This is a genomic window from Bacillus cereus group sp. MYBK95-2 (assembly GCF_051915225.1).
GTDB classification, from domain to species: Bacteria; Bacillota; Bacilli; order Bacillales; family Bacillaceae_G; genus Bacillus_A; species Bacillus_A cereus.
Genome location: NZ_JBQAEH010000002.1, coordinates 629,303 through 686,973 on the forward strand (window position 1 = coordinate 629,303; position 57,671 = coordinate 686,973).

The following is a 57,671-nucleotide window of genomic DNA, read 5'->3' on the forward strand; positions in this document are numbered from 1 at the left end:
ATTAAGTTGACTTTCATCGGTATTTTAGTAATCGTTGCTTTTATACATCCGATTGGAGATATGCAAGCACCAGTGGAAGCTTATACATCACATGCATTCTTTAAAGGATTCCAAGAAGGATACTTAACGATGGATACGCTTGCATCATTCGTATTCGGGATTATCATTATCAATGCTATTAAAGAAAAAGGTGCGAAAACGAAAACACAAATTATGGTCGTTTGTGCAAAAGCGACAATTATTGCAGCATCTATTTTAGCAATTATCTATACAGCACTTTCTTATATGGGTGCTTCAAGTGTTGCAAAGCTTGGACATTTAGAGAACGGCGGAGAAGTATTAGCGAAAGTTTCTAACTACTATTTCGGATCATATGGCGGAGTATTATTAGGATTAATGATTACAGTAGCTTGTTTAACAACTAGTGTGGGACTTGTATCAGCATGTTCTTCATTCTTCCATAAGTTATTCCCAAATGTTCCTTACAAAGCAATTGCAATCACGCTATGTGTATTTAGTGCAATTGTTGCAAATGTAGGATTAACACAGTTAATCGCAGTTTCTGTTCCAGTATTAACAGCAATTTATCCACTAGCAATCGTATTGATTTTCTTAACATTCTTCCATTCATTATTCAAAGGAAGAGCTGAAGTTTATCAAGTGAGCTTAATCGTAACATTTATCATCAGCTTATTCGATGGATTAAGTGCAGCTGGAGTTAACATTGAAGTAGTAAGCCAAGTGTTCACTAAATTCCTTCCGATGCAGGAAGTAGGATTAGGCTGGATCTTCCCAGCGATTATCGGTGGATTTATCGGATATGGACTTAGCATTTTAAAAGTGAAAAACCAAGTTCAACCAGCAACTAGAGCGGATAAGAAAATAGGTTAAATAAAAAAAGTTATAGAACTTGTTTCTATAGCTTTTTTTGTTACTATTAATAATGAGAAAAAATAAAGTAGTAGGGGAAATAAAATGAAAAAAACAATTGATCATATCGGAATCGCAGTTCGTGATATAGATAGTACGATACGTTTTTATGAACAGGTATGAAGTGACAACAAAGTTGTATTCTTTACAAGAAGGTTGTTCATTCTACAACAAAGTTATACATGGTACATGAAAGATGTACACTTAAAATAATATAAGATTATATGGGAAAAAGCATAACTTTACGTTATGCTTTTTTGCAATTTCAAAAATGGAATTTAAGGGGATTTTGAAGAATTAGTAAAGGTTAGAGTTCTATGGTTACAGAATGATTTTTAATTATTAGGTTAAATATTAAATGGAAATTTGAAGGAGAGTACCAGTTACTAATTTAAGATTTCTTTATTTGATCTTTATATAGAAAATAAAAAAAGAGCCTGTCCCTGAAACAAGCTCTAGCTACAAGAAATAGCGTAATTGAGATGTCTATATATTACCATTTACTGAATGGAAATTCTAGGTGTATTATGTTGAGAAATAAATTATAGGTATCTTAATGAAAACTTCAGTTGAGATTAAATAAATTCCCTAAGTATAGGGTGTTAAAGTTTTAATTAACTACGTGTGAAGAGAAGTTTTAAAATATTTTTTTATGGGGAAAAACAATGAGAAAAACTATAAAACAGCATTTTTTATGAAAATTAAGTATGTAATCAGTTCATGATAGAAGAAAGAAATGGTGCAGTTTATAAAAAATTAATTTAAGTGTATTTTACTTTGCAACAAATATACTTCTTGGAAAAATAGAGACAAATGTTATATGATAAATTTAAGAGATTGGGGGAATGAAACTTTGAACGAGTCATATACAGCAGAAGAAGCTGCAAAGAAGTTGAAAATATCTAAATTAACTGTTTATGAACTTATCAAAAGAGGAGAACTGCCATCTTATCGAATAGGTAGGCAAGTTCGAATTGATGTAGAAGATCTACAGAAATACATAGAGCAAAGTAAAACAGGGAGCCTAAAAAATTCCGCTCAATTATCTAAAAAACATAATTTAACGAATGCAATTGTAATTAGTGGGCAAGATATGGCATTGGACATACTAGGGAAATATATGGAGAGTAGTATGGGAGAAAGAATGCTAAGAGCTTATGATGGAAGTCTTACAAGTTTGATTCGTTTGTATAAAGGTGAAGGGAGTATAGTCAGTCTACATCTATTTGATGGTGATACTAAAGAATATAACATTCCCTACACTAAAAGAATTTTAACAAATTCCCAGTATATAATTTTTAATTTACTTTTAAGAAATGTAGGATTTTATGTACAAAAAGGTAATCCAAAGAATATCAAAACTTGGGAAGATTTATGTAGAGAAGATGTAAAGATAGTGAATAGAGAAGTTGGAGCGGGTATACGCGTTTTATTAGATGAACAGTTACGTATTCATAATATACATAGAACAAAGATTAAAGGTTATGATTACGAAGAAAATAGCCATTTTAGTATTGCAACTAGCGTAGCTATGAATAAAGCGGATGTGGGAATAGGAATTGAAAATGTAGCCAATATAACAAAGGTTGAATTCATTCCATTAATAAAGGAACAGTATGATCTTATTATCTTAAAAAATGAAAATAATGTTAAAATCATTAATGAAATTAAAGAAATACTGCATTCAACAGATTTTAAACAGGAACTAGAGTCTATTGGAGGATACGATTTAACATTGACAGGAAACACGATATATGAATCTTTTTAGGTAGATTTAATAACTTGTTTTTATTTATAATAATAAGATATTAAAAACTTGTTAACTGTTTATAGATGGGCTTAACACAAAAAAAAACTGCTTTATAAAGCAGTTTTTTTTGTGTTAATAATCACCATTTAATAAGATAGTAGGTAGTTTAATAAGAATAATAGGCCGATAACACAAATGGTTTTGTTTAATTCTTTTCTTTTTCCAGTTAGAAGTTTTATTATTGGATAAAATATAAAACCAAAAGCTATACCATCAGCTATATTGTAAGTTAATGGGATCATAATAATTGTTAGAAAAGCAGGGAAATATTCAGAGAAATCTTCAAAATCAATCTCTTTTATGCTTTTTAACATTAAACTTCCAATAATAATTAGTATAGGTGCAACGGCTCCATCTGGAATCATTTTTATAAAAGGCATAAAGAAAAATGAGATGAGAAATAATAAGCCAACAAAAATAGAGGATAAACCAGTTTTTGCACCAGCCGCTATTCCCACAGCACTTTCTAAACCAGCTACAGTAGAACTAGTACCAAAAACCCCAGCGAAAATGTTCGACATCCCGGTTGCCTGATAAGCTCGATTGAAACGTTTATTGTCATTTTCAAAACTTTGTATGGTTCCTAGATTTTGAAATAATAGAATCATTGTTAAAGAAAAGGTAGCTGTCCAAAAGGAGGCGTTTTTTACTTGTGCAAAAGAAAAAGCATTAAACACAGCTGGGTAATGCTCATATAAAGACCCCATATTATAGGAAGGATCTAATTTTGTTATGCCACAAAGGGCTGCAACCAATGTGCTAATTCCTATAACGATTAAAAATCCACCTCTGATATTATAAATAAAAAGGATTACAGCTAATGCCAGTGTGAAAATTGTAAGTAATGTATTTGCTTTAAATAGGTTATCCAATCCAATTATTGTTACAGAAGAATCTGTAATAAGTCCACCTTTCTGAAGTCCGATAAAGGTCAAAAATAGGCCGATTCCTACGGTAATAGCATTTTTTAAGGAGTGTGGAATAGAGTTGATTAAAAGTCTAGAAAAAGGTGTAAATGTAATCAGTGTGAAAATAATGCCTGATACTAATACGACGCCTAAAGCTTCCTGCCAATTTAGTCCTAAAGATTGAACAATTGTATAGGAAAAGAATATATTTTCTCCCATTCCAGGAATAATTACGAGAGGGGAATTTGCCCAAAAACCTATTATAAGGCAACCTAAAAAGCATGTTAGAGTAGTGGCTACTACAGATGCCTCTGTACTAATCCCTGCGTCTCTTAATATGGAGGCATTTACAATCACTATATAAGAAACAGTGAAGAAACTTGTTAGAGCAGCTAGTAATTCTTTTTTTATGGTTGTATTGTAGTGTGTCATATTAAAGTGAGTATAAATCCATTCTGTCATGACATAAGTCTCCTCTGTTCAAATTTTTTATAGATTAACTGGATACTTCGTTTTTATTGTGACTTTCAAAGTTGAAATTGTTCTAAATCCAAAAGTATCGTTCCATTCTAGATCGTCAATAATAAGTGACTTATCTTCTATAAAAGGTTGTATGGTATTTAAAAATACTTTTAGTGATTTTCTTGTTAGATTTGCACCAGCACAGTAATGAGAACCAGCTCCAAAACTTAAGATTGGAGGGGTGTTTGATCGTTTTTGGCATTCATTTGGGTTTTCATATTTACTCTGATCTCTATTTCCAGAAGAGATAAACAAAATAATTCTATCACCTTTATTAATGAGTTTATCTTCTAAAGGTATATCTTCATTAGCAACACGTGCACAATAGGGAAAAGGGCATTCCATTCTTAAAGATTCTTCAACTATATTTTCTAATGTTAGTAAACTGTAAGGGTTATTATGAGGTGATTTATCATTCTGCGTTTGTATGTAAAGATACATTAATGTTTTTACAGCACTAAGAAATGGTTCATGTCCATCTACTGTTACATTCGCGATTAGGGCTAAACTATCTTCTACTTGATCTACATTTTTCAGTATTAAATCGAATAAACCGTTTTTTTCGTATCTTTGTTGGTCACGAATTTCAGAAATAATACTATAGGTTTTATCAATAGAGTGAACAGTTTTTTGTGAGTCTTCGAAACTAGGAACCGGAATCCAAAGGAAATCCACAGCTTTGAAAGCTTCTTGTAGAATTAATTTATAATCGTTTACATCTAGGCCCAATAAATTAGCAAGAGTGTTTTCTGTAAACGGTATAGCTATTTCATTAATAACGTCAATGAATTCATTATCTTTATTCAGAGAATTCAATACTTTGAGTGTAGAAGATTTAGCTAACTCTTCTATAATAGAGTTTGTTAAATTGATAGGTACTTGTACGTGTTTACGTAATTCCTTATGCTCAGGATTATCCATATACATTAACCATCTAGAGTAAAAATTAGAGAGTTTATCTTTATACTCAACAGGTATATCTAGCTTTTCGATGAATTGTTTTTTTCGATTAGCCTTTAATCGAGAATCTTTTAGTAGTTGAGTGATATTGGTGTAATCAAAAACAAGCCACGCATTGAGTTCATTATCCCAAATAATATTTTCTGTAGCTAAGGCCGCTGTATAAAATTTATATCTATCTTCGATGATTTTTTTTATAGTACTGTTAGTCATTTCGCCACTCCTAGATTCACTTTTATTTGTAATATTAATTTTCTTGTAATTGATATTTCATATTATTGTGAGTGATCTGGTTGCTGGAAGAGAAAAGAGAAAAAATGGTTGAAAAATATATATTTATAGATATGGACCTATTTTCCAGTTATAACTAAATTATATTAAACAATAATTTTAGATATAAAACAATACTTATTTTAACGAAACATAACTAAATATAACAAAACATAACTGGATATATATTTGTTTAATTAATTCAGAATATTCTTTATTTTGTTTGTTAAGATAATAATTTTTATGATTAATGAAGTGAAAATCTTTTATTAAATTGTAAGGCTATCAAGGGTTGTAACTAAGAAATAAAGCTACCAAAAGGTTTTTATCCTGAAAACAAAGAAAAAAATAATTTTGCAATTAACAGAATTGATATGATATGTTTTCTTTGTTAATAATTTGAAAAATCTACATAGTCTATTAAGTTTATGTTTGATTTATTTTAAAGACATTATAGATAAGCAGAGGGGAAGGTAGATGATAGATCAGCATTGGGTAGAGTGAATAGCTATGAGTAACTTAAAGTAAAATCACATTGTTTATTTTTGAGTTATTATATAATCTAGGAGAAGTAAGAAGGGGAGTGCAAATTTTGAAATTTGTCTTTGATTTAGATGGTACAATTTGTTTTAAGGGAAAACCAGTTTCAGAAAAAATTCTTGCATGTTTAGATAACATTAGTAAAAATGGTCACGAAGTTATATTTGCTTCTGCAAGACCTATTCGTGACATGCTACCTGTGATACATCCGCGCTTTCACGAATATACATTGATTGGCGGAAATGGATCTTTAATTTCTCAAAACGGAAAATTAATTTATTCAAAAGAGTTCGAGAAATCGCAACTAAAAAAGGTTCTTGCTTTGATAAATGAATTTCAAGCAACTTATTTAATTGACGGTGATTGGGATTATGCATATACTGGTCCGGATAATCATTCTATACTTAATAATCTAGATCCAGCTAAACTTGCTAAATCTGTTGAGGTGACTTCTTTAAATTCGATAGTTAAGATTTTAATCCTTACAGCGAGCAATATGGAAGAATTATCACAGAGTCTAAATTTATTAGATGTTGTTGTGCATAAACATAGAAATGAGAATGTAATAGACATTAGTCCAAAAGGTATTCATAAATGGAATGCACTACAGGTATTAGGGGTCAAAGAAGGGGAATATGTAGCTTTTGGAAATGATGCGAATGATATAAGTATGTTCGAACATGCTGCATATTCAGTAATGGTTGGACATCATCCAGAATTAGCGCCATTTTCTAAAGAAAGTATTCCAATGGATATAGAATATGAAATAGAGATCATAAATAAGTTGGAGAAACTTTCTGAATTATACAGCCTAAGTCATAATTAAATGTTTAAAAATCCATCAATATATTTTTAAATTATTAGATATGGAATGCTTAACTATTGTAAAATGAAAAAGTTGACTCTAAATAAAAAACTATTAAATAATTCTATAAAAGAACAATTCAATTAAATAAAAAAGAGTGTCTTGATAAAAATTTTTTTCAAAACACTCTTTTTCTTTTTATTTCTTCAAAGTTTATAGAGCAGATTTCTTATAATAAATGTTGGTGTAGCTTTTGAATAAAATTGGATTAAATTAACTTAATAACTCTTGGTGAAAGAGGAAGGTAGAGAAAGTATATTTTGAAAGAACGATTGAACAAGCTGTATTTTTCTATATTCACGCGAATCATTCTTTTATAAAAAAGGTTGACAAACTATAATTATTGAATATTCTGAATATCAAAGTACTACACTTATACTAAATCCATCATATCCCTTGCTTCCTACAGTTTGTATTGCCGTTGAAGATAATTGCGGTTCAGATGCAAGAGTATCAAAAAAACGGCGAACTCCCTGAACATTAGAATCGGTACTAATAGAATTTACTATCTCTCCATTTCGAACTACATTGTCCCCTATAATTACAGTACCTTTTCGAGATAATTTAAGTGCCCATTTCAAATATTCCGCGTTATTTTGTTTATCGGCGTCAATGAAAATTATGTCAAATGGCTCGGCTCCTTCATTATACAGGTTCGACATTGTTTCAAGAGCAGGTCCAGTTCTCACCTCTACTAAATTAGATAGGCCAGCCCTTTCGATATTCAATTTTGCAACTTCTGAATGGTGATTTTCTAATTCAAGAGTAACTAAGTGCCCATCTTCTGGTAAGGATCGGGCTAACCAAATAGTACTGTAGCCGCCTAGAGTTCTAACTTCTAATATTCTTTTAGCTCCTTGAATTAATGCTAGTAAGTGAAGAAATTTTGCTTGATTGGGAGCAACGTCTATTGCTGGTAAGTCAGCCTCGGCATTCGTTGCCAATATTTCTTCAAAAATTGGGTCTTGGGGTAACAATTGATTTGTAATATATGTATCTACCTGATTCCACTTTTTTGAATTGCTTATTATAAAATCCCCTTTCATCATTTACCATAATATTAGCAGCCTTGTTGGCACATACATTAATTTACCTCCATATTTAGTATACATTGCTCAAATCAGAATAAAGGGTCAGAAGTTAACAATAATTGTCCCCTTTTAACGCAAGTTTTGAGTATACAAAACACACAGCTTTATACCAAACATGAAGGGTAATGTAATTAAAACTCTATGTAAAGGCACTATAAAAACAGGAGGTAAGGGAGATTTAATTGCTGTATATATGCTAAAAAACCCCCAGAAAATGTACACTTTAAATGAGTTCAAACCGTGAAAAATTTTATAAACATAATTGAGCTTACATTCAAACCAATCAGTTGCAAACTTAAGAATGAAAAATATCCCTTTGGATCATCAACTCCAAAGGGGTATTTTCGCAACTTTATTTAAATTAACTGTTGGATTATTAGTACAGCCTCATAGCCAAAATAAATACCAAAGCAAATTAAAATAACACCTGCTGAAATGGAAATCCATTTCATTACAGTAGCGTTTACAAAGCGTCTACCAAAATGTATGGATGTAGCCATGAATAAATCCCATAGCATAATACCTGCAAAAATAGCTGTACTATACCATAGTGCTTGTTCTTTTCCAATTGTATTTATTGCACTAGTAAGAACAGAACCGTAAATTCCTATCCAAAATACAATGTTTAATGGATTTGAAATTGCAATTGCAAATCCTGCTAAAAAAGATTTGAGAGGATGTTCTTTTTCCCCAGTTAAGGAATGATGCACTTGTTTAGGAGCATCCTTAATACTTTCATATCCTAAGTAAAGCATGGTAATAAAACCAAAAATCCAAATACAGAGTTGAGCAATTGGAGTTGTTAAAAAAGTGGAAACCCCAAAATAAATGAGTAACATCATAATTACATCAGCTGACATGGCACCTAATCCAACAAACCAAGCACTCCAAAATCCATTTTTAATGCCTTTATTTATTTGAGCCACATTGATTGGACCCACAGGAGCAGAAAGGGAAACACCTAACAATATATAACTAAAGATCATGCTAATCATGTTTTTTTACACCTGTAATCGGACATCTCATTACGCTTTCTTCATTTGTTTCAGGCAAAATATACTGTTTCCACTCATGTGAATTTTCAGCACCATAATCACCTATATCTGGATGCATTGAAATATTATCGTAGGCTAATAAGCGTTTCCTAATAACTTTACGGACTTGTTTTCCTTGTTTGGTATCACCTGTAATATCATCTAAGGTTCCGCGGGGTTGAAGGGTAATTTCAAGACCGTTCTCTGTATATCTGCTTTGTCTTTCAGCATATATAGGTGCTCGGCAAACTACAAATATAGGTTCTCCAGCAAAACAAAATTCCCATTTAGCATGGTAAGGATCTGTTGGGATTTCTGGATTCCATGGTTCAGGATCATTTTCGATTAAAAATTGTAGTACATTCCAAAATTGTTTTTTATATTCTTCTGCTAGTAATTGCTTACTTGAGGGTTTGAAGAAGATTACTAGCGTGGTCCGTTTTGCAATTTGCTGATATGTTTTTATATATTCATAAATTCCATCTCTAAGCTTTAGTAGCTCTTTTTGATCATAAGCTGAATCAATAAAAAGATATCTGGACCAACCATGTTTTTCGGAATCTACTGCAAAATAGCAAGGAAACGGTTTAGAATTATCCATAATACTTTTGTGGAAACTGTTGTAAGCGTTTATTTTCCAGTTTTCTAAGAAATCGTTGTTCTTTTCATCAAGAATTCTATTTTGATTATACAAATAAGATTTGGTTAATTGGATTACCACTGTAATCCCTCCTTATTGTGAGTATAAAATCATTGATTGTTTTCATAAATTAAAATGTTGTTTTTCACTATATTTAAAATTTTATTGATATCCTCCGTGTGTATCTCAATTGTTAACTCAGGTACGCCTGGAGATAGTAGAAATTTATTATAATTATAGATTTTTTTATCTATAATAAGGGTAACCTCATCCTGATACCCAAAAGGAGCTACACAACCGGGAACACAGGAAGTCTTTTCAACCAACTCTTCAGATGAACAAATTGAAACTCTCTTGCCAATTAGTTCTTTCATTGATTTTGAATCTAATTTTTCGCCTTCAATCGTAACTAGTACATAATTATGTCCGGTTTTATCTTTTAGAAATAAACTTTTACTTGGAACACCTTCTAAATTAAATCTTTTTCGTATTTCTCTATCTGTATCATAATCCAGATTGGGTTCATGCTTGTATTGCTGGTAAGAAATATTAGCTTGATCTAATAGTTGTATCACATGATTATACATAATTATCCTCCTTTATGATTTATGAAGTACATAAAAACTTTTTTTCAAAGTTAATTCTTGTTAATGTGTGTTTATGAAAAGGCACTTATAAAGTAATAGGGTTTGGTATCGGAAAAATTCAATATAAGGGTTATATTGGAATCTTTTTTAATATGTTAAACTTTTTCACTGTAGAAAGGTATTGATAAAATTTCTTTTAAATACGGAAATTCCGAGATAATTTTATTTTCGTAAATTTAGAAAAATGATTTTGATATTGAATAAGAGAATTTGTTTTTAAAGATTAAAATGTATCATTTAATGTTTTGCATGTAGTTTCCTTAGGCTTGTTACAACAAGGATTGTTCTCCATATAATTACATATTACTCTCGGTAGGAGTATTTAGGGCTTGGTTTGCTTCTTTTTTCATTATTAACAAAACAAGTATTATACTAATAACCAGTGAACTAACTCCAACTGATATGAAAGATGAGAATTGAAAAATTTTAACGTCCCAGAACAAGCCAGACAGGTAAGCTCCTAATGCAGCACCTATACCCATGGTAAGAACTGTGTAGGTAGTTTGTCTTTGGCTAATTAAATCTTGGTCTGCATTTAAACTTAAAATGTTCATAGCACAAATGTGATATAAAGCAAAGGTAAAAGCATGCATTAACTGTGAAATTACTAATAAAGTGATGCTTCCGACAAAAAGTTCTATTAATGTCCATCTTAGAATACCTAAAATAGAGCACAATAAGAGAATAGATGAAACATTCATATATTTTAGAAGCCTATGACCATAAGCGAAAGTAACAATTTCGCATATAACTGCAAAAGCAATTAATGAACCTATTGCAAAACCAGTATAATTATTTTCCAACAACTTAATAGAAAAGAATCCATAATAAGGTGCATGTGTTAATTCAAATAAGAAAAATACAGAATAAAAAAGCAAAAGTTTTCTTTCAATAAAAATACTTTTTGATTTTTTTTTCGTAACCTCAATTGGTTCAAGGCGAATTAGTAGAATAGAGGAGATTAACAACATAAACCCTAAAAATATTAATATAAACCAAAAAGATAGTGGGCCGAATTTAATAAGAGCATGACTTGCCCAAACTGAAAAGAAAATAAATCCGATGCTTCCCCACATTCTAATGGTTGAGTATCGTTTCATGTCACCATTTAATTTTGATAATGAAATGGTTTCTATGTTGGGTAAAATAGATATCCAAAAAATATTTAGTAAGGAGAGTGCTATAACTATAGCCAAGCTATTTTTAACTTGAGTACCAACAAACAGAACGACTAAAAGGAGAACGCATTGTATAAGGTATATGCTTGCTAAATTTCTATTTAGTTTTGATATCAGTAGGAATACATATGGTCCTAGTATTCTGGCTAGAATTGAAATGCCAAGGATTATCCCTATCTCTTTGCTACCAAAGTGTAACTGATTTAAAAAAAGGCCGGTTAGCGGAACTACAATAGCAAATGTTGCAAAGTATGAAAAGAAAGTAAAGGAACAGTACTTATCAAATGTTTTCATTTTTATCCACCTCTTTATTAAGATTGGTATTGTTATAGTAGTGATTGATCTGTATTAAGAACGTTTTTTTATAAGTTTGTAGCAACTTGTACTTAAAATTAATATATTCAGTTCTTAAGTGTATTTTATAATGCGGTTTAAATAATTTTTCTCCCAATGATTAGTGGTTTGTAAATTGGAAAAATAATATATTTAGTGATCTTCCACATGCTTGAAATAATTCTTAGTGTCTGGCGTATTTTCAACAGTAATATTTTGGAGAGAAGCCTTTTGTGTTTGTTCCTTCATAGATTAGAAAGTTATTTAATATACAAGTAAATGGTTTATGTTTATAGACTGTATTTTTAACTGAAAGGAGGTAGTAGTTCTTATAATGAAACCAGTCCAGTATAAAATTCTACAGACTATCCAACCAATAAACTTCTTTTAAAAACATACTAATTTGAAGTTATGTTCCACATTGAGTATTTCGAATTTATTGTTGGTAAATGTAAGTACGTATTAATATGAAATCAATTGTAACACCTCCTTTTTTATTATTCTGAAAATACAAAAAGAAGTATACAATAATTTTGATTTAATTGGAATATATTTCTTCGCAGATTTTAATGTATAACGGATTATAACTAAACATAATTAAAGATAACTAGATATAATTAAGTTTGAGTATTTTCAGTTTTTTTTTTCGCAAAAAATTTCTCTTATGAAATAAAATCGCATATTTCGACATGGGATATTGTTATTTCATAAACATTTATTACATTTTTTCAAAAAAAATGAGGATCCACAATACTTTACTTGTTTAAATTGAGTGGATATTATTGTACAAATGTTTCTCAAAAAATAAATCTGAAAATATAGAAAAATTAGAATTTAAACTATAGTGAGAATGTTGTGGTATGTTCTGTTTGCAAGAATTAAATTTTGTACAAGTAATGCTTTTGGTAAAAGGAGGAGATACTAAAGTACTTTTTGTAGGTAATTTATTTATTGTCTTTTATTAAGAAGGGAGAAAAATTATGAAAACAATTAAATCATTTTTATTATGTGCCGTTTCTGTTTTTATGCTCGCAATTTTTACAGGATTCTCTCCTGCTCTGGCGGAAGAAAATGTTAATAAAACTGAGATAAAAGTATTTGCTGCTGCAAGTTTAAAAGATGTTTTAGAGGAAGTTACAGCTAATTATGAGAAAACTCATGGAAATGTAAAGTTTACTTTCACTTACGGTGGTTCAGGCTCACTTCAACAAATGATTGAGCAAGGTCAATCGGCAGATCTATTTATCTCTGCTGCTGAAAAAAATTTCACGCCCCTAGTTGAAAAGGGGTATATCAATCCGAGCCAAGCTATTAATTTTTTAGGGAATGAATTAGTATTGGCAACACCAATCGAAAATAATATTGTGCATAGTTTTTCAGACTTGAACACAAATAATGTGCAAAAGATAGCTATTGGTAATCCTGCAACAGTACCTGCTGGAATGTATGCAAAACAAGTATTTGAAGGGCTGAACCTGTATGAAGTTTTAAAACCTAAATTTGTATTAGCAACTGACGTAAGACATGTATTGTCGTTGATCGAAACGAAGCAAGTTGATGCTGGGCTTGTGTATAAGACAGATGCACTCATTTCACCTCAAGTAAAAATAGTTGATACAGCAGATTCTAGTTTACATGATCCTATTATTTATCCAATGGGTGTTCTTAAAGCGACACTGTCTCCAGTTGAAACTACAGAATATTATAACTATCTTCAAACGGACCAAGTAAAAGAAACATTTGTAAAATACGGATTTTCAGTGCTAAATCAGAAACAGGGATTAAACAAAGAAGCATAAACATAAATTGTAGATTTTGTACAAACTTAGAGTATCCACCATTAGATAAAAAATATTTAGTGGTGGATACTTTCTTGTTTTATAAATATCAAATTAAGTATTAACTATAATTAGATAAATAAAGAAGTTTTAATTCTTTTTTAGGAGCTACTTAAAATGAATTCTATGTTTGAAGTTGTCATATGTGATTTAGATGGTACTTTGCTAAACAATAATAAAGAGATTAGTAATAGGACATTAAAGACTATACAATCTTTAAATCAAATGAAAATACCTGTTATTCTTGCAACGGCAAGAGCACCAAGAGATATAGAAACTTATTTAAAAGAATTAGCACTTGATACTCCTAGCATTTGTTACAATGGGGCATTAATTTTTGATAATAGAAAAAGTGAAATACTTACGTCTAATATGATTGATATTTCCATAGTGAAAAAATTATTTGAAGTATTAAGAGAAGAAAAAAGCATTGAAAATTTTTTAGCTGAAAAAAATAACGAATTTTGGGTGGATGTAATAGATAAAGATGTACAGTGTTGGATTGATGCGGGGTGTCCACCACATGCAATAGGATATCCATCTACTTTTTTAGATGACCATTTATCTAAGTTGATCGTTAGGGGGAATACCGAATTTATTATCAGAATTTTGGAAAAACAATTCAAAGAACACTTAATTTATACATTTTCTGACTCCCGTAAAGTTTGGTTAGAAATTTTGTGTAAAAATGCAGGGAAAGCAGAGGCTGTAAAGTGGATAGCGAATCACTACAGTGTCCCACTTTCAAACATAGTGGCCTTTGGTGATGCAGAAAACGATATTGGAATGTTAGAACTAGTTGGTATGGGGGTTGCTATGGGGAACTCTGGAAAAGATGTGCAATTAAGAGCGAATTGTATTGCACCAACAAATGAAAATGATGGTGTAGCACACACTTTACGTGGGATTTTTTCTATATAAAGACTATAACTTATAAAGGGAAAGGATAGAATCTAATGACGAAAAACGGTTTGTTATATACATGTGGTAAATCAAAATCGATGTATCATGGTGAGGAAAATGATTCAATTATCATGCATTTTTTGGATAGTGTATCTTCTTATACACAAAATAAAAATGCTCGAATTATAGGAACTGGAATACTAAGATGTGAATTTTCTTCTCACATATTTGAGTTGCTCCATAAAAAAGGGGTACCGAATCATTATATATCCAATATAGGAATGGGGAGAATGAAAGTTAACAAATTAGATATGATTAAATTGGAGATAATTCCTCGAAATATTGCAGCTGGTTCAATTGTAAGGAATTATCCTATCCAATATGGACAAGTTTTTAATCAGCCTATTTTAAAGTTAGACCTCAAATATTCAAACGATCCGATGATGAATTCCGATTACATTGTTGCAATGGGCATTGCTACTAAAAGAGAAATAGAAGTTATAAGAGAGATAGCTTTTGAATTAAATGCTATTTTAAAGGGTTTTCTTTTGGAAAGAGGAGTAAAATTAGTTGATTTTAAGTTCGAAATGGGAAGAAATGCAGCAGGTGAGTTGGTAATAGGAGATGAAATTTCTCCAGATGGTATGCGTCTTTGGGATATAGAAACAAACCAATCTCTAGATAAAGATGTATTTCGTTACAACAAAGGGGACTTGGTACATGCTTATGAAGAAATATTGAAACGTATAATGCCAGTAGAGAGTATGAAATAATAAGATGAATAATGTAGATGTGAATTTTATTGAATACTCAACTGATACAGCTAGTTTTGAGTTATCTCCAGAGAGAGAACCGGTTTTATATGTAAATCCAGGTCAAGAAATCTCAATGGAGATCATGAATGCATTTTCACAAGAGACGGATAATGAAGAGGAACTAAATAATGTAATTAATAAAGGCAAACATCATCCGTTTACAGGGCCGGTTTATATCAATGGAGCATTGCCAGGAATGACGGTAGCTATAAAAATTAAAAATATTCATTTAGCAAAGCATGCATATACATGTATTTCGCGTTCTTCAGGAGTTTTGAAGGGTCAATTCACAGAACGAAATTATAAGAAAATAGAGATTAAAAATAATAGGATAGATTTTGAGGGAATTGATTTACAGGTTAGACCTAGCTTGGGAGGGATAGGACTAGCTGATCCCTTTAGAACAAGAAATGGTGCAACATGTAAATACGGAGGGAATTTAGATATCCGCTGGTTGGTTGAAGGAACAACAATTTATTTACCAGTAGCTGTCGAAGGTGGTTTATTATACGCTGGTGATTTACATGCTTTACAAGGAAATGGAGAACCCTCAGGGATTGCTTTAGAGGCATCAGGCACTTTACACATAAATGTAAATATATTTGAAAATAATATTCCTACTCCCATTTTACAGGTAGAACAAGGACTTGTAATAATTGGCTTTGGGGAGACATTTGAAGAAGCTGTTAAGATGTGCGTAGATACTTCTACAAAGATAATAGCTCAAGCAAATCATATGAATCAGGCAGATGCTTACATGTTATTGGGATGTACCTCGGACATTGTTATTGGGCACTTAACAGGGAGAATTAAAAGTGTAGGAGTGTTAATTCCATTTGAAGTTTTACGTATAGAAGATGTACTGATTAAAAAGTAAACAAAGAAGAAAATGAAAAATTATTAACATTTGATTTTATATTTTCTATGAAGAGAGGAATCACTTTGTCAGTTAATGAAGAGTTTATTACAATTGCTCTTTCAAAGGGACGCTTATTATCAGAAACCTTGCAGATTCTAAGAGCAAGTGGGATTAATACCCCCGTAGATTTAGAGAGTTCGCGTGAACTGTGTTTTGAGTTAAGTGAACAAAATTTGCGCTTTGTATTGGTAAAATCAGTAGATATTTTACTTTTTTTAGAGAAAGGGATTGCTGATTTAGGCGTTGTAGGAAGTGATTTACTATTAGAAAAGGGTGAAGGTTTTGTAGATATACTTGATCTTAAAATTGGGCAGTGTGAACTGTGTGTATGTGCAAAACCTGGAATAAATATAAGAGATGTAAAATCTGTAGCAAGTAAATATCCTGTAATTACAAAGAAATATTTTGATCAGCAATACCATGATATAGAAGTGATACATTTAAATGGTTCGGTGGAAATTGCTCCAGTATTGAATATGGCGGATTGTATTGTAGAAATAGTGCAGTCAGGTAAGACACTTGCCGAAAATGGATTAATAGTCTATGAAAAAATTGAAGAGATTTCAGCAAAAATAGTTAAAAGAAAAAAATCATTATGTGAAAAAGAAAAACAAATTAATGATTTTTTAGCAAACTTTAATAATTATTTTTATAACATTAATGTGCCATCTAAGTTATAAAAATAACATTTTGAGAAAATAGGTGGTGTTTTGAAGTGAAAATAATAGTAATAACTGGTGCAAATCGCGGTTTGGGATACGGAATTGCAAAATCATTTGCGGAAAAAGGGCATAAGGTTATTGGATTGAATCGGACTTTGTGTAAAGAAGAATGGTTAGAAGAAATTAAATGTGATCTTTCACAAAAGATAGATATTGAAAAGTCTGTTGCCGAGATAATTAGACGATATGGGAAAATAGATATATTAATAAATAATGCAGGTATAAGAAGATTTAATAACATTTCAAAGATAACAGAACAAGATTGGCAAGACAGTATAAGTACAAATCTTTCAGCCCCATTATGGTTGATTCAGTTTACTGCCCCTATGCTAAAGCAGAGTAAAGGGCTAATCATATTCATTGGAAGCCATGCGGGTGAATACTATTTTGAGCAAGGTGTTGCATATTCAAGTACAAAATCTGCTTTGCACGCAATGGCAGAGGCAGCAATACAAGATTTAAGATACGAAGGAATACGTGTTAGTCACCTATCCTTAGGAGCAATTGCCAACAGGTCGATGGAAAATGATGAATGGAAAATGCGCCCACAAGATATAGGTCAATTGGCTGTTGCAATCTCAGAATTACCATCCAGCATAATGCCTGCTTTTGTAGAAGTTCGGCCTTCTATGCCAAATAGGTCTCCAATTTCTGGATTGGAAAGATTACAGTATATATAGGTGTATTAGTGATGATTTTCTTTTTCATCCCCATTTTGTTACACAAAAATGGGGGTTTTTGGGGTTATCTTTAGAAAAGATTACTTTACAAAAACGAATTATAATTGAGCTGGGGATTAAAAGAGAAAACTGTCTATTGTGAATTTGAAAAAAGAATAACTATTTATTTAATATTTTTAATTAAACTAGTAATCCTTTAATAGAGGCTTTACTAAGTATACTATCGTACGAAGAGGCTTTTGATCAGCTCAGCTTTTTTTCAGATTATCAAGAAAAAGAAAAAAACTTATCTGCACATCATAGGTATCATGCATTATTACGATTAACTCGTTTCTTTCAACCAATTGGTCAAACTCTAGATTTAGAAAGAAGGTTTTCTCGTTTTTTACGTTATGGTTATGTAAATCGTAATCCTTTACAAAAGCAACATATTCAAGTATTAAATGAGCTACATCAAAAATTGGTTGAAAAAGAAGAAATAGGTTTATCACCAGTCATAAGGTCAACTGCATCTAGTTTTACATTAATGGGGTTCCCAGGTGTTGGGAAATCTACCGCTATAGAGAGAATTTTATCTTTATATCCACAATTAATTATTCATCAGTATCCAATTAACACAATTCAAATTGTATGGTTAAAGCTGAATTGTCCGCATGACGGTTCTTTAAAATCATTATGTCAAAACTTTTTTGAAAAGATAGATTCATTGATAGGGACAGATTATTTCAAAAAATATGGTAGATCCCCTAATTCAGTAAGTTCAATGGTAACAAGAATGGGACAAATTGCAAGATTACATTGTCTAGGTGTTTTAATCATTGATGAAATACAACATCTTTTATCTACAAAAGGTGATGCATCTGAGAAGATGATGAACTTTTTCGTGACACTTATTAATGAAATTGGAATACCTGTTATGATGATCGGGACAATGAGAGCAAGGGCCCTTCTACAGAAGGATTTTAGACAGGCGCGTCGTGGAAGTGGTCAAGGAGATATGGTTTGGTAGCAAATTGATAATTCTGAAGATTGGGAGGTTTTGATTTCAAGTGTATGGGATTATCAGTGGACAAAAGAACATATCGAACTTAATCAAGATTTTATTAATTTAATATATGAAGAAAGTCAGGGGATTATAGATATAGCAATAAAAATATTTATATTAGCACAGGGGCGGGCTATTGAAACGGGTATAGAAAAAATTTCATTCGGCTTAATTAAACAAGTAGTTAAAGAAGATTTAAAGCTTGTTCAACCAATGTTGAATGCACTTAAATCTGGAATAGAATCGGAAATTGCAAAATATGAAGATATTATAGTTTTAGATTTACAAGAGTATATGTCAAATCAACATTCAATACTTGATATGAAAGCCAGAATCCAAGAGAAAAAGGAAAGAATATCAAAAGAACGTCAAAGCAAAGAGTTAAATAAATTAGAAAAATTGATTTTAGCTCTGATGAATTTAGAAGTAAATGAAATAAATGCCGAAAAATTAGCTAAGAGCGTAATAAATAAATTTCCTAACTTTACGATTGCGCAATTAATGAAGGAAGCGCTTCAACAAATTAGTAACAATGAAACAAAAACAGAGAAAAGTAAAAATGAATTGTTTAATGAAAATGTTTTACAATCATTTATTAATAAGGGGAAAAAGAAAAAACAGTCAGCTTATGAGACATTATTTGAAAATGGTTATATAAAAAAAACTCTAAAATAAATTTCTTAAATGGAAGAGTGATAATATTAGTATTCTTATTTATTATACAGGTTTATAAATAATGTTATGGGTAGTTTTTTTATAGTCATAGGGAGGCGTTTATTTGTTACCGTATTTTCCAAGTCTATATGAAGATGAGCTTATTTATAGTGTTTTTGCGCGTTATTATAACCATATAGGTAGTCCAAGTAGAAAGTTGAGTATAAGAAGAAAAGATTTGATTCCAGGTAAATCATGGACAATTAGTACTGATTTACCTACTTCTTTAAATAACATAATGAAACGATTAAACATATTTGCATATCCATCTGTAGATTCTTTAATAAAAAGAAATACTTTGTATTTCTACTATACAAATTTTTTTGGAAAAGAGATAAAAGAAAAAGTATGGGATGTTATGTGCAATGGTGGGAATGTTAATGTAATAAGTCTTATTGGAACAAGAGTATATACAACAATACAAAATCAGTACTTTAAGTATTGTCCGTGTTGTGTAGCTGACGATTATGAAAAGTTTGGAGAAACGTACTGGAGGTTACAACATCAGATACCTAGTGTATTTATTTGTGAGAGACATGAAACATACTTGTTAGATAGTACTGTGGTATATAAATATAGTAATACCCAATATTTAGAGCCACCTACTATTGAGAACTGTCCAATAGTAAGAAAGGAAGTAGCTTATTCGGATAGGACTAAAATGTATCTTAAATATATAACTAAAGAAAGCATTCTTCTAGCTAATAATAATTACAATTTCAAAGATGTGAATCAAATATATCGTACAATCTTAACCCAAAAAGGATATATAAATAAAAATGATTTAATTGATAGAAAAAAGTTACTTAAAGATTTTTTAGAGTTTTATGGAGAAGAATTATTAATTCTTATGAATTCAACAATCACAGATAGTGCGAACTGTTGGCTTATCAAATTAATTAGAACTCATTATACTTCGTTTCATCCTATCCGACATATATTACTTACTATTTTTTTGGGTAAATCCGTGAAAAATCTAACTGAAAATAATGAGGGGAAAATTAATCTTTTTGGCGAAGGACCATATATTTGTTTGAATAAAGCAGCAGAACATTATAATACTCGTATTATAAAAACAGTCGAAATAAAAACATTTAAAGATAAAATAAAAGGGGTTTTCGAATGTAATTGTGGATTTAGTTATTCTAAATTGGTGCCGGATCATATTTCCGATGAAAAAACGTATTGGAAAATTGAAAAATACGGAAAAATTTGGAGAGATAAGCTATTTGAGCTAAGATATGTTGAAAAACTATCAATTGCTAAGATAGCGAGAATATTAGGTACATACGGTGCTAAAGTAAACTATCATTTAAAAAATGAATTGTGTCTTGAGGATAGACAAGAAGAATTAAAACATCAAAATCGAAGGAGATATTTAGATTTAAAAGAAAAACATCCTGATTTTTTAATCATGCATCTAAAAAGAATTGATACGAATTTAATCGCATGGCTGTATAAAAATGGATAATGGAAAATAAGCCGAATGTTAAATATAGGCGTGATAACAATTCTAACACTTATAGAGAAGTGAATTGGCCGGAAAAAGATCAAGAATATTTACATAAATCAAGAGGCATTTTAGATAAATTATACCAGATTGAGCCTCCAATACATGTTACTAAAAATCGAGTAGCAAAAGAGTTAGGTATAAAGGGGTTTACAGGATATGAAAAGAGAACACCTAAAACTGTACAGTATTTACAGATGCATACTGAAGATAGAGAAGGTTATCAGTTGCGAAAAATTAAATATATTATCCCTATATTGATTAATAAAGGAGAAAAAATTATTAAAAATAACATACGAAGTTATGGATCCGTTAAATGTTTCGAGTTTAAAAACCCTGAAATGCAGAAAGAATTTATTGGACTAAGAGAGAAGTATAATTTTTAATATATATAGTGTACAACTATATTGTTTTAATAATCGTCTTGATTAATTATAGAGGCAGTTAAGGAATAACTTTATTGTAAATGTTTGTAAATATAAATGAAAAACAGAGAATCATATACTTTATGATGTATAACTATCTTGAAACAAAACGCTTGTTTCTATAACTTTTTTTGTTACTATTAATAATGAATAAAAATAAAGTATTAGGGGAAATAAAATGAAAAAAGCAATTGATCATATCGGAATCGCAGTTCGTGATATAGATAGTACGATACGTTTTTATGAACAGGTTCTATCAGGGAAATTAATAGATCGTTACGTAAGTGAAGCACCAGGTGTGGAAAGTGAAGTCGCTATTATAGAAGTGGATGGAGATAGAATTGAACTACTTGCACCGACGAATAATACAACATCACCAATTGCCCGATTTATAAAACAAAAAGGGAAAGGTGTTCATCACGTTGCATATCATGTCGATGATTTAGATGTAGCTTTAGAAGAATTAAAAAAACAAGGTATTCGAACATTAGAGCATACACTCCGAATAAATAAACATGGCAGACGATTAATTTATCTGAACCCAGCGGATACAGAAGGAACGATTATTGAGTATTGTGATTATCCAGAAGAGAAATAAAGGGATTTTATTATTGAAAAGGGTATTGCATAATAACGTAATACCCTTTTTATTTATGTATTTGCTATGTGCTTACAACAGACAGATATCTTTTCAAAAGATATCTGTTTTCTTGCTATATGTAATATGAAGCATAAGTTTGTCGGAACGGCAAGTTTATGCTTCCAAGATTTGAAGAGTATTTTTAAAGTCGTCTTTAAGTGTTTAAAAGAAGATGTGATGTTTTGAATGTATAATTTTTGGGATGTTTATTCGAAATACGAAGAAATGTTATAAACACAGTGATTGAAATAAATCCAAAGTAAACTTTTGGGTAAAAGTTTACTTTAGGATTTCGAATCATTTATAGCTAATTTTGTAATAAATTTATCAATATAGATATACACTTCATTTAAAAAACTTTGCAACAGAACTGGATAGACAATTAGTCATTAAAAATACAAAAATCTATTATTAGGAAATATTGCTGCAGGCCAGAACAGCTCCTCCATCAATCGGCCTATATAAAAAAACCGAAGTCATTGCTCAGACTTCGGTTTTTCAGCTGTACTTATCTCCACCTTTTTATCTCTTAACAAAACTTTGCAACAAAACACTATATTTCCTATTAATATAGTTAATCCAATCGAGCAAGCCGAAATAATTTTTTGAAGTATGCATACTCATTTTCTAATTAGATTAATATAAAGGGAATAGAAACGTTATAATATTTTTTAGTTTGGAAGAGCGTAAAATTTCACTTTAAATGTACCGTTAGAAGTATATCCGCTAGGAGGACCTGCGATATACAAATTCTTTCTATCATCTCCTGAAGGGATCGTTAGAATAGAACCATCTCTAACATTTGACCAAATTACAGGGTCTGTACCTGATTTATCTCTTGCGATTTTAAATGACAAAGAGGTAGCACCTGCTCCTTCTAAAACAACTCGTACTTTGGTACCTGCCGCGAGATATTCAAGTGAAAAATTATTACTTGATCTACTGGTTTGACCAGGCTGTGCCTTATAGAGTGACTCCACTACTCTTGTTAAAGTCCCTGTTACATTAGACAATTGGAATGTTTGATTAGTACCACCATGGAAATTATATACTGTAACATTTGTTCCATTTGCAGTACCATAACCACTTACATCTAGCACTTTGTTTTGATCCTTCTTATTCCTTACATAATAATATCCATTTCCTGCTTCTGTTGGTATCCAATATTGCTCTTCCTTATTTTGATTAGATGTAGCAACTACATTATTAGAACCATTAAGATCATTCCAAGCTAATACTAAATTTTGATTTGCTATATTTTTAATTTGGTATGCTGATTTATTTGAATCATATACTAGCTTCCATTTTTGATTATTAGCGTTGCCATTTTGCCACAATTGAACATTTCCATCTGCTTGATTTAAGTCAACGACACTACTATTATTTAAAATAGAAACTATTTGATAAGTACCACCATCTTCCAGTTCCGGTGCATAAGGGTCAAAGTTAATGGGTGGCTTTGCGTTAGCAAGGGCTTTTTCAAATCTTCCATCTTTGATCTCAAGTGTTGCATCTCCAAAGTTCGTAGTCATTAGTTTTTCACGAATATTTGGGCTTGGATAGCCATTCCAACCAACCATTGGTAGTTGGAGCCACTGGTGATAATAGTTTTCTGGCGGCTCGTCATTGCTATTAGCCAGGCGAAAAGCATGTGTCGAGCCGCCGTCCTTATGGTATACAATTTTCGGGTGGTTTCCATCGAATCTAACGTTTGAGCGAGGGTTAGTGTACCACTTACCATGTGCTGAATAAGTTACATATTGAACCTGACCATCTTGAACCCAAACTATTGTGTGTTCCCAGTCATGTCGATGTCCAAGCGCACCAGGGCCCGAAGTTGATTGATCTTTCTCAAAGTAACTCGCATACATAATGGCAGTCCAACCATTATTTGATTTGGCCCGAGAATAAGTGTTTGAATTTTCCAGTCGGTTAACATCTCTACAGACACTTTCCGGGGAACCTCCCAAACTTAGGCCAGGGTTAGTCGTGCCATCTGGAGAAATTGCTGCAGTCGCATAACACCCGTCTGTGTCATAGTCATACTTAGGAGCATAATCTAACTCTATCTTTGACGCATTTTGTGGAAGTGCCTTGATTACATCCCCATATGCTTTTGGGGTAGAAAGAAAACTCTTATCAAATTCTCCACCTAAATTGAATGCAAATGTACTCAATACTATTAACGCAGTCATTACTATTTTTGATATTAATTTCATGTTCCCCCTCCTAGTTATATAAATAAAATCATTACTAAAAACATTTTTTAAAAGTAGCGTAGATTATAATTTCCAGCTTTGATACTCCTTTCATATAGTTTTTTGGAGAATATAGCTCTTAACATACATCGTAAAGGTCAACCCGTGTCTAAACGTAAAAATCCTAAAAATGAAAAAACGAGCTGAATTCCCATAAATATTTCAAAGTATCTAGTCGATATGGATATAGCGGTTCATTTCTAAAATTATTTTCATGTGTCAATAATAGAAATATATTTTTTATTATGGTTACTTTTCAACTAGTACAATATCATCAAGATTGACATCAAAGCTGAACGCAGCAAGATGATAAATGTAGAATTCACTTGAATTAGTAGAATTTGGAGTAGTAAATTCGACCGATTTTTGCTCATACTGTGAGGAATTGAATTCCAAACTAGCTATGCCTCTTCCATTAACATCTACTGATACCCATACTTCTGAACTAGGAGTATTTACTTTTCCAGATGCGGACAGTATGTAGGTAGTATTAGGTTTCAAATTTATGGATCCAAACAATGCTGAACCGGATGATGCGTTTACATGAAGCCCTTTAGAATTATTTACTCCTGCATTCTCTTCAATATTGTATTTTATATTACCAAATGGTTTAAGAGGTTCTAAACTTGAATTGTGATCAAAATCCATATTTAAAACATAAGATTTCTCATTTGCCTTTAACTGTACATTATCAAACTTAGCCCTTCCATTTGCTGTGGAAGCAAGTTTAACAGCAAAGTTTGACACATCCTCACCTGTTTTAAACTTCATCTCATAATGTTCCGGCTTAAATCCTGTATACTGCTTCTTTGTTAATGGAACTATTTCTTGAGTGGCATTCAGATTACCGACTGTTACTTCTGCTGGAGAACCTATACTTCCCGCTATATCAAATGATAATGTATATTCTGTATTCGGCTTTACAGTAACAAGCTGATAGGCTGTGTCTGTATGCATTAATTTCAGATAGTGATTGCCTGGTTCAGAATTTCCAATATTCTCGGTAGAAGAATTAGGATTAGATAAAATCCAGTTATTTAGCCCATCCTCAAAACCTCCATTCCTAACTTGTTCATTTGCAGATGGACTATCTGCTGATACAATACCTGAAAAACCTATACTGGTACTTAATACAATTGCTGTAGAAAATACTCCTATACCGATTTTTTTAAACAATTTCTTCATCTCCTTTGGTCAGGTTAAAATCTATTTTTTCATACTTTCTATATATATTTGGATAAACCTGCCAAAGAACAACTTTATTAATAAATGGTTTATAGGTTATTTTCAATTGAAAGTTCTTCAACATATACAAGGACACCTTGCTCAAATTGAACGGGTAAAGAAAGCATATCAAGAGGGCAAAGTGAACTATTAACTAACGGAAGCGTCAGTTCCATTTGCTCGTTTATTAAAGTTATTCGTATCAATTTGACTAAACATTATTCCAAAGCTACATGAATAAAATACACGGCAAGCTTATGGGTTAATAATTAACTCACGGCCAATTTATCCTTCCAATTCCGTTAAATAATTAGATAATCACCTACAAAAATAAGTGTTTTCTGGCCAACTTATGCTTCCGATTGTGGGGATTTATGGGTAAAGTGACGCTATACAAGTGTGTATTACATATATGAAATACTCCAATGATGAGATACGTAAAATTTGAATTTGCTTCTAATATATGTGTAGTGTACAACTATGTTGTTTTAATAATTACCTTGATTAATTAATTATGGATGCATATAAGGAACAACTTTGTTTTAACTATTTCAAAATTAAAGCTGAAAAATAGGGGGTTATACGCCTTCTGATGTACAACTATCTTGAAACAAAACAACAGGTTCTATCAGGAGAATTAATAGATCGTTACGTAAGTGAGGCAACAGGTGTGGAAAGCGAAGTAGCCATTCTTGAAGTGGATGGAGATAGAATTGAATTACTTGCACCGACAAATAACACCACTTCACCAATTGCCCGATTTATAAAACAAAAAGGTAAAGGTGTACATCACGTTGCGTATCGTGTCGATGATTTAGATGTGGCTCTAGAAGAGTTAAAAGAACAAGGTATTCGGACATTAGAGCATACACTACGCATTAATAAGCACGGTAGAAGGTTAATTTATCTTAACCCAGCGGATACTGAAGGAACGATTATCGAGTATTGTGATTATCCGGAAGAGAAATAGAAGAGGGATATTTTTTTAAAGGTGTTACGTAATAACGTAATACCTTTTTATTTATGTATTTCACATTTTCTTCACAAATGATTCACGATAACTTTTCTTCTTTGATAACTTACATAAATATATTTTATGATATAATAACAATCGGCTTTAAAAATGTAAGTTGTATCTATCATAATAGTTACTATTATATTGGAAGTTTAGAGGTGGAAGAGAAATAAAGAGTTATACTTTCTAGAAGTTTATATTTAATCAGGTTAATATTTTGCTCAAGAATCAAACTCGGGAAGTAAAAATAATGAAAATATAGCGATGAGGAAGAAAGAAGTGAAATGAGTGTGAAAGTAATGAAAAGGTTAGGGACATTGTTATTACTTGCATGTGTGCTTATCATATTGATACCGAAAAGTGCATCTGCTCATGCGTATGTTGTGAAATCAAACCCTACGGAAAATGAAACATTGAAGAAAGCACCGTCTGTTGTGAAAATCGAGTTCGATGAGGACATACAAATCTCAAGTTTTAATACATTATACGTGAGAGATACATCAGGTAAAAGGGTCGATTTAAAAGATGCTCATATTGATAAAAAAAATAAAAAGCTATTAGAAGCTGGATTGAAAGAGAATCTTAAAAATGGTCTCTACTCTATTCAGTGGAAAGCTATTTCAGCTGATGGACATCCCATTCAAGGAGTTATTCCATTCCGTATTGGATTAGCGGAAGCTGGAGCAGATGATATACAAGTAGAAGAGATGGGATATGTTCCGCAAATTGATATGATCATGGAACGTGGAATTTTATATACAAGTTTCTCACTATTTATAGGAGTGCTATTCTTTAATCTTATTATGTATAAAGGGAATGCAACCTCGGTTCGATCAAGGAGTAAGAACATAATATGGATTTCCTTATTAGGGATATTTACTAGCTTGTTATTCAATCTACCACTGCAAGCGAAAATAAATGCTGATGTTTCATGGCTAGAAGCATTCAATCCTTTACTATTAAAAGAAACGTTACAGCTTTCTGTTTTTAGTTATGTTTGGATTACTCAAATGGTTCTCATTAGTTCGCTTATAATTGTTACGTATTTTACGATGAGGCGTGAGAAGCTATCGTCTTTTAAAGTATGGAGTATTCCAATAGTGCTGTTTATTGGAATACTTGTTATGAAAGCATTTAATAGTCACGCATATGGTTTAAAGTTTAAAGATATTGCTGTTGTTATGGATTTTTTACATTTATTCGCAGCTTCATTATGGATTGGTGGTTTATCGTCTATTATTCTTCTGTTACGTAAAGAGGATAACAAATGGAATATGTATTGGGATATGATTAAGCGTTTTTCACCGTGGGCAACATGCGCTGTCATTGTGATTTTAATAACAGGTCTTTTTAACAGTACATTTTTTATTCCAACAATCCACTCGTTATTTGATACGAAGTATGGATTAGCTTTACTAGCAAAGATACTTTTATTCGTTTTCATGGGGATATTGGGAATTATTCATTATGTGAAAGGGAAAATGAGAGCGGAGCAAGGATTAGGTGCTACGGTGAAAGTAGAGTTTATCATTGGAATTATCATTTTCGTCATCGTAGCTTTTATGACAAACGTACAAACACCACCGATGCCTCCTACTGGACCTTTTACAGAGAGTAAACAATTAGATAATGGATATGAAATGACGCTAAATGTAAGTCCTAATAGAGTAGGACAAAATATATTCCATATTACTTTAAAGGATGAGAACGGACAACCCGTTACTGATATGGAACAAATTATATTAACGACTCAATCGTTAGATATGAATATGGGAAAAGGATCATTTAAAGTTTCGGCAGTTTCACCGGGAGAATATGAAGCAGAAGGTATGTATATTAACATGACAGGAAACTGGAATATACAAGTACATGGATTAACGAAATCGCTTGATAGCTTCGATACGGATTATAAATTTATTGTAGGTGGCAGATAAAGTGAAACTTTAAGCAGCCCTCATCAATTGGGCTACCCGGCGAATAGCGGGATAAAGAGTAGGTATAGATAAAAAGGAGCTAATTGAAAATGGAACGTATAAAAAAATTAGGAACAACAATGATCGCAACAGCAATTACAATGGGAATGTTTTCGTTACCTGTTAGTGCGCACGTTACTGTGAAGCCAGCAACTTCTGACATCGGTTCTTGGGAGACTTACACGATAAAAGTACCAGTTGAAAAGAATATAGCAACAACAAAAGTTACACTGAAAATACCGTCTGGTGTGGAATTCCAACAGTATGAACCAGTGCCAGGGTGGAAAATGGAAGAGCAGAAAGATAATGCCGGAAAAGTGAAAACTGTAGTATGGGAAGCAATAGGAGAAGGGATTTTACCCGGTCAGTTCCAGCGATTTACTTTCGTCGCTAAAAATCCGGATAAAGAACAAAAAATAGCTTGGGATGCATATCAACAATATAAAGACGGAGAAATTGTTGAATGGACAGGCGATGAGAAAGCTGAAAAACCGCATTCACTTACTACAATTGCAAAAGGTACGTCATTAACAGGAGAACATGGTGAAGTATCTAATGTAGAAAAGAATGAAGGTACTAGTAATATGCAGTTGATAGCAATTGTTTTATCTATTTTGGCAATTGTATCTTCGGTAGGTGCGTGTGTTTTTGTAGTGCGTCGTAAAAAATAAGATATAAAAAAGAGCCTACAAATAGTAGGCTCTTTCTCATATTTATTTCACTTCAACCTGCTGCCTTACAGCAAGTGTTTTCGGCTTTATATTTACAAAACAAATGCTCACAACAATAAATAATAGGCCAATAAATAAGCTCATTGTAATAGCTTCATGTAAGAAGATTGAACTTACAATAATAGCGATAAGGGGAATAAGGAATGTATAAGCCCCTACTTTACTCGCTTCACCAGCTCCAACGAGTGTGAAGTATGCAAGCCACCCCATTGCAATAACAAAGAATGAAATAAAGAGTAGTACACTAACAAATGGCATACTCCAAGCAATACTAGACCAACTTTCAAATTCTGAGCCAAATCCGATTAAACAAAGACCACCGATAAGAAGCTGAATTGTTACCATCCAAATGGCATTAACACGGTGACCAGTCTTCTTAATGAATACTGTGCCAAGTGCCCAGCCAATAGCGCATCCTAACGCGAGAAGGATTCCAATAACAGAAATATGTCCTGTTAAACTGCTTGAGCTAATAACACCTACACCAATAAATCCGAGAACAAGCCCGGAAATTTTTAAGCCGTACATTGATTCTTCAAGCCATATCCACGAGAAAATACCGAGTAAAACTGGTTGTAGAAATACAATGGCGGAAAATAACCCAGCAGGCATATATTGAAGACCAACAGTTTGTAACCCGTAAAATATAATGATGTTAAGTAAAGAAGAAATAACGTATAAATGCCACGTTTCTTTTAAATGTAATTCTTTATATTTGGGTAGAGCGAAAAGGAGTAAAATGAATCCTCCAATTAAAGTTCGAATGCCTGCAAATAAAACGGGTGGTGTATAATGCAGGGCAAACTTAGATAAAGGCCAATTGATTCCCCACATGAAAACGAGAAAGGTAAGGATTATGGCCGTCTTAGTTCGAGAAAGCTGTGTCACGGTAAGACCTCCTTGTTGTTATTCATTTCACTATGATATGATATCGAATGTAATAAATAAAATGAATCTTTTTTATAAGGAGTATAAGTGATTAGTTATGACTATTACACAACTGCAAGTATTAATAAAAACTATTGAGTTAGGTAGTTTTACGAAGGCTGCCAGGGTGTTAAATATGACGCAGCCAGCTGTAAGTCATGCCATTTCAAGTATTGAGTCAGAGTTAGGAGTTACGATTCTTATACGTGATAAACGACAAGGATTACTCGTTACGGATGTAGGAAACAGAATTCTTGTACATATTAGAGAGATTTTGAACGGTGTAGAGAAGATTGAACAAGAAGTTGCGATGGAGAAAGGACACGAAGTGGGGACGATTCGAATTGGGAGTTTTCCGAGTGCTTCTGCACATTTCTTACCGAAAATGATAAACCATTTTAAGGAGAAGTATCCGAGCTTAGAGGTCGTTCTTTGTGAAGGAACAATTAAAGAAGTTGAAGATTGGTTAATATCGAGGGTTGTTGATATAGGAATTGTTATTTTGCCTAATAAAGAGATGGAGATTGTCCCGTTAACGAAGGGAAAAATGGTTGCTATCTTAAGAGAGGATCATCCTCTTTGTAAGAAGGACTCTATTACAATTCGTGATTTGGAGAATGAACCGATCATATTATGTAAGGGCGGATACGAACCACCCATCATTGATATGTTTAAACAAGCCAACGTACCACTTCGGGCTGAGTATGTAATTTCTACCGTTACTACAGCTTTAAATATGATTCAAGAAGGATTAGGCATTGCAATATTAGCTGAATTATCTTTAACGAATTTACCACAGAATGTGCAAACGAGAGAATTGGAACCGCAAGTATGGAGAGAAATTGCTTTAGCTGTTCCTTCATTAAAGGATTCTTCAATCGCTGTACAGCTATTTATTGAAGAATTTCAAGCGCTATTTGCAGAATAAAAAGGGGTGTCTCATATATCATAATGGGGCACTTTTTAATTTACTTATAAAAAATCTATGAAAAGGATTGACTTATTTTTTAGTTGTAACTATAATGATTACATCGAGGTGGTGATTACGATGAAAATTAGTAGCCGCTTTTCCATAGCTGTTCATATTTTATCTATTTTGAAAAACAATCCATCTTCACTTTGTACTTCAGACTATATGGCTGAGAGTGTCAATACAAATCCAGTAGTCATTCGTAAAATCATGTCGTACTTGAAACAAGCTGGCTTTGTTTACGTAAATCGTGGACCGGGTGGGGCAGGTTTACTAAAGGATTTACATGAAATCACATTGTTAGATGTGTATCATGCAGTGAATGTAGTGGAAGAGGATAAATTATTTCACATTCATGAGCAACCGAATCCAGATTGTCCAATTGGGGCGAATATTCAAGCGGTGTTAGAAATTATTTTAATTCAAGCACAATCCGCGATGGAAGAAGTTTTGAGAAATATTACGATGGGGCAGCTGTTTGAAACTTTGCAAGAAAAAATGAATGCTTAAATCATATTTATATTTTTTTAACATTAATGTAACTTGTATGGTTACAACTATAAAGGTAAGGTGTAAAAGTTATGACTGTAAAAATGAAAGTATACTCAGATTTTATATGTCCATTTTGTTTTTTAGCAAAAGGTCCATTAGATGAAGTAGCGAAAGAAAAAGATGTAGAAATTGAATGGATGCCATTTGAATTACGTCTAAGTCCATATTCAAAAATAGATCCATGGAATGAGCCAGAAAAATTAGGTTCATGGGATGCTTTCATTCTTCCGACAGCGAAGAAGTTAGGAATTGATATGCGCTTGCCACGTGTTTCACCACATCCATATACACATTTAGCTTTCGAAGGATGTCAATTTGCGAAAGAACATGGACTAGGTAATGAGTATCATCACCGCGTATTCACAGCATTTTTCCAAGAAGAGCAAAACATTGAAGATATTGATGTGTTAACAAAATTAGCGGTAGAAGTAGGACTTCCTGAGGCGGAATTTAAAGCTGCTTTAGTAACTCGTAAATATAAAGAAAAGCATCAAGAAGCAATTCAGCACGCATATGATGAAGCGAATATTATGGCTGTTCCAACTGTCATGATTGGAGATGAAGTCATTCAAGGGCTTGCTAGTAAAGAAACACTAGAAAGGGTCATTGATAAAGAAATTGAAAAGGATAAAACAAATTCATTTGAAGGTATGCAATGTAATACCGATGGATATTGCTAATTCGCTTGTTATGAAATAACAAAATAAATTATAAAACAAACATTTGGAGGAATTAAAATGTCAGCAACTACAACAAACTTAAAAGAAGCAATCGTGAACCGCCGTTCAATTCGTAAAGTAACAAAAAACGATGCAATTACGAAAGAAAGAATTGAAGAAGTGTTAAAAACAGCTTTACACGCACCAACATCTTTCAATATGCAAAGTGGTCGTATGGTTGTATTAATGGATGGAGAGCATGAAAAGTTTTGGGATATCGTTAAAGAAACACTAAGAGCACGCGTACCAGCAGAAAACTTTGAAGCGACTGTAGAAAGACTAAAAGGCTTCCATGCAGGTGTAGGAACAGTTCTATTCTTTGAAGATCAAGCAACTGTAGAAAAAATGCAAGAAAATGCCCCATTATACAAAGATCAGTTCCCATTCTGGTCTCATCAAGGAAATGCGATGTTACAACATACTGTGTGGATGCTATTATCTGCTGAAGGAATTGGGGCGTCATTACAACATTACAACCCAATCGTAGATGCTGAAGTGAAAGAAACTTGGAACATTCCGGCAGAGTGGAGCTTAGTAGGTCAAATGCCATTTGGTGAATCAAACGAACAACCAGCAGAAAGAACGTTCTTGCCTACTGAAGATGTAGTGAAGTTTTATTAAGAAATACAATATGTAACGAGAAGGAAGCTGTGCTTAAAAACAGCTTCCTTTTTTGTAGTGGTGTTAATTTATGCGCATTTAGGGAAGAAATATAAGAAATAATACGGTGAGAAGGGAATTAGAAAAATGAATGATGAGAAAAAATATACAGTGGTAGGTACTGATGTTGAGGAAGTAAAGCGTTTAAATAAAAATTCAGGGTTAACGTATAATCAAGTGAAAGAAATGTTAGCAAAGCAAATGCAAAAAAAGAAGTAATTAGATTGAAATCTTTCATTTTTTCATTTAGCATTTTGATTGGAGAGAGTTAAGTAAAAGGTAACTCTCTTTTTTGTATAGCTAAGCATCTTATAGAGTGGAGGAAGCAACATGAAGAAATGGGTAAAGGTAACGCTGTCTATCACTGGAGGCATTGTCTTATTAGCGTGTGCCGGCGGATATTACGTGTATAAAAATTATTTTCCAAAGGAACCTGAGCGTATTGTATATGATAAAGAAAGAGTGCTACAACCGATACATAATCAGCTTAAAGGAATCAATATAGAAAATGTAAAGATAAAAGAAAGAGAAGTCGTAAATGCGACTGTAGATGAGCTTCAAAAAATGATTGATGATGGAAAGTTGTCATATGAAGAATTAACGAGTATTTATCTCTTTAGAATACAAGAACATGATCAAAATGGAATAACATTAAATTCTGTTACAGAGATAAATCCTAATGCGATGGAAGAAGCAAGAAAGTTAGATCAAGAGCGGGGTAGAAACAAAAATTCGAATTTATATGGTATTCCTGTCGTTGTAAAAGATAATGTACAGACGGAAAAAGTGATGCCGACTAGTGCAGGAACTTATGTATTAAAAGATTGGATTGCAGATCAAGACGCAACAATTGTGAAGCAGTTGAAAGAAGAAGGAGCATTTGTTTTAGGAAAAGCGAATATGTCTGAGTGGGCGAACTATTTATCTTTTACAATGCCAAGCGGGTATAGCGGGAAGAAAGGACAAAATTTAAACCCGTACGGTCCGATTACATTCGATACTTCAGGATCAAGTTCAGGATCTGCTACAGTAGTTGCAGCAGATTTTGCGCCGCTTGCAATTGGAACAGAAACGACGGGATCGATTGTTGCACCAGCGGCGCAGCAATCAGTAGTTGGGTTACGTCCATCTTTAGGTATGGTAAGTAGAACAGGAATTATTCCATTAGCTGAAACTCTTGATACAGCAGGACCTATGGCAAGAACAGTAAAAGATGTAGCAACGTTATTTAATGCAATGATAGGTTATGACGAAAAAGATGTTATGACAGAAAAAATGAAAGATAAAGAAAGAATTGATTATACAAAGGATTTATCAATAGATGGATTAAAAGGGAAAAAGATAGGGCTTCTTTTTTCTGTAGACCAACAAGATGAAAATAGAAAAGTAGTAGTAGAAAAAATTAGAAAAGACCTTCAAGATGCAGGTGCGATATTAACTGATAATATCCAGTTAAGTGCTGAGGGTGTAGATAATTTGCAAACATTAGAATATGAGTTCAAGCATAATGTAAACGACTATCTTTCACAGCAAAAGAATGTACCGGTAAAATCGTTAGAAGAGATTATAGCGTTTAATAAAAAGGATAGTAAAAGACGAATAAAATACGGACAAACATTAATTGAAGGGTCTGAAAAATCTGCTATAACGAAAGAAGAGTTTGAAAACGTAGTGCAAACGAGTCAAGAAAATGCAAGAAAAGAGCTAGATAGGTATTTAGTAGAAAAAGGTTTGGATGCTCTAGTTATGATTAATAACGATGAAGTCCTTCTATCAGCTGTAGCTGGTTATCCGGAATTAGCGGTTCCTGCTGGATATGATAAAAATGGAGAACCAATCGGTGTAGTGTTTGTAGGGAAACAGTTTGGTGAAAAAGAGCTTTTCAATATTGGATATGCGTATGAACAGCAGTCCCAAAATAGAAAATCACCTAGTTTATAAAAGATTATATGAAAAATAACTGCCACCGAAATTATGTTGGTGGATTCCAGTTAAACGAATCTAACAATATGAAAAGAAAAAAAGGATTCTTCTCAATTAGTAAGAAAGATTGTCTATAGGAGTTCATAAAATGTAATATATTCAATTTCCATCCATTGAAGGGGGAGGTTAATTCTTAATGAATGAAGTAAAGAGTTTTTTTCGAAGTAGAGGGTTTCAACGGTTTCTCGTTTTAATAATAGTAGCGCTTGTATTATACGCATTAAAAAGTATGATTAATTTAATATTAATTACGTTTATACTGACGTTTTTAATGGATCGATTTCAACGTTTTATTTCAAGAAAATTGAAAGTAAACCGGAAAATTGTTATTGCATGTTTATATATAATACTAGTTTCCTTTATAGGCACAACATTATATAAATATTTACCTGTGCTGACGATACAAATTTCACAATTAATTTATCAATTTAAACTGTTTTTTCAAAATCCACCTGATAATGAAATCGTTAAATATGCACTTTCGACAATTAATGGGATGGAAGTATCAAAATATATAGAACAAGGTGTAGACGTCATATATCAATCAATAGCAAATATAGGGAAGGTAAGTTTACAAATATTATTATCTCTAATTTTAAGCTTATTTTTCTTATTAGAAAAAGAGCGTATTATTACATTTACATCAAAGTTTAAAGATAGTAAGTTAAAAATCTTTTATGAAGAAATTGCATATTTTGGTGAAAGATTTGCAAGATCGTTCGGCAAAGTAATTGAGGCTCAGTTTTTAATTGCCGTTGTAAATTGTATTCTTACTGTCATTGCATTAATCGTTTTAGGATTTCCACAGCTACTTGTATTAGCTGTTATGATTTTCTTACTAGGGTTGATTCCTGTTGCAGGTGTGATTATTTCTTTGTTTCCACTTTGTATCATTGCTTACAACGTAGGTGGAGTTATGTACGTAGTATACATACTCGTATTCATAACAGTAATCCATGCTCTTGAAAGTTATTTTTTAAATCCGAAGTTTATGTCTGCAAAAACAAATTTACCAATATTCTACACATTTATGATTCTTATCTTCTCAGAGCATTTCCTTGGAATATGGGGGCTTATTATCGGGATACCAATCTTTATCTTTTTATTAGATGTACTTGATATAAATAATGAGGATGCGACTAAAAAATAAGAAATGATAGAAAATCACTAAAAAGTCATAGGAGATAATGAAAATAAAAAGCAATCCAAAATAAATTGGATTGCTTTTTATCTTAATTAAAGAACCGGAGCCATTGTTTCTTTCAATACTTGAACAGAGTGGTCGAATTTTAATTCTTCATCTTCACTTAATTCAACCTCTAAAATTTCACGAACACCGCCGCGATTTAAAACAGCAGGTACCCCGATATAAACATCTTTTTGACCGTATTGACCTTCTAAGTAAGCTGATACAGTTAATACACTATTTTCGTCGTTTAAAATTGCTTTTGTAACACGTAGAAGTGACATACCGATACCATAATAAGTTGCGCCTTTACGCTCAATAATATGGTAAGCTGCATCACGGACGTTTATGAAAATTTTGTCTAAATCTTCTTGATTATACGTGTTGTCTTTTTCAAGCAGTGTTTGTAGTTTTTGGATACCAACGGAAACATGGCTCCAAACTGGAAGTTCAGTATCGCCGTGTTCTCCGATAATATAAGCGTGAATGTTGTGTGGACCAATATCGAAGTACTCACCTAACATATAGCGGAAACGAGCAGAATCAAGCGTTGTACCAGAACCGATTACACGTTCTTTCGGTAAACCAGATTCTTTCCAAGTTACGTAAGTTAAAATATCTACAGGGTTTGTTGCGATTAAGAAGATGCCATCAAATCCGCTATCCATAATACTGCGAACGATTTGTTTGAAGATTTTAGCGTTTTTCTCAACTAAATCTAAACGTGTTTCGCCTGGTTTTTGTGGTAATCCAGCTGTAATAACTACAAGGTCAGCATCTTTACAATCTTCGTAGCTGCCTTTCCATACTCTAGTTGGAGCTGGTGCGAATGGAACAGCATGACTTAAGTCCATTGCTTCCCCTTCAGCTTTTGCCTCATTTACATCGACTAAAACAAATTCTTCAGCTACAGCCTGGTTAATCATGCAGTAAGCATAACTACATCCAACTGCTCCTGTTCCTACTAATACAACACGGTTAATACCTTTTTTCATTTCAAAATTCCTCGCAATTTCATTGATTTTATTATGTAAGATAATACGTCTTACTTCTATAGAGTCATATCTAGTTTATTACATTTTATAAAAGATATTCAAGTATTTGAAAATGTATCCGTGCAAATCCGCGAACAAAACATAGGAATTCAGTGAACCGAATATAATTCAGTAAAATCCTTTGTAAAAGGGGAAATGGCATGGGGAATCCATTAGCAATGGAAGAAATGCTTCATATTATTCATGCAGGGCTTGTTAAAAAGAATAACCCAAAACGGATTACGATTGCAGGTGCAGGGATTTCTGGATTAGTTGCAGGTTCTTTATTAAAAGAGGCTGGGCACGAAGTAACGATTATAGAAGCAAATAACAGAATAGGTGGCAGAGTGTATACGATTCGGGAACCATTTAGTGTGGGTTTATATTTTAATGCGGGACCGATGAGAATCCCTGACACCCATAAGTTAACCTTAGCGTATATTCATAAATTTAAACTACCTTTAAACCTTTTTATAAATAAAACTTTTGCAGATATCATTTATACGAATAACATTCAAACGAGATTGAATGTGTTTGAAAATGATCCAAGTGTACTTGAATATCCGGTTTTGGATAAAGAAAGAGGAAAAACGGCAGAAGAGCTAATGATTGAAGTATTAGAACCAATACTAAATTACATTAAGAAGGATCCTGATAAAAACTGGCTTATCGTTGAAAAAAAGTATAAAACGTATTCGCTTGGTTCATTTTTAATGGAGTATTATTCAGATGGTGCGATAGATATGATTGGGGTACTTCTTGATATGGAAGCTTATATGGGAATGTCCTTAATTGAAGTATTACGTGAAATGATTTTCTTTACTTCAACAACGAAATATTATGAAATAACTGGTGGAATGGATAAGTTATCGAATGCATTCTTACCACAATTAAGGGAACATATTTTAATGCCGTATAAGGTTGATAAAATTATACAAGAAGATAATAAAGTAATGTTACAAGGAAATCATGAACAAACGTTAGAGCAATTTACAATAACAAGTGATTTTGCTATTATTACAATTCCATTTTCAGCGTTAAGATTTGTAGAAGTTCAGCCATACTATTTATTCTCTTATTTTAAAAAAAGAGCAATTCGTGAATTAAATTATATTGCTGCAACTAAAATTGCAATAGAGTTTAAAAGTAGATTTTGGGAGAAAGCGGGACAGTGTGGCGGTAAATCTATTACTGATTTACCGATACGGTTTACATACTATCCGAGTTATGGCATTCATACTCCAGGACCAGCTATCGTTATAGCAAGTTATACGTGGGCAGATGAGGCGTTAACATGGGATAGTCTCCCGCAAAGAGATCGTATTCGGTACGCATTAAAAAATTTAGCGGAAATATACGGTGACATCGTCTATAGTGAGTTTGTCACTGGAACATCTTTTAGCTGGAGTAAAAATCCGTATTCTTGCGGTGCATTTACAGCTTTCGAACCAGGCCAAGAGCTCGAGTTATTTCCGTATATTACACCACCATCTGGAAAAGTACATTTTGCAGGAGAGCATACGACATTAACACATGGATGGATGCAAGGGGCAATTGAGTCTGGAGTTAGAGTTGCATATGAAGTAAATGAACAGTGAATCTCTTATATTTACAAATGGTCATTCTTTTAATAAAATGATAAATATAAATCGTAATTATTACGCTTTGAATACATTTGAAGTAAAGAAATGGATGGTCGGTTGAATGAATAAAGTGGAGATTCATATATTAGGTGGTTTTTTAGGTAGTGGAAAATCAACATTATTACAAAATTTATTGTTAGCAGAGAAAAAGAAGAATAGAAAAGTTGCAGTATTAATGAATGAAATTGGTGAATACTCAGTAGATACAGATATTATTGGAAAAGAGAATGTTTTAAGAGAACTTCTTAAAGGATGTATTTGTTGTACGTTAAAAGAAGAGCTTGAAATACAATTACATTCGTTATACCAACAAGAAAGACCAGATGTAATTTATATAGAAACGACAGGTGTTGCGCATCCAATTGAAGTGTTAGACGCGTGTGTCTCGCCAATTTTAGCTCCTTTTCTGGAAGTGAAATCAATTGTAGTCGTTTTAGATGCAGTAAGGTGGTTAAATCGAAGTATATTAAGTGCAAATGTACAACAGCTATTGCATGAGCAACTGAAATTTGGTAGTCACATTCTTGTTAATAAAGCAGATTTACTAACAGATGAAGATAAGAATACAGTATTTGAAGAAGTAAAGGCAATAAATGATCATGCGAAAATGTATGAGACAAAGTATTGTAATATATCTTTAAAAGATATAGAAGAAGCAGAATTTCCAAATGATGAGGAACACGAGACACTACATGTCAAACAGCATTTACATATACAAACAATGACATATCAATTTACGAAACCGATTGATCAAGACAAATTATATGAATGGCTTTCGAATTTACCAGATAGTATTTATCGAGTGAAAGGTTTTGTGAAATTCCATGGAGATAAATACCCTCACCTATTCCAATATTCGTTCGGAGTACCAACTTTATTAGAACAAGACTTCGGTTTCCCGACAAACTTAGTAGTAATAGGAGAAGGACTAGATAAGAAACAATTGGCTGAAGGGTTAGAGAAAGTAGAACTTAACTCTAATTAAGGGGAAAAGACTAACTTAAAAATAAGTTAGTCTTTTTGTATGGTCATTACTGAAATGAAACAGTATTTTCAATTGGATTGCAGAATATATATTGATTGTATGTCCGTTTCCATTACATAGGAAGGTGATTATATATTTGTGCCGAATGTAGAGGGTACTACAAGAGTTTTCCATTATCTATCGAATTAGTTAGTCATGATTACGGACAGGGGATTTTGGCGTGTTTGATTCTATCAGAAAGTAAAGTATGGGGAGGATCACAATGTCGATGAAAAAACGTAAGTGGCTAAAAACAATGTTTACTGGTTGTGTTTTAGGTTCGTTATTAATAACGGCAGCTTGTTCAGGAAAGAAAACAAGTACAGAGGATGAAAAAACGATTAAGGTAGGAGTCCTTGCTTCTTTAACAGGACCGCTAGAATCGTATGGAAAACAAACAGTGAACGGATTTGAATTAGGGTTAGATTATGCAACTGGTGGAACTGGGAAAGTAGATGGGAAAAAGATTAAGTTTGTTGTAGAAGATACAGAAACGAAAGCGGATGTAGCAGTTAAAAAAGCTACGAAGTTATTAGAAGAAGAGAAAGTTGATTTTTTAGTTGGATCGTCTAGTTCAAGTGATACGTTAGCGGTTTTACCACTGGCTGAAGAATATGAAAAGATTATGGTTGTAGAACCGGCAGTTGCGGATAGTATTACCGGGAAGAACTGGAATAAATATATTTTTAGAACTGGAAGAAGTTCCTCACAAGATGCGATTGCAGGAGCAGCAGCAATTGCGAAAAAAGATGTAAAGATTGCAACATTTGCCCCAGATAACGCTTTTGGTCGTGAAGGGATTGCTGCATTTAAAGCGGGTGCGAAAAAATTAGGTGCGAACATTGTGAATGAGCAATACGCGGATACAAATTCAACAGATTTTACAGCGAATATTCAAAATATCATTAGTTCAAAACCAGATTATTTATTTATCGTTTGGGCAGGGGCAAATTCACCTTGGAAACAGTTGAAAGATATGAATGTGGAAGCGCAAGGTATTAAAATTTCTACAGGTGCGCCAGATATACCAGCATTAAAAACAATGGATGCATTAGTAGGTATGCAAGGTTTTTCTGTATATTATCACACACTTCCAAAAAATAAAGTGAATGATTGGCTAGTTGAAGAGCATAAAAAACGTTTTAATGGTGCAGTGCCAGATTTGTTTACAGCAGGAGGAATGTCAGCAGCAATTTCTATTGTAGAAGCCTTAAAGAAAACAAAAGGTGATACAGATGTAGATACCTTGATTAAGAAAATGGAAGGAATGGAATTTGATACACCGAAAGGAAAGATGAAGTTTAGAGAGAAGGACCACCAAGCGATGCAAACACTGTATTCTATCACATTGAAAAAGCAAGACGGTGTTGATTATCCGGTGCCAGTGTTAGAGCGAGAATTAACGATGAAAGAAACAGAACCACCAGTTCAAAATAAATAGACTGAATTTTCTGTTGTTTTTTATATAAAGAGGGGGGACCCTCTTTATACATATTTCTTTCATACTCACGGCTTTAAAGGGAGGGATTTCGTGACACATTTGCTAGAGACGAAAAATCTTAGTGTATCTTTTGGTGAACATCAAGTTATTAAAGATGTAAATTTAACTGTCCAAAAAGGAAAGCTCATTTCTATTATTGGGCCAAATGGTGCGGGGAAGACAACGTTATTTAATTTACTAAGTGGACAGATTTCACCCACAACAGGTGAAGTGTATTTTAAAGGGCAAGATATTACAAAACTATCGATTTCAGATCGAACACGCTTAGGAATCGGTCGCTCTTTTCAGCTTACAAACATATTCCCAGAATTAACGGTACTTGAAAATGTCCGTTTAAGTGTTCAATCATTCGTACAAGATTACTATAGTTTTTTCCCGAGTTCAGCAAAATTAAAGCAACAAGTTGGAGAGGCGAGACGTTTCTTAAAAACAGTATTACTTCATGAAAAAGAGAACGTATTAGCGAAAGATTTGGCACATGGAGAGAAAAGGAAGCTAGAACTTGCGATGTTATTAGCTTTAAAAACGGATGTGTTATTACTTGATGAGCCGACGGCAGGTATTTCGGTTGAGGAAGTCCCTGCTATATTACAAGTGATTGAAAATATTAAGAAACATCCAGAGAGCACAATTGTACTTATCGAACACAAAATGGATATGATACTAGGTTTGTCAGATCATCTTATCGTTTTATTTCATGGAGAGTTATTGGCTGAAGGATTGCCAGAAGAAATTATGAAAGATGAGCGTGTACAAAGTGCTTATTTAGGGGGATTATATAGTGGCACTATTACAAGTGAATAATATAGAAACGTATTTAGATCAGTTTCATATTTTGCAAGGAGTATCTCTTGCTGTTGAGAAAGGGACGATTACTGTACTGTTTGGTAGAAATGGGGCAGGGAAAACAACGACATTACGTTCAGTGATGGGGTTTCACCGCATTGCAGATGGTGAAATTTATTATGATAGTGCAAAAGTGAGTGGATTACCTACACATTTAATTTCAAGGAAAGGAATAGGGTATGTACCAGAAAATCAAGGTATTTTTCATGATTTGACAGTAGAAGAAACTTTCGCTCTTGCTAGGGGAAAAGGTGAGGAAGTAGAAGGGAAAATAGAGTGGATGCTGGAACTATTTCCGGATTTAAAGCAGTTTTGGAATAAGAAAAGTGGGCTCTTGAGCGGAGGGCAAAAGCAAATGTTGGCTATTTCAAGAGCGTTTATTAATAGTGATGGATTATTACTTATTGATGAACCGAGCAAAGGGCTATCCCCGATAATGGTGGAGAAATTAATGGTAGCTATTTTGAAGATGAAAGAGAAAACAACAGTTTTACTTGTTGAGCAAAATTTTATGATGGCCAGTCAAATTGGCGATTATTTTTACATTATGGATAACGGACGAATTGTTCATAACGGTTTTATGAATGAATTAAAAAAGGATAAGGAAATGTGTCATAAATATTTAGGAATCTCTTAACATGAATCCGAGGTGAAAAGGATGGATGTGTTAATCAATTTATTTGTAAATGGGATTTCAACAGGGATGCTCATTTTTTTGTTAGCATCAGGTCTTTCACTTATTTTCGGTTTAATGAGCGTTTTAAACTTTGCACACGGTGGTTTATTTGCATGGGGAGCATTTACAGGTGTTTGGTTATTTAATGTGACAGGAAGTTATATATTAGCTTTAGTTGGAGCAGTAGCCATGGGAATGTTCCTAGGATTTATTTTAGAAAGGTTTCTTATTAGGCCGGTATATGGAAATCATGTTCGACAGCTGCTCGTTACGCTTGGAGGAATGCTCGTTCTTAGTGAGTGTATTAAAATATTTTGGGGGCCAAACCCTATTAGTGCAAAATTACCGTTATGGTTACAAGGAAGTTTTACATTCGGAGGTATTATATTAATTAAATATCGTCTATTTGTTATTTTGATTGGGATAATTATTTACATTGCACTACTACTATTACTCAAAAAGACGAAGATAGGTCTTATGATCCGTGCAGGTGTAATGGATAAAGAAATGGTTCAAGCGCTTGGTATTAATGTAAAAGCGATATTTTCTTTCGTCTTTTTATTAGGGGCAGGGATGGCAGCTTTGGGAGGATTCTTATTAGCACCGTATTCGGGCGTTATTTTCGCCGAGATGGGCATGCAGTATGCAATTTTAGCTTTTATAGTAGTAATTATCGGTGGATTAGGAAGCGTTCAAGGTTCAGCTATTGCTTCTTTAATTGTCGGATTAGCTGGTGCTTTTACAGCGTATTTTATACCAGATTTATCACTTGCAATTAATATGTTAATGTTACTATTTTTCTTAATAGTGAAGCCAACTGGACTTGTTGGTGAAAAGGGGTGAAATGGTGAACAACACATCGGACCGAATTAAAGTATACTTCGGAGTATGTATGCTCATTTTTTTAAGTGTATTTCCGTTCGTAAATGATTCACGGAGCCTGTTAATTTTGTTCACTCAAATCTTCATCTTTGCTATTTTTGCAATGAGTTTTGATGTATTACTTGGGTATACAGGAATTGTATCGTTCGGTCATTGTATGTTCTTTGGGATAGGAGCATATGGGGTAGCGCTTTTATTTGATCGACAAGGCGTATCAATAACGAACTTTTTAATTGGAATAGTAGCTGCAATTATCGTTTCAGCAATCGTTAGTTATATAATTGGTTTGCTTTCTTTACGATTGAAAAGTCATTTTTATGCAATGTTAACACTTGCTATTTCACAGTTATTTTTTGTACTTGCTGAAAAATGGCGTGGGCTTACTCACGGAGGAGATGGTTTTACATTTGGTGTACCAGACGTATTCCGTGATCGTTTTACGTTTTATTATGTAACACTTATATGTTTACTTATCATTTTTGTTCTGTTACGTCTTTTCACCAAATCTTCTATTGGAAAAGTATTAAAGGCAATTTCCCAAAATGAGCAACGTGTTGAAGCACTAGGATATAAAGTGCTTCATTATAAAATTATTGCTAGCATTGTTGCAGGAGTAGTAGCTGCGATTAGCGGTGGTTTATTTGTTATCACATTGCGTTTTGTTAATACGACTGTATTTTCAATTGAAATGACATTAAATGCATTATTGATGACGATGATTGGTGGGGTTGGAACGTTAATTGGAGCAATTGCAGGAGCTGGAATTATTGAATCTCTAAAATATTATTTATCAGAACTAGCTACAGAGTATCCGATCTTTGAACGATGGACGATTATTCTTGGTTTATTGTACATTATCGTATTGCTAGTTTTCCCGAAAGGATTAGTTGGCACGGTTAAGGGACTGAAGAATATGAAGCGGAATAAGAAGGAGAAAAGTGCAGAAGTGGAGCAAAATGTGTGAAAAATCAATTGTATAGAATATGAAAATCCCTCTTTTAGATTCATAACGGAGGGATTTTTTATTAACCGAATAGTTCATCAGGGATTTGTTTGAAAGAGTTTTGATTTGTAAAAAAATGAACAGCTAATTTTTCAACTGGAACATCTTCAATTGGTACCAATTTATCATTTTTAATCGGCAAAAAGGCTATCCCTTTTCCGTCCTGAATAAACTCTTCCATAAGCGAATAAGAATCTAATTGTTGAAGTTGACGCTGAGATAAATTATTTTCTTTTAGAAATTGTATCGTCTTATTTCTAAAAGGGCACTTTTTGTCATTGCTAACGAAGAAGAGTTCCTTTGAATAGTCAATGATACATTTTTCTTGATCTTTTAGTAAGCCTATAGAAATTGAAGTAGTAAATACTTTTTTAAAACCTGCACCAGAATCATCCTCATAAGTGATGACCATATCAACTTTTTGTTGCTGCAGTAATTTTGGCAAATGACTACTATTTTCTACATATATTTGATAATTCATGAAATTTTCTTTAATACGCTTACTTAAATAATTAGTCAAAATCGATTGTGACGTCGCGATTATATAAGAAGACCCACTTGTTTTAATTTTATCTTTCGCTTCTTCTAATAGAGTTAATATTTGATTCGTGTAATCTAATAAAATGTCACCAGAAGGTAATAAGGAAACGCCTTTGTTATCTCTATGTAGTAAGGGTGTTTCTAATTCTTGTTCTAATTTTTTGATTCTTTCAGTTACGTTCGGTTGAACATAACCTAACTCTTTAGCAGCTTTACTAATAGAACCCTCACTGGCTACAGTTTTGAATATAATAAGATCATTTATTTCCATATATCTCAGCCCCTTATGCACTATCATTATAAATGATACCAAACATAATTTATACCTATTTTACGTTAGCTACTTATCGATTTATCATAATGTATATAAGATTGAAAGCGAGTGATAAACATGATTGGAATGCAATATAAGGTCATTTTGCCAAAGGATTATGACATGGAAATTATTAAGAAAAGGGTAAAGGATAATGGTTATAAAACTGATGGTTTCCAAGCACTAAATTTTAAAGCTTATTTAATTACGGAAACGGAGAAAGACGGGAATTTTTATAACTGCTATGCACCTTTATATATTTGGAATGGGCATGAAGGGATGAATAAATTTATCTTTGAAGGGTATTACGATAATATTTTACAATCGTTTGGTTGGCAACAAATACATATAGGTGTTCCATTAGTTGTTAATCTAAGTGATGGATTTAAGAAAAGTAGATATGTTGTTGAATATGCAGGAAGTATTGCTCAAAGTAAAACGCTGATTGGGACTCAATTAAACATGATGAATGAAAATGTACAAAACAATGAAAAGTGTTTAGGGAATGTAATCGTTTATAATCCGGATAAATGGGGATATAGTAGGTTTGAGTTTTATGAAGAGAAGCCTGATATTATAGTAAATAAAGGTGCTACAGTATATGAGATTTTACACATTTCACGATGAAATTTTGTTGTATATTAAAAATAAGAAAAGGAATGAAAGTCTATGCCTTTTGTGAAGATTTATTATCCTGAAAACATATTAAATGAAGAAGAGTTGGAAAAAATGGGGGAATGTATCCATCTTTCGTTAATTGAACATTTTAACATCCCTGAAAATGATTATTTTCAAATGTTCTTACCTTACCAACAAAATAAATTTTTATATAATCCATATTATTTGTTGGAAAGAGGAGAAAAGAGAACAGAGAATATGATATATGTTTCTATTACATGTGGACCGGGAAGAACGGTGCAACAGAAAAAAGATTTGTATCAATCGATATCTTTAAAAATTACGGAATATTCCGACGTTAAAACTTCGAATATTTTTATTACACTAAATGAGACAGCTGCTGAAAACTGGTCATTTGGTCAAGGAATAGCACAAATGATGAAAATAAAGGGAGAAAAAAATGAAAAATGAACTTATTGAAGTACATATTAAAAAGAAAATGAGAGAAATGGCACCTGCATTTGCTCATTATAGTGAAAAGATATTATTTGAGGAAGTGTGGCGGGATGCCACTTTAACATTAAGGGAAAGAAGTTTGTGTACTGTGTCAGCACTAATCAGTCTCGGTAATACAGAACAATTACAATTTCATCTGAAGCTAGCTAAACAAAATGGGATTAAGGAGAATGAATTGGTTGCATTAATAACACATATGGCTTTTTACGTTGGTTGGCCAAAAGCTATGTCAGCTTTAAATATAGTAATGAATGAAATGAAAAGCTAAGAATAATGATAAGTAAGAATTCATGTTTATATGAATTCTTACTTATCATTATTTATGCAATACTTTATCGCTATATTTATTACATTTTCTCTTGCTTTTTTATCACTTGCGTAGTAAAGTGATAGTAAGATTAACGCTAGGAAGTGATCAAACATGCGTGATAATACGATAGGATCATTAATATGGTTACGTTTAATACGATTTACGAACCAAAGTAATCAAATGTCAAATGAGTTTTTAAAACGTTTTGATTTAACGACAGCTCAATTTGATGTGCTTTTGCAAATACGTACGTATCAACCACTAACACAAATGGAGTTAGCTGAAAAGGTAACTGTTACACAAGGTGGCATTTCTCGAATGTTAACTCGTCTTGAAAAAGAAGGATATATTGTACGAAAACAAGATTGGAAAACGAAAACAATTAGTCTTACAGAGCAAGGAGAAGCGGCTTTAGAGAGAGCATTGCCAGAGCAACTTGCATTTCAATCTTCGTTTTTTGATGATGTATTAAATGAAGAAGAGCAGAAAATATTATATGAGCTGATGACGAAAGTTCATAAGCATAGTGAAAAAAAAGAATTACCGCAAGAGTAATTTTTTTTACACCATCAATTGACTAATCAAGTGATGGTGTAGGTAATACGGAGATAAACTTGACTTACCAACGTTTTTAGAAAAAAACTAATACTACTTTATTAAAGGGGAGAGTAACTATGGAAAAATACCGTATAGATACAAGAAAAGGAATTGAGTTTGGATTATATTCAATTGGTGATCATGTTTTAAATCCACATAATGGGGACAAAATTACGCCAGAAAAAAGAATTCACGAACTAATTGAAACAGCTAAGTTAGCAGATGAGGCAGGACTTGATGTGTTTGCTGTCGGCGAAAGTCACCAAACACATTTTACAACGCAAGCTCATACAGTTATTTTAGGTGCGGTCGCGCAAGCTACGAAAAATATAAAAATTGCAAGTTCCGCAACGATATTAAGTACATCTGATCCAGTTCGAGTATATGAGGATTTCGCTACCATTGACTTGATTTCTAATGGACGTGCAGAAATTGTGGCTGGTCGTGGATCTCGTATTGGAGGATATAGTTTACTTGGTTATGACGTGAATGATTATGAAGAATTATTTGAAGAGAAGATGGATCTTTTATTAAAAATTAATAACGAGGAACATGTAACATGGAATGGACAGTTCAGAGCACCGCTCGCACATGCATCGGTTATTCCAAGAGCGAAAAATAATAACTTACCAATTTGGCGTGCAGTTGGAGGTCCACCAGCTAGTGCAATTAAAGCAGGACGTGCAGGTGTGCCAATGATGATAACAACACTTGGTGGTCCAGCAATTAACTTTAAAGTGTCAGTAGATGCTTACCGCGAGGCTGCTCAGCAAAGCGGATTTGATCCAGCTAGTTTACCAGTTGCGACAACGAGTTTATTTTATACGGCAAAAAATTCACAAGATGCACTTAGTGAATATTACCCTCACATTAATGCTGGTATGCTTACACTGCGCGGTGATGGGTATCCGAAACAGCAATTTACAAATGCAATAGATTACCGTGATGCTTTAATGGTTGGTAGCCCACAACAAATCATTGAGAAAATGCTTTACCAATATGAATTGTTTGGCCAACAACGCTTTATGGCACAAATTGATTTTGGCGGTGTACCATTTGATAAAATTGAGAAAAATATTGAATTAATTGCTACTGAAATTTTACCAGCCGTTAGAAAACATACAGCAAAATAAATAAAAAAACTGAGAGTTTAATCGACTCTCAGTTTTTTTATTTGTTCTGGAAAAATGACAAAAAAATGAACTTTTAGTCGAGGAAGAGGGAAGTTGTTTTCTATTTTTGAATAACATTATTTCGAGTTTGAATTTTGAAAATACATTTTTCTCTTGACAAAAAATAAGCATTTATCGTGGGTGCTTTCGAGGACATTTTTTCGAGTAAAAGTCAAGCGTATGAAGAAAAAACGATTGTTTTATAGATATAAAAGTAAGAAGTATATTGAAAAAACACATTTTGCTAATGAGAAAAATCTGATTCAAAAAAATGACAAAAGACATATTTCAGACAAAATGATGTCAATAATACGTCAAAAATAACCTGAATTTACTATGCAGGTATATTATACAATTCGATTAACGAATAAAACACTACAGAAATAGTGAAAAGGTAAAAAATAGCATTACAATAGTTTGAAAAACTGAAACTTCATATTTTTCGACAATACATACAAAATGTTTTTGTCTTTTCGTATTTCTTAATAATTGAGTTTGATAAGATTGCTCAATTAACTTTTATTATAAAAACTATGAAGGAAGTGATTTTAGTATGGAAACGCTCGAATTGGCACGAATACAGTTCGCATCAACAACGATTTTCCATTACTTTTTTGTTCCGCTGTCAATTGGTTTAGCTTTTATTATTGCAATCATGCAAACGTTGTATGTGGTAAAAGGGCAAGAGGTATATAAGAAGATGGCAAAGTTTTGGACGCAATTATTCCTTATTAACTTTGCAGTAGGTGTAGTAACAGGTATTTTACAAGAATTTCAGTTTGGTATGAACTGGTCAACGTATTCACGTTTTGTAGGTGATGTATTTGGTCCCTCGCTTGCAATTGAAGGATTACTGGCATTTTTCATTGAGTCTACATTCCTAGGTTTATGGGTATTCGGTGAGGACAAATTACCGAAGCGAATTCACTTAATGTGTATTTGGCTCCTTTCAATTGGAACGATGTTATCAGCATTCTGGATTTTAACTGCAAGTGCATTTATGCAGTCACCTGTCGGGTATGAAATGGCAGCTGATGGTCGTGCGCAAATGAATGATTTCTTAGCCATTATTCAAAACCCACAACTATGGGTACAATTCCCGCATACAATTACAGCGGCAATTGCAACAGGTGCATTCTTTATTGCTGGTGTAAGTGCATGGAAAATTACAAAAGGACAAGAAACTGTAGTATTTAAAAAATCTTTCCGAATTTCTATCATTGTTGGAACAATTACAACGGCGCTTGTATTATTCTTTGGTCATGCACAAGCGCAACAATTAATTAAGACACATCCAATGAAGATGGCGGCAGCTGAAGCGCTATGGAATACAAGTGAGGATCCAGCACCATTTACAGTATTTTCGAAAATTGATACAGAGAAGAAAGAAAATTCGTTTGAAATTCAAATCCCTTATATGCTAAGTCTATTATCGTATGATAAGTTTAGCGGTCAAGTTGAAGGGATGAATCAAATTCAAAAACAATATGAGGAAAAATATGGACCTGGAGATTATATTCCTCCAGTGCATACAATGTTTTGGAGTTTTAGAGCGATGGTAATGAGTGGAACATTCATGCTTCTTCTAGGAGCTTACGGATGGTTCTTATCAAGAAAAGATCGTTTAGCTGAAAAAACGTGGTATTTAAAATTAATGGTGTATGCAATTTCTCTTCCATTCATCGGTAATACAGTAGGGTGGATTATGACTGAAATGGGTCGTCAACCTTGGGTAGTATTTGGTGTAATGAAAACAGAAGATGCTGTATCACCAAATGTAACATTCGGTGAAGTATTATTCTCACTTATTTCATTCACATCAATGTATTTAATTATGGGTGGAATTTGTGTGTACTTATTCGTTCGTACCATTAAGGGCCACACGAATAAGAAAACGAAAAAGGATTATCAAAGCCATGATCCATTTGATAAGGAGGAAGAGTATGTTATCTCTTAATGAGTTGTGGTTTTTAATTATTGCAATCTTGTTTGTTGGATTCTTCGTACTGGAAGGTTTCGATTTTGGTGTAGGAATGGTTTCGAGGTTTTTAGGAAAGAATGATTTTGAAAAACGAGTTTACTTAAATACAATAGGACCGTTCTGGCACGCGAATGAAGTATGGCTTGTTTGTGCTGGTGGAGCCATGTTTGCGGCATTTCCGCACTGGTATGCAACTTTATTTAGTGGTTTTTATATTCCATTTGTATTTATGCTTCTTGCTTTAATTTTAAGAGGTGTTTCCTTTAAATTTCGTGCGAAAATAGATAATCATAAATGGAAGAGTGCATGGGATTGGGGGATGTTTATTGGAAGTATGTTACCTCCTATCCTTTGGGGAGTTGCGATTGCAAACTTTATGGTAGGTGTACCTATTGATGAGAGTAAAAATGTTGTAGGTGGATTCTTGCAATTACTTCATCCATTTGCGTTACTTGGAGGAGTAATGTTTCTCCTACTATGTATTGTTCACGGATTACAATTTCTTACAATACGTACAACTGGTAAATTGAGAGAACGTGCACGAATTGCTGCAATAAAAATTGCACCATTTTCATTACTTACACTTCTTGTTTTTGCTGGTGTGGGGTTATGGAAAACCGACATTTTCACTGCTCATGGAACAGAATGGATTATGGTACCAATCGGAGCTTTTGTAGCACTATTAGTGTCCACTTTATTAAATAAAAGAAGAAGAGATGGTTGGGCTTTCTTTATGACGAGTTTAACGATCATTTTACTAAGTGCGAGTGTATTTATCGGTATGTTCCCACGTGTTATGATTAGCTCTTTAGGAGCAATGAATGATTTGACAATTTACAACGCAGCATCAGGAGCTTATGCATTAAAACTTATGACTTACTTTGCGATTGCTATTTTGCCTTTCGTTATCGGAAGTCAAATATGGAGTTATTATGTATTTAGACAACCTGTTAAGTCAGACAACGATTTGGAGTACTAATGAAAAGAAAAAGAGGACTTCCGTCTTATCCCGGTAGCCGTATTTTATATGTAGCGTTAACGATTATTAGTATTTTAGAAGCTTTTAGTATTATTGCGCAAACAATCTTTTTAGCACGAGCTATTACGTTTTTATTTCATGGAGAGACAGTACAAACAATATTAAGTGAAGTTGTTTATTTTGGTATCGCGTTTGCAGCGCGTAACATAGTAGTTCGAACATCACAAATATTAGTGGAACGTTTTGCTGAAAAAACAGGGTCGTTACTAAGAAAACAATTGATAGAGGCATATTTCACATTAGGTCCAAGGTATGTTCAAACTGTTGGAACTGGTCATCTGGTTACCTTATCAATTGAGGGGATTGAGAAATTTAAAACATATATTGAATTAACGATTCCTAAAATGATTAGAAGTAGTATCGTTCCAGGTCTAATTGTACTATATGTTTTTACGCTAGATATTGAGTCTGGAATCATTTTAGTTGTAACGATTCCTATCGTGATCATATTTATGATTCTTCTCGGATTAGCAGCGCAAAAAATGGCAGATAGTCAGTATGAGATATATCGTGTACTTTCGAATCATTTTGTAGATACGTTAAAAGGTTTAGAAACATTAAAGTATTTAGGGAAAAGTGAACAGCACGAAGGAAAGATTGAAAAAGTAAGTAAAAGATATAGAAAAGCAACGATGCGTACTTTGCGAGTTGCTTTTCTTTCTTCTTTTGCATTAGATTTCTTTACGAGTTTATCAATTGCGTTTGTGGCAGTTGGATTAGGGATACGTTTAATAGATGGAACGATTATACTATTACCAGCCCTTACAATTTTGATTTTAGCTCCGGAATATTTTCTGCCGATTAAACAAGTGGGAGCAAATTATCATGCGACATTAGATGGACAAATTGCGATGGAGCAAATAGAAGAGATTTTGCAACAACAAAAAGGAATACAAAAGAAAGATTTAAATGAAGATATAGTATGGAATGCCTCTAGTAGCTTGAAATTACAAGATATCAAAGTTAATAATACTGAATCTGAAAAGGCTATATTAGAAGGAATTAATTTTACTTGGGAAGGTAACGGTGCTATTGGTGTTATTGGTGAAAGTGGTGCAGGGAAATCGACGTTAATCGACGTATTAGCAGGTTTTTTATCTCCTTCGAGTGGAAAGATGTTAGTAAATGGTGTAGAAGTTGATGGATCTACTCGTGAAGATTGGCAAAAAAATATTGCTTATATTCCGCAGCAACCTTATATTTTTCCGCTTTCATTAAAGGATAACATTCGTTTTTATGAAACAAATGCAACAGATGAAGAAGTTGAAAGAGTTATTAATGAAGTCGGCCTTCGTTCACTCGTTACATCACTTCCAAATGGGATACACGAAAGAATTGGAGAAGGTGGACGTATGCTAAGTGGCGGACAAGAACAGCGTGTTGCTATGGCGCGTGCGCTTTTAAGTAAAAAACCAATCATTTTATTAGATGAGCCTACGGCACATCTTGATATTGAAACCGAATTTGAAATAAAGCAAGCGATGTTACGTCTATTTAATGGAAAGTTAGTATTTTTAGCAACTCACCGTCTACATTGGATGAAACAAATGGACCATATTCTTATTCTAAATAAAGGGGAAATGAAAGAAAGTGGGACGTATGAAGAACTTTTAGAGAATGAGACATTACATTTTCATAGGGAAGAGAGGGGAGAGAAATGAGTAACTGGGTTAAACCTTATATAAAACAAAATAAAGGTAGAATGACTTTAACTATTTTCCTTGGTCTTCTTGGAGTTAGTTCAGGAGCGATGTTACTTTTTATTTCAGGTTATTTGATCTCAAAATCTGCCCTTAGACCAGAAAATGTAATGGCTGTATATGTTCCTATTGTTGCAACAAGAGCGTTTAGTATAGGGCAAGCTGTATTTCATTATATAGAGCGCCTAGTCGGACATGATGTCGTACTACGTATATTAGAAAAAATGAGAACGAGGCTATATAGAATAGTAGAACCACAGGCGTTATTTTTCCGTTCTCGATTTCAAACGGGTGATATGTTAGGAGTGTTATCCGAAGATATAGAGCATTTGCAAAACCTATATTTACGTACAATATTTCCTAGCATATTAGCGCTAGTTGTTTATAGTATCTTCGTACTTGTTATCGGTGCATTTGATTTTGTTTTTGCACTTATTGTAGGTTGTATGTTAGCTATTATCGTTTTTCTTCTTCCGTTTGTATCATTACTTTTGATGAAGAAACATCATGTTACTTTAAAGCAAGGAAGAAACCGTTTGTATCAACAACTGACAGATGCTGTTTTTGGATTATCTGATTGGCAAGCAAGTGGTCGTAAAGATGAATTTATTAATGAGTATGTAAAACAAAATGATCAGTTGTTAAAAATCGAAAAGAGAGTGAAACGCTGGTATCATATTCGGGACAGTATCATTCAATTAGTAGTAGGTATTGTAGTTATTTCGATGATCATATGGACTGGGAATGAAGCGGCAAGTGAACAAATTGCTCCTACAGTTATCGCAGCTTTCGTATTAATGACTTTATCTGTAACAAACGCGCTTATTCCTATTGCAGATGCCATCGATCGAATACCGTCGTACGTAGAATCTACCCATCGTCTTAATGGCGTAGAAAGTGATAGTGTTTTACATGATGAAACGGATTTGCATGGAGAGAAAGATTATATTGAACCAAAACATGTAGATATTGAACTGAATCACGTATCGTATAGTTATCCAGATAGTAATGAGATTGTATTAAAAGATGTATCATTACAAATAAAAGCAGGGAAGAAAATTGCTATTTTAGGGAGAAGTGGGACAGGGAAATCTACTTTACTAAAATTGTTAACAGGGGCGTTAAGCCCAGTAAATGGCCAAGTTGTATTGAATGGTGAACGAGCTCATACGAATCTTTTATCTAAATATATTTCTGTATTAAATCAAAAGCCGCATTTGTTTGATACGACAATTGGAAATAATGTACGAATTGGCAAACCGGAGGCGACGGATGAAGAGATATGGAAAGCTTTAGAGAAAGCACAATTAGCTTCACATGTTACTTCTCTTCCAGACGGATTACAAACAAAAATGCATGAAATGGGAAAGCGGTTTTCTGGTGGGGAAAGACAAAGGGTTGCTTTTGCTAGAACTCTTATGCAAGAAACACCAATTATTGTACTTGATGAACCGACTATCGGTTTAGATCCAAAAACAGAATTGTCTTTAATCGAAACAATGTTTTCTGCAACGGAAGAAAAGACGGTTATTTGGATTACGCACCATCTTGTAGGAATAGAACATGTAGACGAAGTTATATTCCTTGATCGTGGCCAAATTGTCATGCAAGGTAGTCATAAACAACTTCTGAAAGAAAATGAAAAGTATCGTAAACTTTATGAGTTAGATAAAGGAATATGATTTGAATAAGCAATAATTGTAAAAATAGCTACGCCTAATGGTGGAGCTATTTTTTTGTTAGATTGCAGGTGTATATGATTGTTACGAATTAAAAATGAATTTCATATTATACATATAATGGAGGGGATGTACATGAAGGAGCAATATAAAATCATTGTTTTAAGTGATGAGTTATCAGGGGAGAGGATTCGAAATACGTTAGACAAAAATAAATGTAAAACAATAGTTCATGTTGTAGACGTTTCAGATGTTGTTCGTATAGAAAGTTCTTTTCAATATATAGTCATTTGGAGAGGGGACGCAGAAAAACTTACAAATGACTTGATAAATAGGGGCGTGCAAAGTTCAAAAATTATTAATTTAACAAAATACATGTATGAATGGAAGGATAAATTAATTTCTATCTATCAAATAAATCCGGATCTTATGTCTTTATACATTTCTATGAAAAAAGCAAAGAGTGATCCGACGTATGAATTGTTTGCTACCGGTTTGTCTTATCCACATTGTGGCATAAGTACGGAGCTTCTCTCAAAAAAGTCAATAAAATTAACACTTCCATCGCAAGATCTATACTATGATTATTTAATAGCGTCACAACTTTTATCAAACAATCATTCATTTCAATATTGTTTAATAGGAATAGCCTATTTCTCGTTTTACTTTGATATGTCGTTATCATCTGAATCATATAGAATTCACAAAGTATATTATCCATTGTTTCAAGATGGTCATCATACTGTAGTTCATTCTCCTCTACCCACTGATGGATTCTCACATCTAAATACTCCGAAACCACTTCTTTCTATTTTTAATTTGCATTTTGAATATATTTTATTAGACGAACTAAAAGATGAATCATTAACGCTGCCTTGGATAAATGCTGAATGGAATACTACTTCTCTTCATATTCCTTTTGAAGAACACGGGAAAATAAGAGCAGCTTCACATGCTAAATTGGCGTATCCTCATACTTTAGTTGAAAATAAAATGATTTTTAAGAAATATTTAGAATTACTGTTAAAAAACGATATAAAGCCATTAATTGTTGTGTTCCCTGTTACTTCACATTATTTCAATTGTAGTAGTAAGAAATTAAAAGAAGATTTTTATAAAGTTATAAATGATTTTCAAACTCAATATTCTTTTCAAATTATAGATCTATTTGATTCGCCATTATTTTGTGACGATGATTTTTATGATAGTGATCATATGAATAAAAAAGGTGCAAATAAAATGTCCGCATTATTAAATATGTTTATTCAGGAACGAAAAGTATGATATTTTGTTTCCTGTTTGCATAAAAGTATATAGGCTCCATACAGTTAAAGTAATGTGATTTTTGTGTCGCGTATATAAATAATATGCGAAGAGGTGAGAGAGTTAAAATGAGAACTCGTATTGAAAGAACTGAAGAAATGGTAGAGCAACTTCCGTTGGTAAGTGTATTAATTCCTACATATAATCGTCCTAGTTACTTTGAAAAGGCGTTATGTAGTGTGTTAGAACAAACGTACCCTAATATAGAAATTATAGTTGGAGATGACAGCACGAATGATGAAACAGAAAAATTGTTACAAAAATACTTATGTGATCATTCAAATATTATTTATATAAAAAATAGGTCAACTCTCGGACAATTTGAAAATGCGTTAATGTTATTTAATGAAGCGAACGGTGAGTATATAAATTTTTTAATGGATGATGATGTATTTCATGTGAATAAAATTGAAAAAATGATGAAGTATTTTTTCAATGATTTAGATAATGAAATTAAGCTTGTAACATCTCATCGTCAAGTAATTGATGATAAAGGGAAAGAACTGCGACATATTTATTCGACTGTCCGTTTATTTGAAGAGGATACCATTATAGAGGGAACAGAATTAGGAAATAAGGTAATTGTGGATCAAAAAAATTACATTGGAGAACCGACAACAGTTTTATTTCGTAAAAATGATTTACAAGAACCATATGGGATTTTTGATAAGAGGCGGTATTTATGTAACGTAGATATAGCTTCATGGTTATCTTTATTAAGTAAAGGAAAAGCAGTATATATAGCAGAGACACTGAGTTACTTTCGATTACATCCAGATCAACAGTTAAATGAATCTAATAAAATGATGGATGGGTTAGAAGATTTTTCACACAGTATTATAGCAGGAGAACAATATGGTTTCTTATCCACCGAAAAAGAGTTAGACAAAGCGATAACTAATTTTCTAGATTATGCAAGAAGGATAGTTCCATCATCAATATTATATACATTAGACTATTACCAAAAAATTAGAGCGAAGAAAATAAACATAGAAAAGAAAAAACAACATATAAATAATAATTCTTCATTACCGAAAGTAAGTATACTTATTCCTGCATACAATAGACCTTATTACTTGGAATTAGCACTCAACAGCGCTTTGAATCAAACATATGAAAATATTGAAATTATTATTT

52 protein-coding genes and 2 pseudogenes (2 of these 54 running past the window's edge) are annotated in these 57,671 nt (G+C 32.8%); 42 read left to right on the top strand and 12 right to left on the bottom strand.

The genetic code is table 11. The features are described 5' to 3' along the window. The 3 genes and pseudogenes from brnQ to ACTFN4_RS10200 all read left to right on the top strand — a co-directional run. On the top strand, positions 1–891 hold the 3' portion of the coding sequence (gene brnQ / locus ACTFN4_RS10190; protein WP_001284786.1) for a branched-chain amino acid transport system II carrier protein. It extends 468 nt beyond the left edge of the window; only the last 891 of its 1,359 coding nucleotides appear in the window; the start codon falls outside the window, past its left edge; its stop codon occupies positions 889–891. Positions 892–975: 84 nt separating this feature from the next. After that, positions 976–1,050: pseudogene (locus ACTFN4_RS10195) on the top strand (VOC family protein); the annotation flags it as partial. Positions 1,051–1,750: 700 nt separating this feature from the next. Further along, positions 1,751–2,698: a helix-turn-helix transcriptional regulator gene (locus tag ACTFN4_RS10200; protein ID WP_098771858.1), complete on the top strand. Its 948-nt coding sequence runs from the start codon at positions 1,751–1,753 to the stop codon at positions 2,696–2,698. Positions 2,699–2,826: 128 nt separating this feature from the next. On the opposite strand, the gene ACTFN4_RS10205 is transcribed toward ACTFN4_RS10200, so the two are convergent. Next, positions 2,827–4,110 carry an NCS2 family permease gene (locus tag ACTFN4_RS10205; protein ID WP_061457053.1) on the bottom strand — a complete coding sequence of 428 codons (1,284 nt, stop codon included), beginning with the start codon at positions 4,108–4,110 and terminating at the stop codon, positions 2,827–2,829. A 27-nt stretch (positions 4,111–4,137) separates the two neighbouring features. Continuing rightward, positions 4,138–5,343 carry a cytochrome P450 gene (locus ACTFN4_RS10210; protein WP_439962265.1) on the bottom strand — a complete coding sequence of 402 codons (1,206 nt, stop codon included), beginning with the start codon at positions 5,341–5,343 and terminating at the stop codon, positions 4,138–4,140. A 649-nt stretch (positions 5,344–5,992) separates the two neighbouring features. Between ACTFN4_RS10210 and ACTFN4_RS10215 the strand changes: the two genes are divergently transcribed. Continuing rightward, positions 5,993–6,766, top strand: coding sequence for an HAD-IIB family hydrolase (locus ACTFN4_RS10215; RefSeq protein ID WP_439962266.1), 774 nt, complete (start codon positions 5,993–5,995; stop codon positions 6,764–6,766). A 398-nt stretch (positions 6,767–7,164) separates the two neighbouring features. Here ACTFN4_RS10215 and ACTFN4_RS10220 read toward each other — a convergent pair whose 3' ends face one another. From ACTFN4_RS10220 to ACTFN4_RS10240, 5 genes are all read right to left on the bottom strand, one after another. Beyond that, positions 7,165–7,851, bottom strand: coding sequence for an O-methyltransferase (locus ACTFN4_RS10220; RefSeq protein WP_439962315.1), 687 nt, complete (start codon positions 7,849–7,851; stop codon positions 7,165–7,167). Between the two features lie 401 nt (positions 7,852–8,252). Further along, positions 8,253–8,891: a LysE family translocator gene (locus tag ACTFN4_RS10225; protein WP_078421669.1), complete on the bottom strand. Its 639-nt coding sequence runs from the start codon at positions 8,889–8,891 to the stop codon at positions 8,253–8,255. Then, positions 8,884–9,651, bottom strand: coding sequence for a YqcI/YcgG family protein (locus ACTFN4_RS10230; protein WP_017673922.1), 768 nt, complete (start codon positions 9,649–9,651; stop codon positions 8,884–8,886). Before ACTFN4_RS10230 ends, ACTFN4_RS10225 begins: the two co-directional genes overlap by 8 nt. Positions 9,652–9,680: 29 nt before the next feature. Beyond that, positions 9,681–10,157 (bottom strand): YbaK/EbsC family protein, encoded by a 477-nt coding sequence (locus ACTFN4_RS10235; protein WP_000282323.1) that lies wholly within the window; start codon positions 10,155–10,157, stop codon positions 9,681–9,683. A 356-nt stretch (positions 10,158–10,513) separates the two neighbouring features. Next, positions 10,514–11,689 (bottom strand): MFS transporter, encoded by a 1,176-nt coding sequence (locus ACTFN4_RS10240; protein WP_065223476.1) that lies wholly within the window; start codon positions 11,687–11,689, stop codon positions 10,514–10,516. Between the two features lie 1,019 nt (positions 11,690–12,708). Between ACTFN4_RS10240 and modA the strand changes: the two genes are divergently transcribed. The 10 genes and pseudogenes from modA (at position 12,709) to ACTFN4_RS10290 (ending at position 21,897) form a co-directional block, all read left to right on the top strand. After that, complete coding sequence (gene modA, locus ACTFN4_RS10245) at positions 12,709–13,527, top strand: molybdate ABC transporter substrate-binding protein (RefSeq protein ID WP_439962267.1); 819 nt, start codon at positions 12,709–12,711, stop codon at positions 13,525–13,527. A gap of 156 nt (positions 13,528–13,683) precedes the next feature. Further along, a complete protein-coding gene (locus ACTFN4_RS10250; protein WP_439962268.1) occupies positions 13,684–14,487 on the top strand; it encodes a Cof-type HAD-IIB family hydrolase in 804 nt (267 codons plus the stop codon). 35 nt (positions 14,488–14,522) lie between these two features. Then, the gene (locus tag ACTFN4_RS10255) at positions 14,523–15,242 is read left to right on the top strand and encodes a phosphoribosylaminoimidazolesuccinocarboxamide synthase (protein ID WP_000164571.1); all 720 of its coding nucleotides are present in this window, start codon (positions 14,523–14,525) and stop codon (positions 15,240–15,242) included. Between the two features lie 4 nt (positions 15,243–15,246). After that, positions 15,247–16,161, top strand: coding sequence for an acetamidase/formamidase family protein (locus ACTFN4_RS10260; protein WP_439962269.1), 915 nt, complete (start codon positions 15,247–15,249; stop codon positions 16,159–16,161). 65 nt (positions 16,162–16,226) lie between these two features. After that, complete coding sequence (hisG, locus tag ACTFN4_RS10265) at positions 16,227–16,883, top strand: ATP phosphoribosyltransferase (protein WP_098512112.1); 657 nt, start codon at positions 16,227–16,229, stop codon at positions 16,881–16,883. A 35-nt stretch (positions 16,884–16,918) separates the two neighbouring features. Then, complete coding sequence (locus tag ACTFN4_RS10270; RefSeq protein ID WP_000692393.1) at positions 16,919–17,605, top strand: SDR family NAD(P)-dependent oxidoreductase; 687 nt, start codon at positions 16,919–16,921, stop codon at positions 17,603–17,605. 190 nt (positions 17,606–17,795) lie between these two features. Then, positions 17,796–19,325, top strand: a pseudogene (locus ACTFN4_RS10275) (ATP-binding protein); the annotation flags it as partial. A 103-nt stretch (positions 19,326–19,428) separates the two neighbouring features. After that, entirely contained in the window at positions 19,429–20,835 is a 1,407-nt protein-coding gene (locus tag ACTFN4_RS10280; protein WP_439962271.1) for a TnsD family Tn7-like transposition protein, read from the top strand. Then, on the top strand, positions 20,835–21,260 hold the full coding sequence (locus tag ACTFN4_RS10285; protein WP_017673913.1) for a hypothetical protein: 426 nt from the start codon (positions 20,835–20,837) through the stop codon (positions 21,258–21,260). The genes ACTFN4_RS10280 and ACTFN4_RS10285 overlap by 1 nt, the downstream gene beginning before the upstream one ends. Positions 21,261–21,477: 217 nt before the next feature. Continuing rightward, complete coding sequence (locus ACTFN4_RS10290; RefSeq protein WP_017673912.1) at positions 21,478–21,897, top strand: VOC family protein; 420 nt, start codon at positions 21,478–21,480, stop codon at positions 21,895–21,897. Between the two features lie 713 nt (positions 21,898–22,610). Here ACTFN4_RS10290 and ACTFN4_RS10295 read toward each other — a convergent pair. Next, complete coding sequence (locus ACTFN4_RS10295) at positions 22,611–24,158, bottom strand: NPP1 family protein (RefSeq protein ID WP_439962272.1); 1,548 nt, start codon at positions 24,156–24,158, stop codon at positions 22,611–22,613. A gap of 288 nt (positions 24,159–24,446) precedes the next feature. Next, entirely contained in the window at positions 24,447–25,373 is a 927-nt protein-coding gene (locus tag ACTFN4_RS10300) for a carbohydrate binding domain-containing protein (RefSeq protein WP_439962273.1), read from the bottom strand. A 640-nt stretch (positions 25,374–26,013) separates the two neighbouring features. On the opposite strand from ACTFN4_RS10300, the gene ACTFN4_RS10305 reads away from it, so the two are divergent. The 3 genes from ACTFN4_RS10305 (at position 26,014) to ACTFN4_RS10315 (ending at position 29,080) form a co-directional block, all read left to right on the top strand. Next, positions 26,014–26,391, top strand: coding sequence for a VOC family protein (locus tag ACTFN4_RS10305; protein ID WP_439962274.1), 378 nt, complete (start codon positions 26,014–26,016; stop codon positions 26,389–26,391). A gap of 329 nt (positions 26,392–26,720) precedes the next feature. Next, the gene (locus tag ACTFN4_RS10310) at positions 26,721–28,370 is read left to right on the top strand and encodes a copper resistance CopC/CopD family protein (protein WP_439962275.1); all 1,650 of its coding nucleotides are present in this window, start codon (positions 26,721–26,723) and stop codon (positions 28,368–28,370) included. An 89-nt stretch (positions 28,371–28,459) separates the two neighbouring features. After that, positions 28,460–29,080 carry a YcnI family copper-binding membrane protein gene (locus tag ACTFN4_RS10315; RefSeq protein ID WP_000439685.1) on the top strand — a complete coding sequence of 207 codons (621 nt, stop codon included), beginning with the start codon at positions 28,460–28,462 and terminating at the stop codon, positions 29,078–29,080. A gap of 42 nt (positions 29,081–29,122) precedes the next feature. Here the strand turns inward: ACTFN4_RS10315 and ACTFN4_RS10320 are convergent, their stop codons facing one another. Continuing rightward, positions 29,123–30,028 carry a DMT family transporter gene (locus tag ACTFN4_RS10320; protein ID WP_439962276.1) on the bottom strand — a complete coding sequence of 302 codons (906 nt, stop codon included), beginning with the start codon at positions 30,026–30,028 and terminating at the stop codon, positions 29,123–29,125. Positions 30,029–30,125: 97 nt separating this feature from the next. Between ACTFN4_RS10320 and ACTFN4_RS10325 the strand changes: the two genes are divergently transcribed. From ACTFN4_RS10325 to ACTFN4_RS10355, 7 genes are all read left to right on the top strand, one after another. Continuing rightward, entirely contained in the window at positions 30,126–30,995 is an 870-nt protein-coding gene (locus ACTFN4_RS10325) for a LysR family transcriptional regulator (protein WP_000156743.1), read from the top strand. A gap of 120 nt (positions 30,996–31,115) precedes the next feature. Beyond that, positions 31,116–31,547, top strand: coding sequence for an Rrf2 family transcriptional regulator (locus ACTFN4_RS10330; RefSeq protein ID WP_000704073.1), 432 nt, complete (start codon positions 31,116–31,118; stop codon positions 31,545–31,547). Between the two features lie 71 nt (positions 31,548–31,618). Then, complete coding sequence (locus ACTFN4_RS10335; RefSeq protein WP_439962278.1) at positions 31,619–32,269, top strand: DsbA family oxidoreductase; 651 nt, start codon at positions 31,619–31,621, stop codon at positions 32,267–32,269. Positions 32,270–32,326: 57 nt separating this feature from the next. Then, a complete protein-coding gene (locus ACTFN4_RS10340; RefSeq protein ID WP_001277023.1) occupies positions 32,327–32,929 on the top strand; it encodes a nitroreductase family protein in 603 nt (200 codons plus the stop codon). Between the two features lie 126 nt (positions 32,930–33,055). Continuing rightward, the gene (locus ACTFN4_RS10345) at positions 33,056–33,187 is read left to right on the top strand and encodes a hypothetical protein (RefSeq protein ID WP_000997344.1); all 132 of its coding nucleotides are present in this window, start codon (positions 33,056–33,058) and stop codon (positions 33,185–33,187) included. 111 nt (positions 33,188–33,298) lie between these two features. Next, a complete protein-coding gene (locus ACTFN4_RS10350; protein WP_439962279.1) occupies positions 33,299–34,909 on the top strand; it encodes an amidase family protein in 1,611 nt (536 codons plus the stop codon). 178 nt (positions 34,910–35,087) lie between these two features. Further along, on the top strand, positions 35,088–36,101 hold the full coding sequence (locus ACTFN4_RS10355; protein ID WP_001006597.1) for an AI-2E family transporter: 1,014 nt from the start codon (positions 35,088–35,090) through the stop codon (positions 36,099–36,101). Between the two features lie 86 nt (positions 36,102–36,187). On the opposite strand, the gene ACTFN4_RS10360 is transcribed toward ACTFN4_RS10355, so the two are convergent. Beyond that, positions 36,188–37,132: an L-lactate dehydrogenase gene (locus tag ACTFN4_RS10360; protein WP_000715321.1), complete on the bottom strand. Its 945-nt coding sequence runs from the start codon at positions 37,130–37,132 to the stop codon at positions 36,188–36,190. Positions 37,133–37,332: 200 nt separating this feature from the next. Between ACTFN4_RS10360 and ACTFN4_RS10365 the strand changes: the two genes are divergently transcribed. The 7 genes from ACTFN4_RS10365 to ACTFN4_RS10395 all read left to right on the top strand — a co-directional run bounded on the left by ACTFN4_RS10365 (position 37,333) and on the right by ACTFN4_RS10395 (position 44,707). Then, positions 37,333–38,769: a flavin monoamine oxidase family protein gene (locus ACTFN4_RS10365; RefSeq protein WP_000528002.1), complete on the top strand. Its 1,437-nt coding sequence runs from the start codon at positions 37,333–37,335 to the stop codon at positions 38,767–38,769. 106 nt (positions 38,770–38,875) lie between these two features. Then, positions 38,876–39,799: a CobW family GTP-binding protein gene (locus ACTFN4_RS10370; RefSeq protein WP_001044939.1), complete on the top strand. Its 924-nt coding sequence runs from the start codon at positions 38,876–38,878 to the stop codon at positions 39,797–39,799. A 262-nt stretch (positions 39,800–40,061) separates the two neighbouring features. Then, positions 40,062–41,279, top strand: coding sequence for a substrate-binding domain-containing protein (locus ACTFN4_RS10375; RefSeq protein WP_000061996.1), 1,218 nt, complete (start codon positions 40,062–40,064; stop codon positions 41,277–41,279). 90 nt (positions 41,280–41,369) lie between these two features. Then, complete coding sequence (locus ACTFN4_RS10380; RefSeq protein WP_000149338.1) at positions 41,370–42,143, top strand: ABC transporter ATP-binding protein; 774 nt, start codon at positions 41,370–41,372, stop codon at positions 42,141–42,143. Then, complete coding sequence (locus ACTFN4_RS10385) at positions 42,121–42,822, top strand: ABC transporter ATP-binding protein (RefSeq protein ID WP_001196696.1); 702 nt, start codon at positions 42,121–42,123, stop codon at positions 42,820–42,822. Before ACTFN4_RS10380 ends, ACTFN4_RS10385 begins: the two co-directional genes overlap by 23 nt. Positions 42,823–42,843: 21 nt before the next feature. Further along, a complete protein-coding gene (locus ACTFN4_RS10390; protein ID WP_000382805.1) occupies positions 42,844–43,704 on the top strand; it encodes a branched-chain amino acid ABC transporter permease in 861 nt (286 codons plus the stop codon). 49 nt (positions 43,705–43,753) lie between these two features. Continuing rightward, complete coding sequence (locus tag ACTFN4_RS10395; RefSeq protein ID WP_439962316.1) at positions 43,754–44,707, top strand: branched-chain amino acid ABC transporter permease; 954 nt, start codon at positions 43,754–43,756, stop codon at positions 44,705–44,707. A gap of 61 nt (positions 44,708–44,768) precedes the next feature. On the opposite strand, the gene ACTFN4_RS10400 is transcribed toward ACTFN4_RS10395, so the two are convergent. Beyond that, complete coding sequence (locus ACTFN4_RS10400) at positions 44,769–45,557, bottom strand: LysR family transcriptional regulator (RefSeq protein ID WP_000405005.1); 789 nt, start codon at positions 45,555–45,557, stop codon at positions 44,769–44,771. Positions 45,558–45,677: 120 nt separating this feature from the next. Here ACTFN4_RS10400 and ACTFN4_RS10405 point away from each other — a divergent pair, with 120 nt between their 5' ends. From ACTFN4_RS10405 to ACTFN4_RS10455, 11 genes are all read left to right on the top strand, one after another. After that, the gene (locus ACTFN4_RS10405) at positions 45,678–46,226 is read left to right on the top strand and encodes a DUF4865 family protein (RefSeq protein ID WP_000579893.1); all 549 of its coding nucleotides are present in this window, start codon (positions 45,678–45,680) and stop codon (positions 46,224–46,226) included. Between the two features lie 42 nt (positions 46,227–46,268). Then, entirely contained in the window at positions 46,269–46,688 is a 420-nt protein-coding gene (locus ACTFN4_RS10410) for a tautomerase family protein (protein ID WP_001117232.1), read from the top strand. Further along, complete coding sequence (locus ACTFN4_RS10415) at positions 46,678–47,001, top strand: carboxymuconolactone decarboxylase family protein (RefSeq protein ID WP_000787196.1); 324 nt, start codon at positions 46,678–46,680, stop codon at positions 46,999–47,001. The genes ACTFN4_RS10410 and ACTFN4_RS10415 overlap by 11 nt, the downstream gene beginning before the upstream one ends. 153 nt (positions 47,002–47,154) lie before the next feature. After that, positions 47,155–47,598 (top strand): MarR family winged helix-turn-helix transcriptional regulator, encoded by a 444-nt coding sequence (locus tag ACTFN4_RS10420; protein WP_001205523.1) that lies wholly within the window; start codon positions 47,155–47,157, stop codon positions 47,596–47,598. 119 nt (positions 47,599–47,717) lie between these two features. Continuing rightward, positions 47,718–48,773, top strand: coding sequence for an LLM class flavin-dependent oxidoreductase (locus ACTFN4_RS10425; protein ID WP_000417543.1), 1,056 nt, complete (start codon positions 47,718–47,720; stop codon positions 48,771–48,773). A 592-nt stretch (positions 48,774–49,365) separates the two neighbouring features. Further along, positions 49,366–50,769, top strand: coding sequence for a cytochrome ubiquinol oxidase subunit I (gene cydA / locus ACTFN4_RS10430; RefSeq protein ID WP_000448870.1), 1,404 nt, complete (start codon positions 49,366–49,368; stop codon positions 50,767–50,769). Beyond that, a complete protein-coding gene (gene cydB / locus ACTFN4_RS10435; RefSeq protein WP_000950076.1) occupies positions 50,756–51,772 on the top strand; it encodes a cytochrome d ubiquinol oxidase subunit II in 1,017 nt (338 codons plus the stop codon). Before cydA ends, cydB begins: the two co-directional genes overlap by 14 nt. Next, entirely contained in the window at positions 51,772–53,493 is a 1,722-nt protein-coding gene (gene cydD / locus ACTFN4_RS10440; protein WP_000824039.1) for a thiol reductant ABC exporter subunit CydD, read from the top strand. The genes cydB and cydD overlap by 1 nt, the downstream gene beginning before the upstream one ends. Continuing rightward, positions 53,490–55,214 carry a thiol reductant ABC exporter subunit CydC gene (gene cydC, locus ACTFN4_RS10445; RefSeq protein ID WP_000073645.1) on the top strand — a complete coding sequence of 575 codons (1,725 nt, stop codon included), beginning with the start codon at positions 53,490–53,492 and terminating at the stop codon, positions 55,212–55,214. Before cydD ends, cydC begins: the two co-directional genes overlap by 4 nt. 132 nt (positions 55,215–55,346) lie before the next feature. Further along, entirely contained in the window at positions 55,347–56,495 is a 1,149-nt protein-coding gene (locus tag ACTFN4_RS10450; RefSeq protein WP_000664263.1) for a hypothetical protein, read from the top strand. A gap of 107 nt (positions 56,496–56,602) precedes the next feature. Further along, positions 56,603–57,671 carry the 5' end (the start) of a glycosyltransferase gene (locus ACTFN4_RS10455; RefSeq protein ID WP_001260412.1) on the top strand. The gene runs 1,493 nt beyond the window's last position, so only the first 1,069 of its 2,562 coding nucleotides appear in the window; its start codon is at positions 56,603–56,605; its stop codon lies beyond the right edge, outside the window.

Excerpts from the sequence above, each read along its gene's own strand:
- ACTFN4_RS10200 (WP_098771858.1), top strand. The coding sequence starts at position 1,751 with ATGATAAATTTAAGAGATTGGGGGAATGAAACTTTGAACGAGTCATAT.
- ACTFN4_RS10205 (WP_061457053.1), bottom strand. The coding sequence starts at position 4,110 with ATGACAGAATGGATTTATACTCACTTTAATATGACACACTACAATACA.
- ACTFN4_RS10210 (WP_439962265.1), bottom strand. The coding sequence starts at position 5,343 with ATGACTAACAGTACTATAAAAAAAATCATCGAAGATAGATATAAATTT.
- ACTFN4_RS10220 (WP_439962315.1), bottom strand. The coding sequence starts at position 7,851 with ATGAAAGGGGATTTTATAATAAGCAATTCAAAAAAGTGGAATCAGGTA.
- ACTFN4_RS10225 (WP_078421669.1), bottom strand. The coding sequence starts at position 8,891 with ATGATTAGCATGATCTTTAGTTATATATTGTTAGGTGTTTCCCTTTCT.
- ACTFN4_RS10235 (WP_000282323.1), bottom strand. The coding sequence starts at position 10,157 with ATGTATAATCATGTGATACAACTATTAGATCAAGCTAATATTTCTTAC.
- ACTFN4_RS10240 (WP_065223476.1), bottom strand. The coding sequence starts at position 11,689 with ATGAAAACATTTGATAAGTACTGTTCCTTTACTTTCTTTTCATACTTT.
- modA (WP_439962267.1), top strand. The coding sequence starts at position 12,709 with ATGAAAACAATTAAATCATTTTTATTATGTGCCGTTTCTGTTTTTATG.
- ACTFN4_RS10250 (WP_439962268.1), top strand. The coding sequence starts at position 13,684 with ATGAATTCTATGTTTGAAGTTGTCATATGTGATTTAGATGGTACTTTG.
- ACTFN4_RS10255 (WP_000164571.1), top strand. The coding sequence starts at position 14,523 with ATGACGAAAAACGGTTTGTTATATACATGTGGTAAATCAAAATCGATG.
- ACTFN4_RS10260 (WP_439962269.1), top strand. The coding sequence starts at position 15,247 with ATGAATAATGTAGATGTGAATTTTATTGAATACTCAACTGATACAGCT.
- ACTFN4_RS10285 (WP_017673913.1), top strand. The coding sequence starts at position 20,835 with ATGGAAAATAAGCCGAATGTTAAATATAGGCGTGATAACAATTCTAAC.
- ACTFN4_RS10290 (WP_017673912.1), top strand. The coding sequence starts at position 21,478 with ATGAAAAAAGCAATTGATCATATCGGAATCGCAGTTCGTGATATAGAT.
- ACTFN4_RS10295 (WP_439962272.1), bottom strand. The coding sequence starts at position 24,158 with ATGAAATTAATATCAAAAATAGTAATGACTGCGTTAATAGTATTGAGT.
- ACTFN4_RS10305 (WP_439962274.1), top strand. The coding sequence starts at position 26,014 with ATGTACAACTATCTTGAAACAAAACAACAGGTTCTATCAGGAGAATTA.
- ACTFN4_RS10310 (WP_439962275.1), top strand. The coding sequence starts at position 26,721 with ATGAGTGTGAAAGTAATGAAAAGGTTAGGGACATTGTTATTACTTGCA.
- ACTFN4_RS10315 (WP_000439685.1), top strand. The coding sequence starts at position 28,460 with ATGGAACGTATAAAAAAATTAGGAACAACAATGATCGCAACAGCAATT.
- ACTFN4_RS10325 (WP_000156743.1), top strand. The coding sequence starts at position 30,126 with ATGACTATTACACAACTGCAAGTATTAATAAAAACTATTGAGTTAGGT.
- ACTFN4_RS10330 (WP_000704073.1), top strand. The coding sequence starts at position 31,116 with ATGAAAATTAGTAGCCGCTTTTCCATAGCTGTTCATATTTTATCTATT.
- ACTFN4_RS10335 (WP_439962278.1), top strand. The coding sequence starts at position 31,619 with ATGACTGTAAAAATGAAAGTATACTCAGATTTTATATGTCCATTTTGT.
- ACTFN4_RS10340 (WP_001277023.1), top strand. The coding sequence starts at position 32,327 with ATGTCAGCAACTACAACAAACTTAAAAGAAGCAATCGTGAACCGCCGT.
- ACTFN4_RS10345 (WP_000997344.1), top strand. The coding sequence starts at position 33,056 with ATGAATGATGAGAAAAAATATACAGTGGTAGGTACTGATGTTGAGGAA.
- ACTFN4_RS10350 (WP_439962279.1), top strand. The coding sequence starts at position 33,299 with ATGAAGAAATGGGTAAAGGTAACGCTGTCTATCACTGGAGGCATTGTC.
- ACTFN4_RS10355 (WP_001006597.1), top strand. The coding sequence starts at position 35,088 with ATGAATGAAGTAAAGAGTTTTTTTCGAAGTAGAGGGTTTCAACGGTTT.
- ACTFN4_RS10360 (WP_000715321.1), bottom strand. The coding sequence starts at position 37,132 with ATGAAAAAAGGTATTAACCGTGTTGTATTAGTAGGAACAGGAGCAGTT.
- ACTFN4_RS10365 (WP_000528002.1), top strand. The coding sequence starts at position 37,333 with ATGGGGAATCCATTAGCAATGGAAGAAATGCTTCATATTATTCATGCA.
- ACTFN4_RS10370 (WP_001044939.1), top strand. The coding sequence starts at position 38,876 with ATGAATAAAGTGGAGATTCATATATTAGGTGGTTTTTTAGGTAGTGGA.
- ACTFN4_RS10375 (WP_000061996.1), top strand. The coding sequence starts at position 40,062 with ATGTCGATGAAAAAACGTAAGTGGCTAAAAACAATGTTTACTGGTTGT.
- ACTFN4_RS10390 (WP_000382805.1), top strand. The coding sequence starts at position 42,844 with ATGGATGTGTTAATCAATTTATTTGTAAATGGGATTTCAACAGGGATG.
- ACTFN4_RS10395 (WP_439962316.1), top strand. The coding sequence starts at position 43,754 with ATGCTCATTTTTTTAAGTGTATTTCCGTTCGTAAATGATTCACGGAGC.
- ACTFN4_RS10400 (WP_000405005.1), bottom strand. The coding sequence starts at position 45,557 with ATGGAAATAAATGATCTTATTATATTCAAAACTGTAGCCAGTGAGGGT.
- ACTFN4_RS10405 (WP_000579893.1), top strand. The coding sequence starts at position 45,678 with ATGATTGGAATGCAATATAAGGTCATTTTGCCAAAGGATTATGACATG.
- ACTFN4_RS10410 (WP_001117232.1), top strand. The coding sequence starts at position 46,269 with ATGCCTTTTGTGAAGATTTATTATCCTGAAAACATATTAAATGAAGAA.
- ACTFN4_RS10415 (WP_000787196.1), top strand. The coding sequence starts at position 46,678 with ATGAAAAATGAACTTATTGAAGTACATATTAAAAAGAAAATGAGAGAA.
- ACTFN4_RS10420 (WP_001205523.1), top strand. The coding sequence starts at position 47,155 with ATGCGTGATAATACGATAGGATCATTAATATGGTTACGTTTAATACGA.
- ACTFN4_RS10425 (WP_000417543.1), top strand. The coding sequence starts at position 47,718 with ATGGAAAAATACCGTATAGATACAAGAAAAGGAATTGAGTTTGGATTA.
- cydA (WP_000448870.1), top strand. The coding sequence starts at position 49,366 with ATGGAAACGCTCGAATTGGCACGAATACAGTTCGCATCAACAACGATT.
- cydB (WP_000950076.1), top strand. The coding sequence starts at position 50,756 with ATGTTATCTCTTAATGAGTTGTGGTTTTTAATTATTGCAATCTTGTTT.
- cydD (WP_000824039.1), top strand. The coding sequence starts at position 51,772 with ATGAAAAGAAAAAGAGGACTTCCGTCTTATCCCGGTAGCCGTATTTTA.
- cydC (WP_000073645.1), top strand. The coding sequence starts at position 53,490 with ATGAGTAACTGGGTTAAACCTTATATAAAACAAAATAAAGGTAGAATG.
- ACTFN4_RS10450 (WP_000664263.1), top strand. The coding sequence starts at position 55,347 with ATGAAGGAGCAATATAAAATCATTGTTTTAAGTGATGAGTTATCAGGG.